This window comes from Colwellia sp. BRX8-7 (assembly GCF_014077275.1).
Lineage (GTDB): Bacteria > Pseudomonadota > Gammaproteobacteria > Enterobacterales > Alteromonadaceae > Colwellia_A.
Genome location: NZ_JACGVP010000014.1, coordinates 1 through 57671, shown reverse-complemented (window position 1 = coordinate 57671; position 57671 = coordinate 1). Strand labels below are relative to the sequence as shown.

The window sequence follows — 57671 nt, the reverse complement described above, 5'->3', positions numbered from 1 at the left end:
GTATGCTACAACTTAAAAATTTCTGTGATATTAATCATTAAGTTATATTACAGGCTATTTTAACGACACAGCTGTTTGCGAAAACTTTTGACGGTTTGTCACAAAGAAGCAAAAGGCTGTCACTTGATAAGCGTTTTGCTTCGATATTGATCTATTAATTTACTTAGTATCTGCTAAGTCACAGAAAATAATCAACGAGGGTACTTATGTATCATAAAAACCGACCAGTTAAAACCGTATTGACCATGGCAATCGCTCTTGCATTGAGTAGTAGTGCCGTTCAAGCTCAGGAAAAGAGTAAAGCAGAAGACAAAAAAGTTGAGACTGAGCGCCAGATCGAAACTATAACGGTTACTTCAACTCGCCGTTCAGAAAACCAACAAGCAGTACCGCTTGCTGTTCAAGCCATTAGTGGAGCACAACTTCAGCAACTGGGTATTGACAGCTTTGAAGATTATATTGCATTACTACCGGGTGTTAGCTCTGAAGGTCAAGGTCCTGGTAAGCAAGAAACCTATATCCGTGGTGTATCCGCCGGTCGTGCTGATGTTAGACTTGCAGGTATAGGGGGCGAGCCAAGCGTTGCTTTTTACCTTGATGAAACTCCAATCACTACTCCAGGTCGTAATATAGATTTATATGCGGTTGATCTGCAACGTATCGAAGTGTTAAAAGGTCCTCAAGGCACATTGTTTGGCGCTAGTTCACAGGCAGGTACCGTTCGCCTTATTACCAACAAACCGGAATTGAACGAATTTAGAGCCGGTGGCGAGGTAGGTATGTCATCTACCAAGAGTGGTGGCATCAGTAATAAAACTGAAGGTTATGTCAATCTTCCTATTATAGAAGATGAGTTTGCTATACGAATTGCAGCTTATAATTCTACTGATGGTGGATTTATTGATAATGCGCTGTCTACAACGCAATTACCATTAACTAATCCAGCACTGGGTGGCAGCGTTCCTTCATCTCGACAAGTAGTCAGTAACTCTACACTTGCAAAAGATGATTACAATGAAGCGACACACCGTGGCGTTAGAATTAGTGGCTTATGGCAAATCAACGACGAATGGGATTTGTTAGTACAGCACACAAACCAACAGCTAGATACTGAAGGTTCTTTTGAATATGATCCGTCTATTAGTACTGAAGACGACTTAAATACAGCCACTTTTTCGCCGACGGCTGGTGATGATAAAGTTGACCTAACACAGTGGACGTTGAATGGAATGCTTGGCGGCCTTGAAGTTATTTATAACGGCTCGTTCACCAACCGCACGTTCCAAGGTAATACTGACTATACTGCTTATATAGAAATAGGACCATATGTTCCTTACTACATTTGTAGTTACCCAGGTTATGATGAATGCTTTAGTCCTGTGATGACTACTTCAGAGCAGTTTGAAACAGAACGCGTTGTGCACGAAATTCGTGTTGCAACCAATGCGGAAGACCGTTTTAGAGCGATTGGTGGTGTTTTCTATGATGATCAGCAACTTAATACGTTAACTGACTTTACTTATGCGGGTTCTATTGCCGCTGGATTTTCACCAAACTTTCCGATACCGGGTGCTTTCACTAACACCGATGGCAGTGCTCGACCGCCGGGCGTAACTTATTTCAATGATTATCAATCAGACCGTGAAGAAATGTCTGTATTTGGTGAGCTTGCTTACGACGTTACTGAAGAGGTAACCGTAACAGTTGGTGCACGTCACTATAATATTGAAATGGGCTTGATGGGACAATCTCCTTTCGGTCAAAGAGCATCTGGACCAGAGGCAGATGCCGGAACCAATGTCGATTCAAGACTGGCTGGTTTATCGCCTGCAACGATATCGGGAACCATTTACAAAGCTAATATACGCTGGGAAATGAATGCTGACGCGATGTTTTATGCTACGTATTCTGAAGGCTTTAGAGGCGGCGGATTCAATCGTGCAGTTGGCACTGGTGGCATTCCTGCTACTTTTGATACCGATGATGTTGTTAGTGTTGAATTAGGCTGGAAAACAACTTGGCTTAATAATACTTTGCGTTTTAATGGCGCGATATACAATGTTGATTTCAGTGACATGCAGCAAGGCGTTCTTGATCTTAGTATCGCTAATAGCTCATTCTTTGATAATGTTGGCTCTGCTGATATCAATGGTGTTGAATTTGAACTTAACTGGGCTGCGACCGATAATGTCGACCTTTTTGGCTCATTTAGTTACATTGATTCAGAGTTGACTGATATTCCAAACACCTTAGTTAATATCACACCAGTAGGGTCTAATCTCCCTTACGCACCAGAAAATGAAGGTGTGGTTGGCGCGCGTTACTATCAAAATATCGGCGACTTTGCTGCTGTTTTTCAAGGCGTATTTAAATGGACAGACTCACGTTTTAATAGCTTAGTTGCTGCTGATCGTGTCGAGTTACCGTCTTATAATCAAGTTAACCTATCTGCCTCTATTGGAAAAGATGACTGGAAAGCAACACTCTTCATTGACAATGCTACCGATTCTCTTGGACAAGTTGCAGCGGGTTCAGCTGATAATGTCTTTAGGGTTTCACCAACGAGACCTCGCACAGTTGGCTTTAGAATAAGCTATGATTATTAGCATTTTACATTATTTTAAAGTATTTTAAGATAAGATAGGGTCGGCGTTTAATAACGTCGACCCATTTTTTTTGTATATTTATAGACAATATCAACCATCTCTTGATATTTACCGAGACATTATTTTGCCAAATCAATTGAAAAACCTTCAACCAGACCAAGTTATTAAACAGTGTCAACTTTTGATTCAAAAAGGCCACTTAAGCCAAGCAGCTAAGAACCTAGAAGATATGCTTGTGGAAAATCCAGGACATATTGAAGGTGTTTATTGTCTTGCAGTCTGTCAGCGTAAACAACAAAAATATAATCTGGCTATGGCAAGTCTTGATCAAATTCTTATAAAGCAACCGGATCATGGCCGGGCGCATCAAGAGCAAGGTTATACTCACAAAGCAATGGCGAACACTAGCCAAGCGATAGCATCCTTTGAAAAAGCAGTCGCCTTAAATCCAGCTTTGTTTGGAAGTTGGCGCGCTTTAGCAGACCAACCTGGTTATCCGATGCGTCAGGAAGCAAAAAAACGTGCTGATTGGCTCTCCAGTTTACCGCCAGCATTAGTTTCTGTTTCTAGCTTAATATATCAAAAGCAATTACATCGCGCTGAATGGCTCTGTCGTCATTTTCTCAAAGACAATCCCCATCAACCAGAAGCTATGCGCTTATTGGCTGAGTTAGGAACAAAGTTTCAAATTCTTGATGACGCGGAGTTCTTATTAGCCAGCTGCCTTGAATTTGAACCAAATTACAAAAGAGCACGCCTTGACTATGTTCATGTTCTGCATAAACGACAAAAATTTAATAAGGCACTTGAGCAAGCAAAAATTCTATTGGATTCAGACCCGGAAAATGCAACGTTTAAAATTGGTCTTGGCAATGCGCAACAAGCCACTGGAGATTTTGAAGCAGCTATAAGCACCTTTGAAAGTGTATTGGATAGCAACGCAGCTAATTATTCTATCTATTTAACTCTTGGCCATGCATTAAAAACGATGGGGCGTGTTGAAGACGCGATCCAAGCTTACCGTAAAAGCTACGATCTCAAACCTGACTTTGGTGATGCTTTCTGGAGTTTGGCCAATTTAAAAACTTACCGATTTACCTCTGATGAACGTCAGCAAATGAGGGTTCAAGAAGCAAGCGCCACTACATCGATAAATGATAAAATTCATTTTTGCTTTGCTCTTGGCAAAGATTTAGAAGACAGTGAGCTCTTTGACGAAGCCTTCTCTTTTTACCATCGCGGCAACAAACTCAAGAGCGAGCAAGACAAATTTGACAGCAAATCTCTCGAGTTATCGTTTGAATTTCAGAAAAATAATTTTGACGCTGCGTTTTTCAATCGCCATAAACAAACCGGTTGCTCTGCTGCTGATCCTATATTTATTGTTGGACTACCCAGAGCGGGCTCGACACTTTTAGAACAAATACTCTCTTCACACTCACAGGTCGATGGGACAATGGAATTGGCCAACATTATCGGTCTAGCACATCGCTTAAATGGTCGACAAGCCACGCGTGACACCCCCAAATACCCGAGTATTCTAAGCAATATTACTGCTGCTGACCTCACTAAAATGGGCGAGCTGTATATTGAAGAGACTCGGCATCATCGCCAAGGAGCAATGTTCTTTATCGATAAAATGCCAAACAATTTCCGGCATATTGCGCTTATCAATCTGATCTTGCCTAACGCGAAAATTATCGATGCGAGACGCGATGCTTTGTCCTGTTGTTTTAGTGGTTTCAAACAATTGTTTGGTGAGGGGCAGCAGTTTTCGTATGATCTTGAAGACATTGGACATTATTATCGTAGTTATGTTGAGTTGATGGACCATTGGGACAAAGAATTACCCGGTAAGATTTTACGTGTGCAGTATGAAGATGTGGTTGCTGATCTGGAAAGCCAAGTTAGGCGGATATTAGACTATTGTGGACTTCCTTTTGAGCAAGCTTGTATTGATTTTCATACAAATAAACGCGCTGTTCGCACGCCTAGCTCTGAGCAAGTTCGACAACCTATTTATCAAAGTGGTCTTGAACAATGGCGCAATTATGAGTCTCATTTAACACCATTAAAAAAAGCACTAAAAAGCTAGGTCGGCTTTCTAAAGTGCTAGAACTGTTTTTATAGCAGTTGGCTGCTAATGAGCGCTATGCGTATTGATATTGTCGTGTTAATTATTTTACTATAGAAAATAAAGAGAAATAAATTTTGGATAAAAAGATACTAAAAATAGGACATCGTGGCGCAATGGGTCATGAACCTGAAAACACGCTAAGGTCTTTTAAAAAAGCATTAGCGTTAAATGTTGATGCGATCGAATTAGATGTATATGTATGTAAAACAGGTGAACTTGTTGTTATACATGACGATAAAGTAGACAGAACAACTAATGGTATAGGCTATACTGAAGATAAAACCTTTGTTGAGCTAAGACAACTAGACGCGGGAAAAGGTGAACTTATACCAACACTTGAAGAAGTCTTGGATCTTGTTGATAAAAGCGTGATAGTAAACATAGAATTAAAAGGAAGAAGTACCGCAATTGCAACGTATCATGTAATAGATAAATACATAAAAGAAAAGGGCTGGTCTGAGCTTGATTTTATGGTTTCTTCATTTGATCATCATGAATTAAATAAATTTAAACATTTGTATCCTCAAATACCCATCGGTGTTTTGCTTGAAGGCGTTCCTCTTTCTTATGCTGATTGTGCCGTTGAACTTAATGCTCAATCCATCAACTTAAGTCTAGATTTTATCAATCAGGACTTTGTTGATGACGCACATCAAAAAGGGTTACAAGTTTATGTTTATACGGTTAATGACTATGATGACATTGCCAAAGTAAAAGAATTAAATATCGATGGTATTTTTTGTAATTTTCCAGAAAGATTATAATTAAGACACGATTGCCTGCGATACTAAACGATAAATATCGTGGGATTTTGTATGGGTAGTTTTGATTTGAAAATCCCTGTTATTTAAAGATGAACTAGATTTTAATGTTAACGCACATGAGTATTATTTATTTTGCGATAAAATATATATTTAGTTTATAAGCGAACTTATCAAGGATCTAATGTATGCGTCGTGGGGAAAAGCAGTCAGAAAATAGTGAAAACTATGTTCCAAATGATATCCCTTTACCACAGCGGGTAGCTAAAAAAATACTTATTATTTTTTTACTTTGCTATGGCAGTTATGGTGTCTATAGCGGTACTCTTTATCTCCTCCTGGGAAGAGGTGAAGTTACCTTTCAAGGTAATGCAGTATATTTTTCTTTTGCTGCTCTTTTGTTAGGTGCTTTATATCTTTTGATTGAAATTATCGATCATTACGATAAAAGGAATAATGAATTCTCATATAAACGTATAAAAGGTGTAATTAAAGGACTTGCTGCTTTAATATTGTTATTTACTATCGCTATAAGTGCCGCACTTACACAAAAACTATAAGTCACTCAAATCGGCGCTTAACGTGGCATTTGTGATTAAAGGATTATCGTGATATCAAAATTACCTCGGTGGGTAGAGTATGGCTCGTTTGTTTTAGCACTGGTTGCGGGCTTTATTAACGCTGTTGGACTTTTAGGATTTAATCACCAATCTATTTCACACTTATCTGGAACAGCAACACTGCTTGGCGTAGGTGTTTTAAACTCAAGTTTTTCTGATACGCTTCATTTGGTTTTAATTCTGCTTAGCTTCTTAGTAGGCTCTGCCATATCAGGCTATTTCCTAAATAGTGGTTCGTTAAAGTTGGGTCGTAATTACAGTAGACTGCTTATCTTGGAGGCAATCATTATTTTCGCATCAATGTATTTCTTATCCAAGGGATCACTATTTGGCCATTATTTAGCTTCAGCTGCATGTGGGCTTCAAAATGCACTAGTGACAACCTATAGTGGCGCTGTTGTTCGAACAACACATGTAACTGGGTTATTTACCGATCTTGGTCTTATGTTAGGTTCAAGACTTCGAGGCGAACTCTTTGATAAAAGAAAGGCGGTATTGTTTCTACTGATAATAACGGGATTTATTGTAGGTGGGGGATTTGGTGCTTATTTTTTCAGTATGTTTAAGTTTAATGCTTTATTAATTCCTGCTGTTATTTGCTTGCTATTAGCATTGTTCTATTCAGTTTACAGTGCAAAGGTGAGTAGTTAACAGCCGTATGTTCGCTGTTATCAATACAAAATATAGTGGCTATTATATGCTGGCAAGACCTAATCATCTGACTAAATAAAACAGCAATGATATTTCTATTATTGCTGTTTTAGATATTTTATTTACTGAATGTCGAGTAGTGTCACTTCAAAAACAAGTAACGAACCGGGGGTTATTTTTCCTGCAGATTTATTGCCATAGCCTAAGCTAGATGGAATAAAAAACTTAAATTTATCACCAACAACCATTAATTGAAGACCTTCAGTCCAGCCAGGTATCACTTGGTTTAAGCCAAAACTAATGGGTTCACCGCGATCAACTGAGCTGTCAAATACACTGCCATCGAGTAAAGAGCCATGATAATGCACTTTCACTTTTGAACTGGCACTTGGGTGCTTTAATCCATCACCTTTTTCCAATACTAGATATTGCAAACCTGAAGCTGTTTCAACAACATTTTCAAGGGTTTTATTTGTAGCTAAGAACTGGTTAGCTATAGCTATATTTTCAACCGCGGCTTTTTTATCATTTGAACTTTTTGAAATAAAGAAAATTACCAAGGCAATAATTATAACCAATACAACATATTTCATAACTGATCCGATTAATTTGAATTATTGTGTATTCTAGCATTCGATTCTTTTGCAGGTCACATTAATTTAAAATTAATATGAGTGCTATGTTTTTCATTGTTAGGTAAGCGGATGATTTGCAAGGGTATTAATTCATTCAAAGAGGTGTCTTATGCTATTTACAGTGATGGGGCCTTGAATATTTACCCTTTAGTTATAGAAAAACCCGGTAACATGCATGTTACCGGGTTTAATAAGTAGATTAACAGCTACCTCAAGTTATGTGATTATTGCTAGCGTTTACATTAGCTATTATCACATGTTTTTTCTAATGCTTATCCAGTTTTTGTGACAAGTTTTCAATCACATCAACGGCGCTATAAGTCGATTCATTAGGCATAATGCCTTTGCCCATTCGAATCTCTAAAATACTATGCACTTCTTTACGGTTATTGCCGCTATTAAAGGCAATTCCTATTTCACTATGTGGGCGTTGGTAAGTTTCACAGTTGAATAGGCCACAACGGCGTTCAATGCGCTGTTGATGCGATAAACCAAATGCAGAGGCAACCTCTACTTTTTGAGACTCAACAAAAGTTTCTTTATTGGTCACGACAAACCAATCAAAACCTTGCTTTTGAGTGAGCTCCGCGGATCTTAATAGCGCATAATCAGCTGCATCAGCGACACTGTTAGAGATGATTTTAAATTGTACACGATACCTATCACTGGTAATTTTTTGCTCACTATAACCTGATGACCCTTTAGTTGCAGGGCGGTAGTCAGGTTGAGAAGCACAAGCTGATATTAATAAAGTTACGAATAAAAAGGGAATAAATGATTTCATAATGTACCTCGGTTATTGTTTATTTGTTTGCCAGTTATTGTTTATTGCTCGTTGTTCTTGAGCGCTATCCATTGCTTGTCCTTTGATCATCTCATCTATAGCGCTGTCTAGTTGTGCCTTGTTACTGGCAACACGGTAATTTTCAATATCTTGGGAAAACGCTACGTTTTTGGTGATTTTAAGCTGCCACTGCTGATTTTCTTTACAGGCAATGTTGATACTGGCCGCTTGTAAATTAATGTGCTGAAACTGTCGACAAAAATTACCCGCATGATTAGTGAAACTTAAATTAGCCATGACCTTATCACCTTGGTCTGTTGACGACATTTCACCACTTTTTGCCTTATCTAACACCTGTGATATCTCTGCAGTAATCGCAGTTGTTTGCTCTGACTGCATTAGGGTTATTGTTCCTACGCCAAATATCATCGAAATACCTGCCGCTAAGGCGTAATGTTTTTTAATGCGTTGGTTAACACTTTTCCAGCGTGACAAGCTAACAACATTTTCAGGCGTCTGGTCTTCTTTATTTTCTGCTATTTTTTTATCTAAGGTTTGTGCTAAGAGTAAGATACCATCAGGCATTGTAGTCCTATCAATAATGGCAGCATTTTCGTCAACCCAGTGATCAACTTGTGATAAGTCAGCCAAACGCATCACTAAATCGTCGTCAGTCTCTAGCGCACAACGGACCTCTTCCATTGCTTCTTCGCTCAGTTCGGCGTCTAAAAATGCACTCAATATTTCATTGTCTATTTTCATAAGCCTGCTCCTATTTGATAGGGTTTCATCATATCCATTAGTGCAACACGTGCTCGAGATAGCCGACTCATCACCGTACCAACAGGGATCTCCATAGAAGAAGCCACTTCTTTATATGACATGCCTTGAACGGCCACTAAAGATAAAATTGCCCGTTGATCGTCAGGCAAGGTACTCATCGCTTTATTAACGTGTGCCAGCGTTTCTTTGTTGTCAAATTGTTGGTGTTCATTAGCAGTTTGTGGCTCTTGAAGCTCTGGTTTGAGTACCGCATTCTGCCTAACTTTTCGTGACCGATATTCGTCAATCCAAACATTGCGACAAACCTTAAATGCCCACCTAGTTTCGTCTACTCCACTAGGCACACCTTTATTGAGTATTTTCTCTAGCGTGGTTTGTACTAAATCATCTGCATCAGCAGGATTACCCGTTAAAGAGTAGGCAAAGCGTCTTAGCATTGGTAGTATATTTTCTATAGGTTTATTCATTTTTTACTCCTCTCTACTAAGTAGACGTATCTAAAAAATATTTATTCCATAAAAGGAAATTTATTTTTAGTTGAAACGTTTTATTAACGACACACTTATTTTTTAGGCTGAAGACTAACATGAAAACCTTACCACTTACCGCCATATTTATTTCAATTCTTAGTACATCGCTACCGGCAAAACAACTCACTAGCGGTGATGTTTTAGGAAATATAACCCTAATAGATCGCAATTTAGGCGATATTAGCCAGAAAATAAAAGTACCGCGTAAACTAGCGCCATTTGCGTTAAGTCGCTTACCCAATGTTGATAAATTGACGACTGAGCCACTTACGGCTTTACCTGATTCATTATCAATAGAAACAGTAACAGGAAAACACCTTTGGTTTGATGTTGAGGTAGAACAGGGATGGCGAGCCGTGAAGGGACAATGGATACTCTTAGCCGACGACCTTAATAAGGCACGCTTAATTGGCCAGGGTGCGGTGATAATCAATGAATCTCGTTATTCTGGTTTGGGCATGACATTGTTACGTTTTAATGTGCCACAAGCTCTCGACTCAAAGAAAGCGTTAATAAATATACTTTCTGCCAAAGCGTCACTGAGTTTAGCTAGAAATCATATTTATCAAACACAAAGTCAAGCCCGTCAGCTTACGGATAAAAAAGTAGTCGGTGAAAAGCTAAAAACTAAAAGCCCATTTAATGCTTGTCAGCTAAAGGTAAAAGTTGGTCTAGTTGATAGTGCAATAGACACAAACCATGATGCTTTTAAGCAGGCAAGTATTACCGCAAAGTCTTTTTTGCCTGCTGAATTAGCTGCCTCAGTTCAACACGGTACCGTGATCGCAAGTTTATTGGTTGGTAAGACCGAGCAGTTGGTACCGCTTTTACCACAGGGTCAAATTTACTCGGCAGAAGTATTTTACCAGCAGTCAGATTATGTTCAGGGTGCAACTTTGTCAGCGATGATAGCGGGAATAAATTGGCTAATAGAACAAGACGTAAAAGTGATCAATATGAGTTTAGCGGGCCCAGATAATAAAATTTTGCAGGCTGTGCTTACTTCGGCCATGGCAAAGGGCGCTTTAATTATTGCTGCAGCCGGTAATGAAGGTCCGGCGGCTCCTCCGATGTTTCCAGCGGCTTATAAAGATGTTATTGCGGTGAGTGCTATTGACCAATTTCAACAACCTTACCGTTGGTCAAATCGCGGTGATTATGTCGATTACTCTGCCTTAGGGGTTAATGTCTTAACGGCACAAAGTGGTCAGCGGGTGGGGCGGGAGTCAGGCACATCGATTGCCGCACCTTACGTAACCGCAGCTTTAGCCTGTTTAATTGCAAAAATTGGCGTCAACAGAAATCAATTATTAGAAAAGCTCAATGAATCAACAATAGATTTGGGTCCTCGCGGTAAGGACCCTATTTATGGTGTCGGCGCGATAGTAAGCCGTTAAAATTGCGCTTTAATCGCTAAATTCGAAAGGGTTTGAGTGTATGTTTGGCTATCAAGCTCTGAACGGTAGTCGCCATATTCAACGTTGCCAATAACCACTAAATGTTCGTTAACGTTTAACTGCCACTGTCCGTGAAATATATGCCTATGTTCATCTGCTTTTGATTCACGCTGACTAGGGATATCATTATTGCTGACTGCTTGAAAATCTTTCGATTGAAAACGCCAACCGATAGTTGCTTTGTGAGCTAAGCCAAATAATTCAAATTTTTGAGATAACTTAGTGTTAACCCCATAGCCACCATAATTAAACTGTGAGTCTGTTGCCGTTTCTTTATCTGCGCTAAGCCCTAGCATCAGCATAGTGCGACCGTCGTTGATAAAGTGAAATAATTCAGTACTTACACCAAAAGTGTTGGCATTTCGGCGAGTTATTACGGCAAAGTCTTTACGCTTTATTTTAAGGCTAGTGCGTAAAAATGTTTGGGGTTGAAGAAAAGTTCCCAAGTAAATACTGGCTTGTTGAAAGGTTAAATATGTCTCGCCAGCTAACTTAGCTTTAGCACCATCATAACGTAGCCCTAAATCTTTTTCCTGCCATTTATAGGTCCCATCAATACTGACTTGATGTAAGGCAAGATCAAAAGAATCTAACTGATGATAATCTTGGTCATTATATCGATACGATGATGTTAACTTTGCTTTATTATTGAACGTCCACAAGCCAGTAACCGCAGCCGTTTTTTGAATGCCACTGTCACCCTGTGAGGAAACTTCATCAAGCTCATCGACACTAAGCGCTGAGTTGTTTATTAAAGCCAGCGAAGCCTCACCACTAAAAGTAAATGTCTCTGGCGTTGCTGCCATCACTTGCATACTAAGGATGCATCCTAAACTGCTCAACATATATTTCATCTTAATTTCCTTAAATAGGATGCGCCAGGGTAACTGGCGCATTTAACAAGTTAGTCAGTAAGATTACAAGCCAATAGCTAAGTCGCTTGCCAAAGTGCTTACCACTTCAGCGGCAGTTGCTGCAGCAATTTCAGCGTTAACCTGCTCAGTAACTACACGACTAATTTGGCTATTCACGTTTTGAGTAATAACACTTTGCGTATCGCTGGTAATTGAATTAACAATATTGGCATTAATACTTTGCTCCAAGACCTGTGTGGTTTGTGCTGCTGCATCTGCAGCGGCAATGTTTTGCAAATCTCCTGACAAACTCTGCGACAGTTGCGAGGAACCAGTTAAAGAGGTGGCGGTATCTAACGCACTGGCATTTTGTAAGCCTACTGACATATTTTCAAACATGCCTTGCGATAAATTCTGCGACAGCTGCGACGTATTAGCAAAAGACGTTTGGCTATCAAGGTTGGACGCCCTAGCAACCTCTTCAGGTTCAGCTAAGTCTTCACCAGGTGTCGCTTCACTCTCTTGGGGAATATCATCTTCTGGTAGCTCTGTTGTGCTTACTTGGGTAAGTGATTGGCTCAACGTGGCCGCAACACCAGCGGTTATATTGACAGTGCTTCCCGTATTATTTGTTAGGATCGCAACCATCTGATTATTGCTATCAAAAGCTTTAACGCTTGTTGCATTAACGCTATTACTGATTTGCTGCTCTGTTGGTTCGCTTTGCGCTGGTTCACTTGGAGAAGAGGCTTGCGGATTGTTGTCTGCGTTATTAGCCGTAACTTGTGTATTACTCGTTGCGGAACTGTCTGAATGTACCGACATTTGTGCTGAATTATCAGTGCTATCAACTCCTTGAGATAATTGAGTATTCTGATTAACTTGGGCGTCTTGATTAATTTGAATAGTGTTTGCTTGTGCAACACTTACCCAACAACTTAATCCGCTTACTACCAATACTTTTGCAATTTTATTTAATGAAGTCATGTTTGCTTCCTCTAAGGTTTGTTTATGTTAATGACACTTAGATAACGGATGATGTGGGATATTTATTCCAAGTTTATTTAAATAAAAATACAAATTTAAAGGTTTTGTTTTTTTTAAGTCTGTATATCAATATTTTAGGCTGGCTTTTTGTTTTACTTTTTTCCTCTACATAGATAAGCAGTAATAACACTGGGGGTTAATACCTAGTGTAAAAGAGGGAAATACCTGATTATTTTTTGTCTGAGAAATGGGCACCCTAACTAAGTAAATAATTTTCTTACCCATAAAGTGTCCATGAAAGCGAATGATGTTGACTTATATGTTTAATTATCATGCTCAAGGTCACAAATAATAAAAGGTGATTACAATGAAGAATACATTAATATCAAGTGCCATTGCTTTTGCACTGACTGTTCCGCTAAGCGTTATATCTAGTCAAGTTCATGCATCAACAAGCGATATCATTACTGGAAGTAATGCTGCTAATAAAATCTTAAATTTTGACGTTGCTGGTGTACCAAACGTTAATCAAATTCAAGATACGGGCCTAAATACTTTAATGAGTTTAAGCGCTGAGCAGGCTCAAGCCATCAGTCACTTTCAAGCAGCTAATCCAAACGCACAGGTAAATATCAATCAAGCAACAGGGACTGTTGATGCTATTACCGGCATGACCGTTAAAACGGCGGGTAACTCTGTTGAGAATATGGCGCGTAATTTCATTACCGACAATCAGCAAATTTTTGAAGGTTTAAGCAATGACCAACTGAAATATAATCGTAATCGCTCTAAAGCGGCATTAGGTGGACAAGTTGTTCGTTTCGATCAAGTTGTCGATGGTATTCTTGTTGATGGCAATGGTTTAGGTGTTGTTATTGATGGTAACAACAACGTTCGCGCCATTATGGGTCCTTATCAAAAAGATCTTACAGTAGCGGGTCAACCAGGATTGTCTGCTGATGATGCGGTGTTAATGGCAACGCGTAATCTTGTACAATTTCAAAAGAATATCCCCGCAGAGGCTATGTCAATACTAACCCCGGCCTATGAATTAATAGCAGCAGAACTAGGTGTGTTTAAAACACCAATACCAGAGCTACGCATAGTGCAAACGGCTGATAGCCATAGTTTAGTTTGGCAGTTTTATTACTACTCAACGAATCCTTTTGGCGTATTTAAATACATGGTTGATGCACAAACGGGTGATATAGTTTACCGTGAAGATCAAGTGCGCACGGCCGAAGAGCCACAACCAACCGATCAATTTGCTGATTATTTTCCGACTTTCCCACCAATCACCAAAGAATTACAAGACTCTTGTGAAATTGTTGATGCAGATGGCGGTTTAACGGGCACACCTGAAGGGTTATTGCGCATTAAATTAAGAAAATTTGATGAAACTAACCGAGTAACAGGTGTTGGTAGTGTATTAACGGGGACTAATGCACTTATTCTTAATGCTTCATCGAGCAAATTGCCATTCGCGCAAGCGGCTTTAGGCACTTATTATTTTGACCAAGACGCTGCACCTCTTTATGGCCGCGTTAATGAAAAAGATCATACTGCTGAGCCTGCACAGCAATTCGATGGTATCAGTCAATTTATATATATCACTAACTTAATGGAATATTTAGACTATTTGCACAAAGATGGTGACGATGTTCATGCTAGAGGGTTTGGCAGTGGTAGTTTTCCTGATCAATACCCTAATGAGTCAACGCCTTTAGTAGGTGTCGTTCATATACCTAACGTGTTTATGGCACTAGAAGCTCAAGATATAGACTTTAGTGATCCTGAGCTTTTAAATAAAATAGTAAACTTAGATAATGCTTTTGCTATACCACTTACACAAGAAATTGGTGGTCAGGAAGTGGTTGTTAACCCAACATTTTATGGTCATGGTTATTACTTTAACAACTTAGCAATAGATTTTAGTGTACCAATGCACGAAGGTACGCATGCGACTATCACACCTATTGCTGGCTTTGAAGGTAGCCCTGAAGGTGGCGCCTTGAACGAAGGGCAAGCCGATTTATGGGCTTATACTATAGGTGAAACACCTGATTTAGGTAGTTACCCGGTTGCAGGTTGTGGGTTAAGAGACTTATTACGCGAAAATGGTACAGATCCTGATTCTTTTGAATATATTCGTAGTGGCCAAAGCCAATTACGTTATTCACAATTAGGTACACGCGAAGACGACTTTGAAGTACACAGAGATGGCGAAATATATGCCGGCGCGATGTGGGACTTACGAGAAATTATGTTAGAGATGTATCCAGCTAACGACTTTGCTCGCCCAGATCCAACAACGGGTGATGCAACACAGTTAACCAGTTTAGGTAAAGAAACGTGGGAACGTATTTTCCTTGGCTCTATGTATATTTTAGGTGTTACTGCGCCAGATACCTTTGTTAAAGCGCGAGATGCGGCATTAACAGCTGACGCTATGCTATATCCAACTGACTCTGTTAATGTTGATCGTGAATCTCTAGGTCAACATCATGCTATTATTGAACGTGTATTTGCCGCTCGTGAATTAGGATTAAACGCTTCAGCTCCATTAGGTGGTGTGCAGATGATTTCAACAGCGGTAAGTGAATTTACTGCGGGTCAAGTAGCGCCAGCTGCGCCACAAAATATTGTAGCGAGTATTACCAACCCAGACACAATAGATGTCACTTGGAATGAAGTAGATAATGCCATTGGCTATCAAATATTAAAGCGTAAAGGTGGCAGCCCAGCTCGTTTATTCGCTGGTGTACCGGGTCGTGAATATGTCGACGGCGATATAGAAAATATTGGCTATACCCATGTTGAATTTGTAACGGGTGCCAGTTACAGCGATAAAGGACAAGGTTTTGGTCGTGGCGCAGGTCAAGGTATTGATGCTTATGATTATCAATATGTTGTTCGTGCTATTAAAGTTAACGCTTCGGGTCAAGTTGGTTTTTCTGATTTGTCAGGTACGGCGAAAACTAACTTGAAACAAAGAAATGTCACTAAGAAAGTTACCACGCGGATCGATAATGTTTCTTTTAGTGAAGGTTTATTTTCTTTTGATAATATCTTAACAAATAATGCTTCGCATGATTTGTTTGGGCCGTTAAAGTTTAATATTGTCTCAATTAGTAGCCCTGATGTAACTGTAGCTAACGCTAAAAGTGGCACAGGTCAAAATGGCGATACTGCGACGTTTATTTATGACGAATCTTTATCATCACAAATGGACTCTTCAGCGATTAACTTTATCTTTAACAACCCGATGGCTGAGATGTTTACCTTTAAAGCTAAAGTGTTTGCTCAGATAGAGAAACCTTCAGTTGCGGCTAATGGTAGCCAAAAACCGATGGATTCATCTGCGGGTGCAGATCGTACTGTGGTTTATCATAATATCTCTGAGCATAAAGGCTTAGTTGCTATTGGCACTACAGACGTAGAAGTTGCTGACGGTGTTGATTATGTTGATGTGGTATTTACTGCAGAGACAAGTGCACAAAGTATTGTTGCAACCTTAACAGCAGATACTGAAGTGGGGGGAGCCATTCCAGATTTGGATTTCTCAATGCTCGACAGTGACGGCAATGTCATGGTTACATCTGGTAACTTAGGTCCTTCAGAGCAGGTAGGTAGTACGGTTGTTGGTGGTGAAAGCTACACTCTACGTGTTAAAGGTTATGCCAATGGTCCAACTCAATTTACTATTGTGTTAGACCAAATGGTACTAAATGAATCAGATGCGAGTACCGAAGCAAGTACTGCTGAGTCTGCTGTAGGTTCTGTGGAGCTAGTTGAGTTTGTAGTAAACCCAGCTAATGGCACGATTATGGTCGTCGAACCTGAAGATGCGAAGTCAGTAACTGCTGCGCCAATGATGGGTACAACAGCGACACTTTAATCATTTACTAAAAAAGTAATAGCCCACTTAGTGATATAAGTGGGCTTTTTTTTGCCTTTTTTTTGCTGAAAGTGTTTTGCCACCCACCAAAAAAATATCTTATTAATTAGCAATCAACGAGAAGAGAAGATACAAATATACTATTTGAAATAAATAGTGCATCCATTATTTAATTATCCATCCTGATGGTCAAGTGGCTACTACTTTTAAGCAGAATTGTTAAGTTAAACAGGCTTCTATTTCATTGTTTGTTATTTGACCACTTAGTCAGTTTATGGCATATTTTACTTTAATGTGATTTTTAATATAAATATTTTATTAGGTTATTCATTAAAATGTCATATTTTAGGGAAATAATAGCCATACATAAAACAACAATATAAGAATGTAAAATGGAGTTTAGATACACAGATTTATCTTTTTTTATATTTTCTCTTTTCTCTAAGACTGGAAAGTTTTATTCATTCATTTTATCCACCCTATATTGCTCTCTATCATTGAAAATAATCGTTTCAATTTATTATTTGCACTACCCATTTTTACTAAAATCGCTAAGCGATTATTTCTTAAAATCTTTATTCAAAGAAAAGATGTTAATTACGGGCAGTAATTATAAAACCTTTATCATTCTAAATTATAGACAATACGCCCAAAAAAAAATTAATTACGATGTGAATGAGTGGTTTACAAAAATATTGAATCAAATGGCTAAGTGCAAATACATAGCACTTTAATAAAAATAATAAACGTAATATGGATAAATAAAATGAAAAAAAATCGATTAGCCTTACGACCCAAAATCATGGCTGTTCCCCCTAACAATCACAACCCCAAACGTTGCTTAAAAAAAGTGATGCTTATGTCTGCATTATGTTTTTCTATGACACAAACAGCGTTTGCAGCAGATGTTTTTATTAACGAAATACACTACGACAATGCAGGATCAGACGTAGGTGAAGCAGTTGAAATCGCTGGTGTTGCAGGAACAGATTTAACCGGTTGGTCAATTATTTTATATAATGGTAGTAATGGAACTAGCTATAGCTCTGTAAGCCTGTCTGGCATTATTCCTGATCAACAAGGAGGCTTTGGTACGCAATTTTTTACAAAGTCGGGTATACAAAACGGCGCACCTGATGCATTTGCATTGGTAGATAATCTTGGTGTTGTCGTTGAATTCTTAAGTTATGAAGGAACGTTAACAGCCACAAATGGTGCAGCAAATGGCTTAACAAGTATTGATATTGGTGTTGCTGAAACCAGTAGTACACCTACGGGTTATTCACTACAGTTTGATGGTTCAACTTGGCAAGGAGCTAATGCAAATACATTCGGCGCAGTAAATACAGGCCAAACATTTGATGACAGTGGTGATAGTAACAACGGTGATAATAGTGGTGGCGGCAATGTGGACGATGGTGCCAGTGGCAGCGTCTGTGTTAACTGCCCAGATCTAGAAAAAGTTGCTAACTCGACCAATTTTGACGATGCCACTTATTATGAAGATGTAATTTTGGCGATTAATGGCGGACATGGTACTACCGCAATTAAAGGGGAAATAACCACCGCAATAAGTCAAAATCACAAAGACCTAAGTTATGCAGAGGTTTGGACCGCATTGACTGAAACTGATGAAGACCCGTCAAATTCAGATAACGTAATCTTATTCTATCGTGGTATTTCCAAAGCTAAACTTTCAAACGGCAGTGGCCCAGCTTCTAGTGATCCAGAAAACTGGAACAGGGAACATGTATGGGCGAAAAGTCATGGTGGTTTTAGTAGTGAAAGTCAGTCTGGCTATACAGATATCCATCACCTAAGACCTACTGATATTTCAGTTAACAGCACAAGAGGCAATTTAGATTTTGATAGTGGTGGGTCTGAAATTGGAGAGGCGCCTGGTAATAAGGTTGACAGCAATTCATTCGAACCTAGAGATATAGTAAAAGGTGATGTCGCACGAATGGTCTTTTATATGGATGCGCGATATGAAGTAGCCGACGCTAACATGCCAGATTTGCGCGTTGTGGAAAGTACAAATACCAGTGGGCCTGAACTTGGCAGGTTATGTCGTTTAATTGAGTGGCATAATGCAGATCCAATTGATGCCTTTGAGCAAAAACGAAACAATACCATTTACGAATATCAAGGAAATCGTAATCCTTTTATTGATCACCCTGAATGGGTAACAACTCTATATGGTAGCGAAGCCTGTAACTCTGACGGCGGCGGTGATACTGGCGGCGGTGATATTGGCGGTGGCGATACTGGCGGTAGCGATATTGGCGGTAGCGATACTGGCGGTGGAAATAATGGCGGCAGTACATCAAATATATTTATTAATGAAATTCACTATGACAACGCTGGCGGTGATATTGGTGAATCGATTGAAATAGCGGGTCCTGCTGGAACTGATTTAACCGGTATGAGTTTGGTTCTGTACAATGGTTCAAACGGAACCACATACAAAACAGAAGTATTGGCTGGCATATTGGCAAACCAACAGAATGGCTTTGGCACCTTGTCATTTGACATTGCAGGTATGCAAAATGGCGCACCAGATGGTATAGCGCTTATTGATAGTAATGGCAGTGTTCTAGAATTCATAAGTTATGAAGGTTCGTTAACTGCTACCAATGGTCCTGCAACTGGCATTACTAGCACAGATATTGGTGTTTCAGAAGTAAGTAGCACAGTGGTTGGTTTTTCTCTTCAGTTAGCGGGTATAGGTTTTACTTCCGCAGACTTTACTTGGCAAGGCGCAGCTGAAAATACATTTAACAATGTAAATACCAATCAAACGTTTTTGGCGGGTAGTGTCTTTATTAATGAAATTCACTATGACAACGTCGGCGGTGATACTGGAGAAGCGATTGAAGTTGCCGGTCCAGCAGGAACCGACTTATCAGGTTTGAGTTTAGTGCTTTACAACGGTTCAAACGGAACTACATACAAAACAGTTGATTTGTCTGGTGTGTTGACTAATCAACAAGCTGGATTTGGAACCCTGTCATTTGACATCAGCGGCATCCAGAATGGTTCTCCTGACGGCATTGCTCTGATTGATAACGACGGAACTGTCATTGAATTTTTAAGTTATGAAGGCTCACTTACCGCTACTAATGGTCCCGCAAGCGGAATGATTAGCACGGACATAGGCGTTTCAGAAACAAGTAATACTCTTGCTGGTCTTTCTTTACAGCTTGGCGGAACGGGTTACAGTTCAGCTGATTTTACTTGGGAAGATGTCAATGCTAATACATTCAATAATGTAAATACAAATCAAACCTTTGGTTCTGGTGGTGATACTGGCGGCGGCGGCGATAGTGATAGTGATGGTACACCAATGCTAATAGGTCAGTGTTCAGATCCATCGACGTTTATCCATGATATCCAAGGCAATGCTGATGTTTCACCTTTAGTAGGCCGAAACCTTGTCGTTGAAGCTATCGTAACATCAGTGTTACCAGCACTTGACGGGTTCTTTATACAAGAAAGCGATACAGATGTTGATGCGGATCCGTTAACTTCAGAAGCACTGTTTGTCTTTAATACGGCCAATACAATTACACCATCAAATGGTGATCTAGTCCGTGTTGCTGGTAATGTTTCAGAATTCTTCGGGCGAACGCAATTATCGCCAGCACAAGATCTTATTATTTGTGGAACGGGTAGTGTATCTACTACGACCTTATCCTTGCCCTTTACCTCTGTTGAACAACCTGAAGCATTAGAAGGAATGTTGGTTAGTAACGCCGATTCACTTACCGTTAGCGATAATTATAACCTAGCCAAATTTGGCGAAGTTACGCTATCTAGCAGTAGATTGTTTGTGCCAACTAACATACATTTGCCTGGTTCGGCTGAAGCTGTAGCACTGGCGAATGAAAACTCCTTGAACCGAATTATTTTAGACGATGGTGTTAATGGCTCATATCCTGAGCAAATAATCTTCCCTACTGGAGGCTTATCGGCTGACAACAGCTTACGCATTGGCGACTTAGTTACTGAGTTAACTGGAATAATTGATTATAGTTTCAGTAATTACAGAATAATTCCAGTAGTAGCTCCTACGTTTGTAAATGACAACATCAGACTCGCCCAACCGGAACTGTCGCCATCTAACCTTAAAATAGCTAGCTTGAACGTTTTAAATCTATTTAATGGTGATGGTCAAGGTGGAGGTTTCCCAACAGCAAGGGGCGCAGATACCGCTGAAGAGTTAGAGCGTCAATTTGCTAAAACCGTGGCTGCAATTGTCGCTATTGATGCCGACGTTATTGGTTTAATGGAAATCGAAAATGATGGAGTAGACGCCAACAGTACATTAGCTCAATTAGTTGCGCGTATTAATGCCGTTGTGGGTGCAGATACCTATGCATTTGTTAACACGGGAGGAACCATTGGCACCGATGCGATTGCAGTTGCGCTTCTTTATAAACCTAGCAGTGTTTCAGCGTCGGGTAATGCCATGTTAAATAACAACGGCATATTTAATCGACCTCCGTTAGCTCAAATATTTACGCTAAACAATAACGGTTCAGCTATAACCGTTGTTGTTAACCACTTTAAATCTAAAGGGGGTTGTAGCAGAGCTTCAGGTGCAGACCAAGATCAGAACGATGGACAAGCCTGTTTCAATGCAAAAAGGGTAGCGCAGGCCAACGAACTGATGAATTGGTTAGCGACTGATGCGACATTGAGTCTGCAAGAAGATGTGCTAGTGATGGGTGATTTGAACGCTTATGCAATGGAAGATCCAATCAGAGCATTTACAAGTAACGGTTTCACTAACCTCATTCATCAATTTGCAGGCGAACAAGCCTATTCTTACCTCTTTGGTGGTGAAGTGGGTTACCTAGATCATGCCCTAGCGAGCAGTAGTTTATTAACCAAAGTGGTTGATACAACAGAATGGCATATTAATGCAGATGAACCTTGTGTTCTTGATTACAACACTGAACTTTGTGGCTCTGGTTTTAGCCATCCGGATAAAACGGCTGATCAGTTAGTTAGCTTATATGACAATAATGCTTACAGAATGTCTGACCATGATCCTGTTATCGTTGCATTCGATTTTACACCTGCAGCAATCCAAGGCGATTTTGATGGAGATGGCGATATTGATATCAATGATTTACGCGGTTTGATGCGTGCAATACAGTTTGGACAAACGATCGATTTAGCGTTTGACCTCAATAATGATGGGGCCGTATCTATGATGGATGTTCGCGTTATGATGAGTTTATGTACTCGCACTCGCTGTGCGGCTAATTAGGCTAAATTGCTTAAAACAGACAAACAATAAAACAAACAAAATTAAATTAAATTAAAAGGTAGTAAAATGAAGAAGTTATTAATAGTAGCAACGTTAATATTGTGTGCAACGTTTGGTGGAAACGCTAACGCCGGACTAATTACTCTTTCAGCAGACCAAAGTGATGTTTTGGTTAGCGAAATGATGGAAATTACCTTAAATGCCACGGGTTTTGACGAATTTGATGTATTTTCTTTAAATGTTAATTTTGATACAAGTGTCTTTAGTTTTTTACCCCTTACGTTTACAACCGAACTTTCAACTACTTTTATGTTGTGGAATCAAGTTGGAAATGGCGTAGCTATTGGATTTGTTGATTTTATTCCATCGAGTGGTGATTTTTTATTAGGAAAGTTCACATTGCAGGCAATAGAAGCAGGGACGACCGATTTTTCTCTAGTGGTAAATGAATTTACCTTGAGTGACCCATTTGATATGTTCGCTGTTGCAACGCCTGTTAACGCTGATGCATTGGGTCAAGTATCTTCATCAGTAACCGATGTTCCTGAGCCGTCTACATTAGCAATATTTGCGTTAGGGCTGATGGGATTAATGACGAGGTCTTTAAAGAAAAAATCTTAATTTAGGTTTTAATCTTTGATTATAAAAGCGCTAATCGTCATGATTAGCGCTTTTTTTATCCGTTATTTAATTGGTGTTAGTGATAAAAACCCGTAAACTTTTGTCAGCTGAAGTTATAATCAAACTAAAGGTCTTAACGCTCGTTTTATTGGATATCGACGGTATTACGCTATTAATTGTTAACATTCATCTTTACGTTCGTGTTAATAAACCTTTTTGATACTCATCTAGTACATTACAACGTATCGCTTTTTTGGCTTTAGTGAGCGTTAAAGGTAGTGACTCTACTGTCTTATTTGCGCAAGAAACGCTAAACGAGAAAATAGCATTGATGATTAATGACTAGGTTGAACAAAATAGAGAAAATAAATAAAAATTAGCCATAAAAAAAGCCGCTAGGTTTATCTAGTGGCTTAATACTTAAACTAAATTATTAATCATTAGTTTCAAGTTTTGATGTTGTTACTTCAATCGTATAGTCAGTAGCTACTGAAATATAACCATTAACGCGTAGCGTATAAAGTCCGCCGCTAGTTGGGCGAAAGTTAATTTCTTCTGGGTTATCTAAAGAGGCGCTGTTAGCGACAACTTCACCCGCTTCGTTAAGCAAGTCAAAATCTAAATCTGCAACACCTGACCAGGTTAACACAGCATTAAGCATAGAAACGTTGTCTGTCAGCTGTATATCATGGTCTGACACTTCCATATTTTCATATGACGGGCCAACTGAACCGGCGAAGTTACTGTCAGTTTTGATAATAACTGCAGCTGAGTCGACTAATTGACCGTCGAGTAAAATACCGTCAAATGAAACTGTACCGTTAATGCGTTTAAGACTTATGCTATGAACACTATCGGTAGATAAATCTCTAAATGCAACGGTTTTAACTTGACGTTGAGGTGAATAATAATCTAATAAACCTTGGCTTTTACCATCAAGAAATAATTCGGCATGACCTTTTCTATTATTAGTTATATATTTTAATTGAACGCTATCACCAATGAAATCAAAGCTAATTTGCGCGTTTCTACGTCGTGTTTGCTTAAAGGTGCCATCTGACGATAAGGTACTATTTTTTACAGCCCAACGTTTTTTGTAATTAATATTGTTATCAGTTTCAGAAACTTCAGACCAAACTCCCTGGCTAGACCAACCAGTTTGTCCGTTAAGAAATTCTGCTCTTTCGCCGGTAGTAACTATGGCCAAATCTACAGCCGCTTTTACGTTAATATGACCTGCACCCACTTGATGAACTTTATAACCCGGCATTTCATCTGCGCTGTCTTTTAAAATTTGTTCAACTTGATCGGGTGATAACAGGGGATTCACTTCCAACAATAAACCGACCACACCAGCAACAAAGGGGGTCGCCATTGACGTACCACTCATACTTGCGTAGTACAGGTGATATTCTGGATGTGCAGGGTCGATAATAGGACCTGCAGCGCCCAATGGCGTGTTAAGTGCTCGTGTTGATACAATCGCGCTACCTGGGGCAGTAATATCAGGTGTTTTAATCCAGTCACCTTCAACGCCTCGACTTGAAAAATCAGCTAATTGACGGTCTGTTGTGCCAGCTGCGACGTTAATAACCCATGGTGCAATGGCATATTGATTAAGGGTGTTGTCATCTGGACCACTATTAGAAGCGGCAAAAGTCACTACGATGCCTTTTTTGTAAGCTTGATAAGAAGCTTGATTGGTTGGATTATTCGGATCAAAGCTTGCGCCGTCACCTCCACCCCAACTGTTAGTTATTACATCTATGCTATAACGTTCACTATTAGCGATTGCATAATCAAAGCCAGCAATAGCATAAAGAATTGAAATCGCTTCACCAGCTCCTAGACCCACCAAGGTTGCTTTTGGGGCGATGCCTGCCTGGTAAAAACTTCTACGTTCATCATCTCTTGATGCTTCACCGCTACCAGCAACAGTGCCGCCAACATGTGTACCGTGTCCTGAACTCGTATCAGTATTTGGCACACCTTCTAAAAATAAGTTCTTACCACCAGCAAAATCAAGGTCACCAGCAATTTTAACATTTTGGATAGTTTTCTCACCGAGTAATAAATCAGGGTGTGTTGCATCAACACCTGAATCTAGTACTGCAATCGTTGAACCTTCACCATAAACACCATAATCGTCATGTACTAGATGACCACTGGTAATTTCGCCAGAGTTATAGTTGTAATATTCTAAAGGCGCATCAAAATAAATACTCTTAACCCGTGAATCTTTAGCTAAAGTATTGATTTGGCTTCGAGTTAAAGAAGTTCCCGCCATAGGTAATACTTTTAACGCTAAATAAGGAACGTTTAAAGCTGTCATAACATTATCGAGTTCATTGTAATGGTGAGTTGAAACAATTACTTTAGTACTTTGAACTAAAGTGGGTAACAACGTTTGTAATTTCGAGCCAATAAGCGCATCAGCATTAACATTAAATGTGGTCGCAGCAAGTACACTAACCGATAGTGCCAAAAGTGTCTTTTTCATTTTCTTATACCTTTTGAATGATTATAATTTTGAATGATTTTAATTTCATTAACTTAGCTACTGTGCATAATTTTTTTGAGCGTTATAATCGGGAAGAACCCCTAGGTCACTGTGATAAAACTACTTAGCAATTATTTTAACCGGCTTAAAAGGGAGTGATGAAATAATAATGGTGACTTATATATCGGTCAGGCTTGATAAAATTAATACCTGTAACTTAATGAAAATCATAATAATTCATTGAGTTAATAGCGGGGCTTGTCGAATGAATAAATACAGGAGACTACTTATGGAAATGTTCAAAAACTATGAGTTTAATCGTTAAGCCGTTTTATTACCTTGCTGTCGATTTGATTTCTTGGTTGATAAATGAACACAGCTACTTTTTTTATTTGGACACCGCTTGGTATATTTATTTTTCCTATTCTTATAGGGGTTTTTACGTTTCGCTATAAAATCAATAGTTGACCCGTCATCTATTTGATAAATTTCAGAGTTAAATGCTTTAGCCTGTTGAATTAAAGGGAGTAACGAAAATTGTGATATTGAACTAATAAATACACCTGTATTGGTATTAATTATTTTTATAATCAATACACTAATAATCATAACAGCAATTTTATTTCTCATGACTTTATTTCTTTTAACGTTTTATACCACCAATCTACTGTGTACTATTTAGTTTGACGCTATAATCCGGAAAAACCCCTAGCTGAGGTTGATAAAATCACTTAGCCGTATTTTTATTAGCCTGGTGCTAATATCCAGCACGAGGCATACCATAAAACAGCGTGTGATTTTGAATTAAATCATTGGTTTCACTTTATGCTTTTCGCTAGGGTGACCCGCTTTATTTGGGTGATATACACATTAATCAGCTTGGTGTTTTTAGGGAAAACCTCTAAACTTTAAAGTAAACGTAGAGACACTTTAGATGGTAATACGGTCAAGCGGTCCAGCTTTAGTCATTAATTTTGTCAACGACTTGGTTTGATATCATTATTTTTATTTACTGGCATAAGCTCTGCTGAAACGAGTTTTGAACAACAACAATCTATTTTTGAACTATCACTAGCAGAGCTGTTAAACGTGAGGGTTGATATTGCTTCTTATACTTCTGAACGGATTCTTCAAACTCCTGCAATAGTATCCCGCTATGATCAAAATGATTTAACCTTGATGGGTATTAACAGCCTGAAAGATATGTTGTCGTTTATCCCTAGCTTTGTTCCCCAATAAAACCTAGCGGGGGACACGCCCGTAATGATCAGAGGAATAGTGGAAGCCTTTAACCAAAAAATCCTCTTCATAGTCGATGATGTTCCTTATTGGATGCCATTACATTCTGAAATACCGCTCTTAGGTATTCCTATCGAGGCTATTAGCCATGTCGAAGTTATAAGGGGACCTGGTGCTATTTATTATGGTACCAATGCTTCTGCAGGTGTTATTAAAATCGTCACTAAACAAAAAGCGGGCAACAGCCTAGCCGTAAATTATGACTCTAATCAAAAACTCAATGTTGGCGGTTATTACTTTCACGCTTTTAATGATGACTCTCATTTTTCATTAGGTGTTGAGTCTCAAAAAGATAACGGTTTTACCAGTTACTTCGAGGGCACACCGCAACCCCCTTCATTTCCAAAGGGTAAATCAGATTTTGATAATATTGTTATAACAGAAGAAATGACCTCTGTGCTAGCACGCTTTCGCTATTATAGTTTTAATATCAACTTTCAAACGTTTGAATCAATGACCAATGATACTGACGAACCAACCCCTTTAAGCATCGCGACACAAAGAGAGCATAAGGGGTATTTATTGCATATGGATAAAAGTTGGCAGTTTGAACACGCCAATATGCAAGTTTACAGTGAATATAATCAATTTTATTTACAATTCGTCTCACGAAATGTACTTAGTTTGGGCAATGACGGAGGATTTCGCTTTGATAATAATGGTGACAACAATACCCGTTGGCGAACTGGAGTCACTTTTGATTATCATTGGAATAATCATTTAACGCTAAATAGCGGTATGGAGTTTGAAAAGCGTCGCATTGAAAATTACAATTTATTCAAAGAGGTTTCAGTAACAATCTAGTCAGTTTTTTAATTCAGGCAGTTTTGATCGAAGTGGTATTGAATTGGATTATCAACGTGTTTTAAAAAACTACACGGTATTTGCTAATTTTGCTTATAGCCACTAAGGAAACAGGGAAATATCTGATGATAAATTAGCTGCAATTGTCCCCAGGTTTATCACAGCTTTTGGTCTATCATATCCTTGGGATACGCGACAAACTTTGGGATTTTCATTACGCACGATCAGCAAGCGAAATAAAGCGCAAGCCTCATATTTACTTAATGCGAATTATAATTATAAAACCGAGCGATATTCGTTGTTCTTTACAGTAAAAAACTTACTGGGGGAAAAGATTGTTTATCCAGATACTCAAGATTTTGTAGCAGAACACTTAATTGAAGGTGATAATAATATAAATCTGTCGTTATCACTAAAATATTTATTTTAGTGTACGACAACTCAGTTACAACTTATCTTGAATTTCAAATAAAAACTAAACAAACACTTTGTATTAAATCTGTTTGTTTAACCAAACTAATGCATCGTCTTCATTATCAAAATACTCTATATTTTGAACCGCTTTGGAGGGCACCCATTGTTGGTCAATACTTTTTATTACCTGCGAAGTAATAACGATAGCTTTTGCTACCATATTTTGACCATTGAGCCACTCATTAAACTTATTAGAGATATTAAATGCGTCTGGCGTAGCACCATCCAAGTTTGAAAGATCAACAAGTATCAGAAACTTATTTTGATTGAGCGACTTAATTATTGCTGATGTCTTTTGCGAGACTTCTTCAGCACCATACTCATTAAAAGATCCTTTCAACGTTATATGTATAATATTTTCTTTTAAAATTATTGTGTTATCACCATGCTCTATCGTCAATTTGGTACTCCAATAACATAACCATTTATTAGTCGTGTTTAGTTAATAGACTAAAGTCCTGCATTGTAACTGAATTATTGTAAATATCGCTGTTTATCTTTCATTAGACGATGGCACATTACATTTAAACGCTAAACGCTACTAATAATAAAATACAAACACCGATTAAAACGACTGACACATAGGTTGACTGCATATTCAGTGGCATGACTTCCTGAGGTGAGAGCTTTTTATTAATAAAAGATTTCAGTTGAGCCATTAAGCCTAGATCAATAGCTTTCTCTTGCTCAATATTTGCTATTAGCTTTTCGTTTGTTGAGAAAGGCTTATTTATCGCTATTAGCTTGAATGCATCGAGGCTGAAAATTACGCGTCCGTCTAGTTTAAAGGTCACCAGTAATTTATAGACAACAACGGCAAGAAATATCGGGATTAACGATGATATAAAGCTGTTTATGGTCACCAGTGATAATAAACTGGTTAAGGTGTACTTTTCATTAAGTAAATACCAAGGCGCTAACAGCACTAGTAGGGTGTTAACTAGGCAAACAACCAGTAATGGGTATTGAGGTTTACTGTCATGAGCGCTATTTTTCTGACCTTTATAGTAAGCCATATGGATAAAACGGCACATTAATAGTCCGGTAAATAATGCACTGACAATAATTGCATATTTTAAATAAGGTAAGTCACTCAACAAATTTTTGACTTCATTTTTAGCGAAAAAACCACTGGTAAAGGCTGCCCCAACCAAGGATAACGCAGGTAATATCATGGTGATATAAGTCATACCACGTAAATAGACTGGCGTATTACTTTGTTTATTTAATAGTGGCGTAATTCCCACAGATAAAAATAAAGCCGACTTAGCTAACCCGTGATGAATAGCATAAAAAATAATAGCCGTGGTCATTGCATCTCTAAGTGCTGGAAAGACTAATATCACACCAAAACAAGCAGATAATATGCCCATTTGGCTTACCGTAGAATAGGCAAGTACCGCTTTAGGATCCTTTTGACTCATGCCCTTTATTGCCGCATAAAAGGCGCCAAGGGCACCAATGGCAATAGTCAGTAAACCTAACTGAGAGAATGTGGCCAAATCATCTGCTTGAAAAGGGAAAAACTTAAGCCAACCAATCATACCGGCTTTTACCATAAAACCACTTAATAAGGCACTAGCGGGCACCGCAGCAACAGGGTGTGCAAGAGGTAACCAAGAATGGAAACCAAACAAGCCAATTTTTATACCAAAACCAACAATCAGCATCAGTCCCATAAATTGTAATAACGTTGGGCTAACAGTGTGTTGGGTTAAGTCCATATAATTGAGAATACAAAAAGCACTAAAAATAGCAACTTCACCGATAATGACCCACTTTATATAGACATTAGCGGCTGATATTGCGGCGGCTGTTTTATCTCTAATAATGAGCACATAAGACGACAAACTCATAAAAGTAAAAAAGGTCAAAAATCCAAACATGTCTGTGCTCAGTACTAAACCAAAACTACTGGCCATGGCGACACAAAATAACGCCATAAAGTTAGATTTATTATTACCCAAATGAGGATAAAATAAAGCATACGTTGAGCTTAGTAACCATAATAGCCCCGCCAGCAATAGAAAACCTTGGCTGAGCTTATCAAGTGAAAGTTCACTACCAAAAAATAAGAACGGTATGCTTTGAAAATAATATTCAGGTTGTAAGCCTAAATAAATAGCAGGAATGGCGCAAAGTGGCATTAAATAGGTAAGTTTGATAGCTTTGGGGCGTATGATAATTAATGCTGCTAATATCAAGGGTAATATAATAGACCAAACTAACCAGCTTGACATTTGCTGAGGTAAAATCGACGATTGCAAAAGAGTTGTTGTTTGATTAAACCCAATAGATTCAGAGGTTGCGATCAGCTTTGACCAGCTTAATGCACTGTATTGACTATTAGCGAATAATCCCGCCAAAATAGCAAAAGTTATGGTAACAACCGGTGGTAAAAGCATCATCCAATGTGCTTCTAGCGTTGGTTTGTTCTCTACATGGTTTTGATGCTCAGTATGTGGCTCTGCAGGTAATTCTGCGTGTTGGGTAGCATGTACCGGTGTGGATAATTGTCTTGGTAAACTGGCGTGCTCGGTATCTTGATTCTCTTGTGATGGAGCAAGGAACCATGCGCGATAAACCAAAGGTAAGAAATAAATTGCGTTTAATAAACTACTACCCGCTAGCACTGCTATTACCCAAGAATTACCTGTTTCAATAGCGCCAACACCAAGGTACCACTTAGAAACAAAGCCCGCGATTGGCGGTATACCAATCATGCCTAAAATTGCGATGGTAAAAGCAGTCATGGTGATCGGCATTTTTTTAGCAATGCCATTTAACTGGCTAACTTTATAAATGTGATGTGTTTCAGCCAGCAGACCAGCACAAAAGAACATAGTGATTTTCATTAGCCCTTGATGCACTAAATGCATAATAGCGCCAACGGCCGCAATAGGGCCGGCGAGTGCTATGCCTAGCGTTATATATGACACCTGACTAACCGTTGAATAAGCAAGACGCTTTTTTATATCATCTTGATAAATAGCCCTAACCGAACCATAAATAATGGTAAAACATGCAAAGACCAACAGGACTTGTAAAACACCTAAAGAACTTGCTAGGTCGACGCCATACACATCATAAACCACACGTATAATGCCAAAAGCTCCAGCTTTTACTACCGCTACAGCATGCAGTAATGAGCTAACCGGTGCGGGTGCTGCCATTGCACGAGGTAACCAACCATGCAGTGGAAATAAAGCCGCTTTAACGCCTAAACCTATCATCAGCATAACAAAAATAATAGTGATGGTGGACGGGTCAATATTGGGGGTATTAAGTAAGATATCTGGCGTTGAAAAATCTAAAGCACCCGCGATAGACTTTAACCAGACAACCGCAACCATTAAGATAGCGCCACCGATCATCGTATAACGTAAATAGGTTTTACCAGATTTCAACGAATCGTCATTACCTTTATGAACAATTAATGGGTATGTCGCTAAGGTAAGGAGCTCATAAAAAATTAAAAAAGTAATTAAATTACCCGCTAAAGCGACTCCTAAGGTTGAAAAAACACAGAGACTGAAAAAGCCAAAGAATCGACTTTTGTGTTTCCCTTTCTTAAAGTAACCCACAGCATAAATAGTGGTAAAAAACCATAACACGCCCGATAGTGTCACAAAGGCTAAAGACAGAGCATCAGCTTTGAGTACTAAGTTAATATCAGGTAATAGCGGTAATCTTGTTTCAAATACAGCGCCTTGAGAAACGCCCAAGAGCATTATGCCAATTAAGATAATATTAATTGCCGCACTCGTTAAATTAACAGATGTTCTGAATTTTTCATTTTTCTCATCGATGACCATCATCAAAATGCCGGTACTAAAGGCAACGATTAAAATAATAAGCGGTAGCCAGTCGTTTAACATGCTAATTGTCCTTGAAGCTCATTTACAACATTAATCATTAGTAACTACCCGTAATTAGGTTAGTTAACCACATCGCATTTAAACCAATAATGATGGTAATAACAGAGAGTCCAACTGCACCTAAAAGCTTACTTTCACTGATAGCTAAAGCGGTAAGTGAGTTTTCCTGAGTCGGTGTGGTAAACGCCAAATTGAGTACTCTAAATAGATAAGCACTCGCTAATAGGCCGCCAATAAAGAGGGTTAATACCCACCACCATTGTTGAGCTTCTACGGCATTATTCAATAATAACCATTTAGCAATAAAACCTCCGCTTGGCGGCAGCCCAATTAAACTAGCACTGGTTACCGCAAAAACAAAAATACTAATGGGGAGCTGTGATGCTATGCCTTGCAGTTGTGATAATTGATCATGCCCCATCGCTTTTTGAATAACGCCGGCGGCTAAAAACATCGCGGCTTTTGCACAGCCATGGGCAACAATAAAGTAAATGACTGCAGTTCGTGCTAAATCAGGCGTGGTAAACATTAACGGAAATGCGAGAAATAAATAACCAATTTGTGCAACAGTAGAGTAGGCAATTAATTGCTTTAATCTGGGTGAAGTAAAAGCCCGATATGAGCCATAAATGACCGCCATGGCGCCAAATATACCCATTATAGTCACCGCCGTAAATGTAACCACTGGCGCGAGAATTTTAAACCAAAAGGTAAAAAGGATAAAAAATGCGGCTTTAACCACTAAAGCAGACAACATTGCACTTACTGGCGCAGAAGCATTGGAATGGGCTGAAGGTAGCCAAAAGTGTAATGGAAATAAAGCGCATTTCATCATCATACCCAAGGTAATAAGGGCTAACGCTAACTGCATACTGCTATTACTTTCAACTAAATTAGCAACCAGTTGATTGTCGAGAACGCCATAAGTACGATAAATAATAGCCACACCCAATAAATACATTAACGAACCAAACAGGCCAACTAATAGGTATTGAAATGATGCTTGTAGTGCTTGTTGCGTGCCTTGAATAGCAATTAAACTTACTGCAGAAAGCCCCAAGAGCTCGAGCATAATATAAGTATTAAAAATATCAGACGAGATAAAAATACCATTTAAGGCGGTGATTAAAAACCACCATAAAGGCCAGAAGCGGACTTCTTTTTCGTTATCATCAAAATATTGTGTGCTGTAAAATGTGATAGCTAAACCTATTGTCGAGGTCATTAACAGCATAATGGCGCTAAATTCGTTAATCGATAATCTTATGCCTAGTGGCGGCTGCCAGCCACCAATAATTAACTCAATGGCTACGGCTTGTTGTAAAACATAACCCGCTTGTAGAGCACAGATAACCACTAACGTTATCGAGCTAATAACACTGATTAGCCGGCTTAATTTCGTATTACCTGCCACAAAGCAAATAATAGCAATAACCATAGGGAGTATCATTAATGCCGGTAATGAAAAAGTTGTAATGAAATTATTAATCAAATTAACCTCGACCTTGAGTATCATTGCTACTATTTTCATAGACCGACTCTGATTGTGTAGCCGCTTCTTCTTTTTGTACTAATCGCGCAAACTTGGCTATTTTAGAGGCTAAGTTAAGACCTAAAGCGGTACCAGCTGCAGCAACTATTATTCCTGTTAACACCATGGCATGAGGAACAGGGTCAATAGCATTAGGGTAGGTATGCGCAATAGCAAGTAGCAACATAAAAATAGCAATTCCAATGACATTTAGGCCCAATAATTTACGAATAAAGTCGCTATTCAATAAAAATCCTAGCAAGCCAATAGCGAACAATAAAATTGAGCAAAGGGTGTATAAATTAGTTTGGGATAATTCCATTACGCATGCCCTTTGTTAATCGATTCAAAACAAAGAAATAATATTAAGGCAATCGCGAAAGTTGCAAAAAATTCGATCACTAAAATACTGGCACCGGCTAACTCAACAGGAAACGTGAGAAAAGCATGGGACTGCAAATAAAGAAGTAGTATTACAGCAATAAAAGCGATTAGCCCTAACGACATTAACAAGCGATAGCGTAGTTTAGTAAAATCGATAACTTGTACGTTTGCTAATGATAATAAAACTATACAGCCAGCTAGCAAAGCCGAAGCTTGAAAAGCGCCACCGGGCTTTGTTGAACCAATCCACAGTAAATAACCGGCCATAATAATGGTTAAGGGGATAAATACCTTGGCGATCAGTAAGACTTGCGATTCTTCCTGAAGGGTAAAGGTCAAAACAGGGGTATCTAATATGTAGGGTAACACGGCTATCGCCACCACTAAAAAAACAGCAAATTCAATAAAAGTATCGTAAGCACGATAATTTAACAGCACAGCGGTAACGATATTCGTTACACCCGTTTTATCAAGCGAATTTAACGCTAACGCTTGTAGTTCATTGCCATGTGGTGCCTGGTTAAATAAAGCAAAAATGAAAAATGCAGTAAACAGGGTGACTAAAATAATAATGAGCGTTTTTTCAATAACATCACTATTTTTTGCTAAAAATTTTATCAAAAATCACCTCGACCCTTCTTATCTGTGGGCTTATCTATTGATAGTTTGCGCCATGACGCTAGCAACATTGCTCCCGTTAAACCTGTGCCAATGGCTGCTTCAGCGATCGCAACATCAATGGCATTCAACTGGATCCAGCAAAGGGTGATCACCAGTCCAAGACTAATAAATAATACAATGGCGGTGAACGACTGTTTGACTAAGAACATTGAACCGGCAATAACTAAAACGCAAAGACACAATAAGATATCAATCCATAATTCACTATTCATTTGTTATTGTTCCCGTTGTTGTGCTGATTACCATCATGTTCCACCATTTGTCTTCTGCGTTCATGGCGGGCCACTAAATGACAGCTCGTCGCACTTGTCAGTAATAATAATGCCCATACCAAGATGACTTTTATTGCCATAGAAACACTATTAACTTGTGGTAGTAACCCTAAGGTGATTAAACCTACGCCTAAATTATCAGATTTAGTCAGAGCATGTAGGCGACAAAATACGTCAGGAAAGCGTAATAGTCCTATCGTCCCAGCGATAAAAAATAGGCATCCTAATGACAACATTATGATGGTAAATATATTAGCTATCATGTTTATGATTCTCTGATGGGCTAACGTTGTCGATCGGCTGCTCTGCTAACTTTAAAAAGGCAATGACGGTAATCGATGCTAATAAGGTAAAAACTAAAGCAACGTTAGTGATAACTTCGTTATTTTGTAATACCGAAAAAACAAGAACGATTGTTGTGCCTATAGTGCCAAATAATTGTGCCGCTAACATACGGTTGGCGTTATCAGGGCCAATTAATACTCTGAGCAGCCCAACGATTAAGCAGATTAACAAAATGATAACCACGAAAGTGTAAAAAAAAGTCATTACTTACTCGCTATTTTCGTCGATGAATAATTTTCTTGTGGAGAAATATCTAAATGATAAAGCTCACAAATAGCGAGTTCACATTGATATATATCTTCTAATGAACTGCTGGTAACTGTTAGCACATGAACCAGTACACGGGTAGGCTCTCTAATAACACTTACCGAACCTGGCAATAAGCTAACCACGTTCATAAATAAGTTCATTGGTGAACCAGCCGGTAAATGCTTAATTGAATAGTGAATAAATTCAGGCTGTAATTTCATGTCAACAGAGAATACTCGCACTGCTGTGTCGGTTCCGCCCTTTATCGATTGATAAATGAAAAACCAAATGAATTTAGGTACTTTAGCAATGTTGATGTAAAAAGTGCGGTTAGCACTGTCGGTTTTTTCTGACAATTTGGCAGATACAAAAATGCTCATGGGGATAAAAACAACACCAACAAGCAATGAAGCAAGATCACCATCAGTAAGTAAAAACCAAAAGCCGGATAATAACAGGCTGGATATGAAGTAAAACAAGATTTAAGGCTTAATATTTTTATTGATCATAATATTCACAATTATAGAAGTTAACGTCAACAAAGCCTACAAAAAACTGTCATCTTTTTGGTATTTTAAAGATATAATATAGAAAATATTTTTGTTGGATATTTTCAGGTAAATTAATGAATTATATAATGATGATTGCAGGACTGTTGATGTTAATCATTGGCGGTGAACTTTTGATACGTGGTGCCATGTCTGCGGCGAACAAACTTAACGTTTCTCCCTTTTTAAGTGGTTTAGTCATTGTTGGTTTTGGCACCTCCATGCCAGAATTAATCGTTTCAGTAAATGCCATAATGAATAACAATTCAGCTGTGGCATTAGGGAACATCATGGGGAGTAATATAGGTAATATTGGTCTTATTATTGGTACTTGTGGATTAATAGCACCTTTGGCGTTTAAACAGTCTGCCCTTAAACGTGATGCGATAGTGATGCTAGGTGCTGTTTCTTTACTGATTTTAATAGGGCTAACCGGTTCTTTCTCTATTATTTCTGGTGTGGCGATGATTAGTGCGCTTTTGGCTTATTTAGGTTTCACCATTTACAAAGAGAAAAATCATAATACGGCTTCGCATAAACTCCACCAAGCTGAAGGAAAAGAGCTACACACTAAACCTCACAAAACTTGGCTGGTGATATTATCGATTGCATTCGGTTTAGGTTTTCTTATGCTAGGAGCACAATGGTTTGTTACGGGAGCAACGATTATTGCCAAAGCCTTAGGAGTATCAGACGCGCTTATAGGGCTCACTTTAGTTGCTATAGGGACATCACTGCCCGAATTTACTATTTCGGTAATGGCGGTATTAAGAAAACACATGGATGTAGCTGTTGCAAATGTTGTTGGCAGTAACATTTTTAATATTCTGGGTATTCTTGGTGTTTCTTCTTTAATTTCACCCATTTCGTTCCAAGGAAGATTTGCCGAGTTTGATCAGTGGGCTTTATTATTTATTACGTTGGTATTGACCGTGTTCTTATTGTTTGGTCATTCAATAGGCAAACTAAAATCAATCTTTTTACTCTTGTTTTATGTTGCTTATGTTTCGCTTGGGTATCTCTATTTCAATTAGTTACAAGCACTGATAAAAAAATACCTGGTTGCTAGATGAGCAAACAGGTATTTTATTGTATTATTGCAGCGCAATAGAAAATTATTCTTCACCCATAGCTTCAATTTCATCAGGTGTAATACTAGCAGCATGATGGCCTTTGGGGCCTGCATTTAGTTCATAATCAACGTCTTGACCAGCTTTTAATGTACGGTATCCTTCCATTTGGATTGTTGAATAATGCGCGAAAATATCTTCACCACCATCCTCTGGACGAATAAAACCAAACCCTTTTGCATTATTAAACCACTTCACTGTCCCGTGAGCCATACTTCAACTTCCTTCTACATCGGTAATTAGGTATGCTTGCATAAAAGCATTAACATAAATGTATTAATGATTAAAAAATAATCACTAAAGTAAACAGTAGACAAGTTATATAAATAATCAAGTTAATTTTATCAGTTAATTGAATATTTATTTTTTTAAATGTTAAAGCAAAATCACTAGGTACAGACTAATATAAAATTATGAGCAAGTGGAAAGAGTTACTAGATAATCAAGAAGTCCTTGAAGACGAACTTGTAGAGCAATTTGAAAAGCCCCCTATGTATACTGTTGTGTTACTTAACGATGATTATACGCCGATGGATTTTGTCATAGATGTGCTGTGTCGATTTTTTAATATGAACTCAGATAAGGCGACCGACGTAATGTTAGAGATTCATTATAAAGGAAAGGGGCGATGCGGTACTTTTACTGCTGAAATAGCAGAAACAAAAGTTGAACAAGTTAATCAATACGCATTAGAAAATGAGCACCCATTGCAATGTACAATGGAAAAAGCGTGAATTCGCATGGTTTAAAGTGGAGTAGTCTATGCTGAACAAAGATTTAGAAATATCATTAAATATGGCTTTCCGTCAAGCCAAGGACTCCCGTCATGAATTTATGACGGTTGAGCATTTATTATTAGCCTTATTAGACAACCCTTCATCAATCGAAGCGCTTAAAGCTTGTGCTGCCGATATGGGAAAAATACGTAAAGAGTTACTAGATTTTATAGCAGAAACAACGCCAGTGATCCCAGAAGGGGAAATTGAACGTGAAACTCAACCAACTTTAGGTTTTCAGCGCGTATTACAACGAGCCGTTTTTCATGTGCAATCTTCTGGAAAAAGTGAAGTTAACGGTTCCAACGTACTGGTCGCTATTTTCAGTGAACAAGAATCTCAAGCGGCTTATTTTCTGAAAAAATCAGACATTAGCCGTTTAGACATTGTAAATTTTATTTCTCATGGAATTTCTAAAATAGAACATACGGATTCTCCGCAATCTACCGAAGAAGCTCACGTTGAAGAACCCCGTACTATTGAAAACTTTGCTACCAATCTTAACGAAGAAGCGAGAAAAGGGAATATTGACCCGCTAATTGGTCGCGATAGCGAATTAGAACGAACTTTACAGGTACTAAGTCGTCGCCGTAAGAATAACCCTTTATTTGTTGGTGAAGCAGGGGTGGGTAAAACAGCTATTGCCGAAGGACTTGCCAATTTAGTTATTTCTGACGATGTACCTGAATTCTTAGCTGAAACCACTATTTACTCGCTTGATATGGGTGCTTTATTAGCGGGCACCAAATACCGTGGTGATTTTGAAAAACGTTTTAAAGGCTTATTAAAAGAGTTGGAAGAAGAGGGCAATGCCATTCTATTTATCGATGAAATTCATACGATAATTGGTGCTGGTGCTGCTTCAGGTGGCATGATGGACGCTTCTAATTTAATAAAGCCATTATTATCATCAGGAAAACTTCGTTGCATGGGTTCAACGACCTACCAAGAATACCAAAGTGTTTTTGAAAAAGATCGTGCATTAGCTCGCCGTTTTCAAAAAATAGATGTTGTCGAGCCAAGTGTTGATGACACCACTAAAATATTGCATGGTTTAAAAGAAAAATACGAATCACATCACGGTATTCGTTATACCAATAAAGCCTTGCGTGCAGCTGCACAATTGTCGGCTAAATATATCAATGAGCGTTTTCTTCCCGATAAAGCCATTGATGTTATTGATGAAGCGGGTGCAAAACAACAATTAGTTGCTGCTTCGAAGCGTAAAAAAGTAATTAACGACAGTGATATAGAATCTATTGTTGCCAAAATGGCGAGGATCCCTGAAAAGTCAGTTTCATCATCAGAAAAAGACAGTCTTAAGACATTAGACCGTAACTTGAAAATGGTTGTTTTTGGACAAGACCACGCTATTGATGAACTGACTTCAGTAATTCGCTTATCTCGTGCTGGTTTAGGTAATGAACACAAACCTGTTGGTTCGTTCTTATTTGCTGGGCCAACTGGGGTGGGTAAAACAGAAGTAACACAACAATTAGCTAAATCTTTAGGTGTCGAACTATTACGCTACGACATGTCAGAGTACATGGAGAAACATGCGGTAAGCCGTTTAATAGGTGCTCCTCCAGGTTATGTTGGTTATGAGCAAGGCGGTTTATTAACGGATGCAGTCATTAAGCATCCTCATTCTGTGGTCTTGTTAGATGAAATTGAAAAAGCTCATGAAGATGTTTATAACATTTTATTGCAGGTCATGGACCACGGAACATTAACCGATAATAACGGTCGTAAAGCTGATTTTAGAAATATTGTTTTAGTGTTAACAACCAATGCGGGAGCTCATGAAATAACTCGCCAATCTATTGGTTTTAAACAACAAGATCAGTCAATTGATGCAATGGGTGAAATTAATAAAACCTTCTCACCTGAATTTAGAAATCGTTTAGACAATATTGTCTGGTTCAACCATTTAGATGAAGTTGTTATTCAACAAGTGGTTGATAAATTTATTGTTGAACTACAGGCACTACTTGATCAAAAAGGCGTTTCATTAGAATTAACGAAAGACGCTAGAAAATGGTTGGCTGTTAACGGTTATGATAAATCGATGGGCGCTCGACCTATGTCACGTCTAATACAAGAGCACTTAAAGAAACCATTAGCTAATGAATTATTGTTTGGTGATCTAACACACGGTGGCGTGGCGAAAGTTGGTGTCAAAAAAGATAAATTAGTACTCAGTTATATTCAAAAGAAAGAATTGGTTGAGCATTAGCAGCAAACGGAGCTAACCAAACACTTTACGTTACGGTGTTTGGTTTAGTTTCACTTAGATAAATTTTGCTGAATATAAAAAAGCCGCAAGGGAGTTATCCTCAGCGGCTTTTTTTATTTAAGCGTTGAAATATGCTTTATAGATAAATTTAACGTTGAGTTGAACGTTTAGCTTGAACAGCCGCCGATAACTCATCTAACAAACTGACACTGGTGTCTAAGTTAATACAGGCATCAGTGATACTTTGTCCGTAGGTGAGTTTGTTAACATCAACCACTTTTTGATTACCCTCAACTAAGAAGCTTTCAACCATTACACCAAATATAGCGTTGTCGCCTTGCTCCATTTGAGCTCTTAAAGAGCGAGCAACGTCAATTTGTTTGTTATGGTCTTTAAAACTATTGCCATGGCTACAATCGATCATAATACGATTATCTAAGCCAGCTTTAGCCAATACTTCACCGGTCTTACTAATGTTTTCTGCGTGATAGTTCGGCTCTTTACCGCCACGTAAAATAACATGAGCAAATGGGTTACCATGCGTTTGATAAATACACATTTGACCACTTTTATTGGGTGAGTATAAAACATGAGGCACACTTGAGGCGTTGATGGCGTCAACAGCAATCTGTACATTACCGTCAGTGCCATTTTTAAAACCTACTGGACATGAAAGTGCTGAAGCTAATTCTCGGTGAACTTGGCTTTCAGTTGTTCTAGCACCAATAGCTCCCCAGCTTATTAAATCTGAAATATATTGGCCGGTCACCATATCTAAAAATTCAGTACCTGCAGGTAAACCGAGTTTATTAATATCCATTAATAACGATCGAGCCAGGTTTAAGCCTTTGGCTACATGAAAAGATTTATCTAAATCAGGGTCACTAATCAAACCTTTCCAGCCAACCGTTGTACGAGGCTTTTCAAAATAAACACGCATGACAATCAATAAATCATCTCGGTACTTATCATGTAATACTTTAAGTTTCTCTGCGTAATCAACAGCAGCAGTGGTGTCGTGAATTGAACACGGGCCAATAATGACCAGTAAACGGTCGTCGTCACCGGTAATAATCGCTTCAATGTCTTTTCTGCTTTGGATGATAAAACTCGCTGTTTCATCATCTAGTGGGATTTGCTGTGCTAATTCTTCAGGAGAAACAAGGTTTTCAATTAGCGTGGTTCTAAATTCATCCGTTTTAATAGTCATGGTAATCTAATTTTTTTATTTGAAGGCGTTAATGCGCAATAAAAAAGCCAGCGCAATATAATTTATCGCGCTAACATAACCAAATTAGCGGCTTATGTGAAATGCTTTCTGTATTTTCAAAGATTAATTTGAACTAAGTTAATATTTATAGCGTTGTAAGCCTGTTTCATTGAGGATTTTTGCTGATATTTCTTCTACTGAAAACTTTGTGCTGTTAAGGAAGGGAATTTTTTCTTTTTTATACAGTTTCTCCACTTCTCTAACTTCCATTCGACACTGTCGTGCTGATGAATATTTACTGTTCGCTAATCTTTCACCGCGAATATCAATTAAGCGTTGTGCGTCGATAGTTAAGCCAAACAGTTTCTTTTTATGAGGTTTTAAAAAGTCAGGTAAAGTCAGGTCGTCCATATCATCATCAGTAAAAGGGTAATTCGCTGCTTTGATACCATATTGTAGTGCGAGGTATAGCGAGGTTGGTGTTTTACCCGAGCGCGATACACCCACGAGAATAACGTCGGCATGCTCATAATTGGTAACATTTGAACCATCATCATTGGCCAGTGAATAATTAACCGCATCAATACGATAATCATAACTATTTTCGTGAATACTGTGCGTGCGATGAGCGGTAGGCTTAGCGTCTAGTTGCAGTTCTTTCTCAAGTGGCGCGACAAAATGCTCTAGGAAGTTATAAATAACGCCATCACAACTATCAATAATTTTTCTAATGTCGTTATTAACAAAGGTATGAAAAACTAACGGCGGCATACCGGTACGTTTAGCGGCCTTATTAATTTTTATTTTTGCCGCTTCTGCTTTTTCAACAGTTTCAACAAATGAAATAGTGTCGTGATCAAATTCCATTGGGAAAAGTGATAGCAAAGCATGACCAAAAACCTCTGATGTAATGGCTGTGCCATCAGAAATATAAAAAGCAGCGCGCATTTAAAAACCTCTTTATTATTTTTAATACCCAACCAATAAAATTAGCTGAGTTTTTTTATAGTTAAAATAAATGACTACTGCCAGATAAAATTAATAAGTAGGTTAATGACTTAATAAATTTTATGCAGGATATTTACCCATTTTTCTGATGAAAACTAGGCCATTCAATTAATTAAATGGGTATAACTGTAACTTATACTGAAATGTTTCAAATAACATTTCAGTTTATAAAGTTCGCAGTGTAAAATGTCTTAAGCTATAAATATACTGATATAACTCATAAATCTATTTATTTTTGTTTCTTTTTTTTTGGAGAAGATGTCGTGCAAGAAAATGTACTTTGGTATGAAGTTTTAGGAATGAATGATGTTGACCGCGTTGGCGGAAAAAATGCATCACTTGGTGAAATGATCTCAAACCTTTCAAACGTAGGCGTGCAAGTCCCAGGTGGTTTTGCTACGACTTCCTACGCATTTAATGAATTCTTAGAACAAAGTGGCATCAACGACAAAATATATCAGTTACTTGATAATTTAGATGTTGATGACCTAGCCGCATTATCAAAATCAGGTGAAACAATCCGTAATTGGATCATAGAAACACCATTTCTACCTGAAATGCAGCAAGATATAGCAAAAGCCTACACCACCTTAGCCGATGGTTTTGCTGACGATGCTTCATTTGCTGTTCGTTCTTCAGCAACGGCAGAAGATATGCCCGATGCTTCTTTTGCGGGACAACAAGAAACTTTCTTAAACGTACGTGGTTTTGACGCTGTGATGATAGCGATCAAACATGTTTACGCTTCTTTATTTAACGACCGTGCTATCTCTTACCGTGTTCATCAAGGTTATGACCATCGTGGTGTTGCTTTGTCTGCTGGCATTCAGCGTATGGTACGTAGTGATATTGCTTCAAGCGGTGTGATGTTCTCTATTGATACTGAGTCTGGCTTTGAAGACGTAGTCTTTATTACCTCAAGTTACGGTTTAGGTGAAATGGTGGTGCAGGGCGCAGTTAACCCTGATGAATTTTATGTTCATAAACCTACACTTGCTAAAGGTAGACCGTCGGTTGTTCGTCGTAATATCGGTAGTAAAGCCATAAAAATGATTTACACCACAGATCAAAGTCATGGCAAACAAGTTGAAATTGTTGATATTGAAGAAAAGTTGTCTAATCAATTTTCATTAACCGATGATGAAGTTCAAGAACTTGCCAAACAAGCCGTTATTATTGAAAAGCATTATCAACGTCCAATGGATATTGAATGGGCTAAAGATGGCTTAGACGGTAAGCTTTACATCGTTCAGGCGCGCCCTGAAACAGTTCGTAGCCGCGAAAGCGCAAATGTCATGGAACAGTTTCAATTACAAACAACCGCTGATGTTATTTGTGAAGGTCGCTCAATAGGTCACAAAATTGGTAGTGGTGAAGCAAAGGTTTTAGCTTCACTGGCTGAAATGGATAAAATTAAGCCCGGTGATGTTTTAGTCACCGATATGACCGACCCTGATTGGGAGCCTATTATGAAGCGTGCTTCTGCGATTGTTACTAATCGTGGTGGTAGAACTTGTCATGCTGCAATTATTGCTCGTGAAATGGGTATTCCTGCGGTTGTTGGTTGTGGTGATGCGACAAAACGTATTGCTAATGGTGATGATATTACCGTTTCTTGTGCTGAAGGTGATACCGGTTTTATCTACAAAGGTAAACTTGATTTTACTGTAACAACTTCACAAGTTGATTCGATGCCAGAAGTTCCATTAAAAATAATGATGAATGTTGGTAACCCAGACAGAGCCTTTGGTTTTGCTCGTTTACCTCATGCGGGTATTGGTTTAGCGCGTTTAGAATTCATTATTAATAAGATGATTGGCATTCATCCAAAAGCGTTGTTAAATTTTGACGAGCAATCTGACGATTTAAAAGATGAAATTAACGACATTATCGTTGGTTATGCTAGCCCAGTTGAATTTTATATTGCTAAGCTAACTGAAGGTATTGCAACCTTAGCGTCAGCTTATTCGCCTGAGAAAGTAATCGTTAGAATGTCTGATTTCAAATCAAACGAATATGCTAACTTAGTTGGCGGCGACGTGTTTGAACCGGAAGAAGAAAATCCAATGATTGGCTATCGCGGCGCAGCACGTTATATCTCTAAAGATTTCCGTGAATGTTTTGCACTTGAGTGTGAAGCGATTAAACGCGTGCGAAACGACATGGATTTTACCAACGTTGAAGTCATGATCCCATTTGTTCGTACGGTAGAAGAAGCCGAGCAAGTCATTGAAATACTAGCTGAAAATGGTCTGAAACGTGGTGAAAATGGTTTGCGCGTTATTATGATGTGTGAATTACCGTCGAACTGTTTGTTAGCCGATCAATTTCTAGATCATTTTGACGGATTTTCTATCGGTTCAAATGATTTAACGCAATTAACACTAGGTTTAGACCGTGACTCTGGTTTAATCGCTCATTTATTTGATGAACGTAATCCTGCTATTAAAGCCTTATTGTCGATGGCGATTAAAGCTTGTAAAGCGCGTGGTAAATATGTGGGTATTTGTGGCCAAGGCCCGTCAGATCACCCTGATTTTGCCGCATGGTTGGTTGAAGAAGGTATCGACAGTGTTTCGCTTAATCCAGATACGGTATTAGCGACTTGGTTGTATATTGCTGAAAACCACAAGAATAAATAATCGTATAGCGTGGTTTATCGGTGAATAATGTGAGGTCATAGCCTCACTGGCAATATAATAAACAAAGGCTAGGTTCTTTTTACTATAAGTTTAGTTAAAAAGTTCTTAGCCTTTTTGCACTCTTCAACAAAACTTGAGTCATAATTCAAAACTGACGTGATATACTTACCTTAACCTTAAATCGTTAATATGTTTTTCGTCTATGTCTCAGAGCTTACCTTCATTAGAACACCAAGAACTTATCGCTCCACTGTATCAAAAGTTTTCTCAGGAGCTTGGTAACAGTCAATATAGCGGTGAAATTAATTGCCAATATAGTGCTCGGCTAGCGGTTGCTACCGACAACAGCATTTATCAACAATTACCACAATTGGTTTTACATCCTCGAAGTAAGCAAGACGTACAATTGATCAGTCAATTGTCTTCAACGCCAAAGTATCAAAGTATTAAGTTTAGTGCGCGTGGCGGTGGAACTGGCACCAATGGACAAAGCTTAACGCCAGGCATTGTCGTTGACTTGTCAAAATATATGAACCGTATTTTAGAAATTAATATTGAAGAAAACTGGATACGTGTTGAAGCGGGCGTCATCAAAGATCAATTAAATGATTATTTACGTCCACACGGTTTTTTCTTTTCTCCAGATTTATCAACCAGTAGTCGTGCAACCATTGGTGGCATGATTAATACTGATGCTTCCGGGCAAGGCTCTCTGGTCTATGGCAAAACCTCTAATCATGTTTTAGCCCTAGAATCGGTTTTAGCCAATGGTGACTTTCTGTCAACATCTCCGATGTCCATTGAGGAAGCGGAAGAACTCGCGCAACAAAATAGCAGTTACGGCCATATTGTTAAACAAGTACTGGCCTCATGTCGTGACAACCGAGCCTTGATTTTAGAAAAATTTCCCCGTTTAAATCGTTTTTTAACGGGTTATGATCTAGAAAATGTTTTTAATGATGATTTAAGCCAAGTTGATATTTCTCGTCTGATCACCGGTTCAGAAGGTTCGTTAGCCTTTGTTTGTGAGGCAAAACTCAACTTAACGCCAATTTTAAAAGCTAAAACACTGATTGTAATTAAATATGACAGTTTTGATTCTGCGCTGCGCCATTCACCGGCGCTCGTTGAAGCTAAAGCGACTTCAGTTGAAACCATCGATTCAAAAGTCTTAAATTTAGCCAAACAAGATATTGTCTGGCATTCGGTGCGTGATTTAATCACCGATGTTGACAGTAAAGTCATGGACGGTATTAATATTGTTGAGTACAACGGCACCAGTATTGAAGCTTTAGCCGATCAGGTCGCACAATTAACAGCACGTTTAGATAGCGACATTAGCAATAATACCGGTGTTATTGGTTATCAAGTGACCACTGATTTAAGCAGTATCAATAAACTTTATGGTATGCGAAAAAAAGCCGTTGGCTTGTTAGGCAACACAGCAGGTAGTCAAAAACCATTAGCTTTTGCCGAAGATACTGCCGTGCCACCCGAAAACTTAGCGGATTACATTGTTGAGTTTCGCGCATTACTCGATAGTTATGGTTTGCACTACGGCATGTTTGGTCATGTTGATGCGGGTGTTTTACATGTCCGCCCAGCACTCGATATGTGCGATCCTGAACAAGAAAAGTTGCTCCGCGAAATCTCTGATAAAGTGGTAACGTTAACCGCTAAATATGGTGGTTTAATGTGGGGTGAACATGGCAAAGGTTATCGAAGCGAATACAGTCCAAAATTTTTCGGTGAACATTTATTTACTGAACTAAGAAAAATTAAAAGTGCTTTCGACCCGCATAATAAAATGAATCCAGGTAAAATTTGTACGCCACTTGAATCGAGTGAAAAACTAGTCTCGGTTGACGACACTAAACGGGGTTTCTATGACCGGCAAATACCTATAACGGTAAAAGATTCATTTAGTTCAGCGCTCGACTGTAATGGCAATGGCTTGTGTTTCAATTATGATGTAGACAGCCCAATGTGTCCTTCAAGCAAGGTAACGCGTGACCGAAGACATTCGCCAAAAGGTAGAGCAGGCTTGATGCGTGAGTGGTTACGTCTTTTAGAAGCTAAGGGAGTCGATATCCTTAGTTTAGAAGAAAACATTCAGCATTGGTCTGTAAAACGTTTATTAGATAAGATAAAAAATCGTTTTTCAGCACATCAAAAAGAAGATTTTTCTCACGAAGTGATGGAAGCGATGCAAGGCTGTTTAGCCTGTAAAGCTTGTGCGAGTCAATGCCCTGTAAAAGTAGATGTTCCAGATTTTAGAGCGCGCTTTGTTAACTTATATCATTCAAGATACTTCCGTCCGTTAAAAGATCACTTAGTCGCTAATGTAGAAACATTAACACCATTAATGGCCAAATCTCCGAAATTAATTAATTCGGTATTATCCCATAAATGGTACGACAAATTTTCACGAGCAACGATTGGTTATATTGATACTCCGATACTTTCTGTACCGACCTTAGCAAAGCAAGTCAGAGAAAAAAATTATCAATCCTTTGACCTTGCTTATTTACAAGGGCTCAATAAAGAGCAACAAGCGAGTTATGTGCTGATCGTTCAAGACCCGTTTACTTCTTTTTATGATGCTAACGTCGTTGAAGCTATGATGGCATTAATTGAAAAGTTAGGTTTTACCCCAATATTATTACCGTTTAAACCTAATGGTAAACCGCAGCACGTAAAAGGATTTTTAGCTAAATTTGCAAAGACAGCTAAAAATACCGCTGAATTTTTAAATGAACTTCATCAGTTAAATATACCTATGGTCGGTTTAGATGCTTCATTGACGCTTTGCTATCGCGACGAATATAAACAAACGCTTGGTGATAAGCGTGGCGATTTTCACGTGCTGTTAGCCCATGAATGGTTATTAACGGTTATAGAACATCAGAATACTAAAATAGCACTTTCATCACTAACGGGTGATAAACCAGTGGCGCCTTATAAATTATTTGCACATTGTACTGAGAAAACGGCATTAGCCGGTAGTGAAGGGCAATGGCGTGAGATATTCAAGTTATTTGGTTTGACACTTGAAAACGTCTCTGTGGGCTGTTGTGGTATGGCTGGTACTTACGGACATGAGCAAGTAAATTTTGAAAACTCGAAAATGTTATTTGAAATGAGTTGGCAAGATAAGTTAGCTAAATTAGAGGCTAAACAAGTCTTAGTGACTGGCTACTCCTGTAGAAGCCAAACAAAGCGTTTAGGAAACATGCAGACTCGTCATCCTGTGGAAGCGTTATTATCAGCTTTTGAGTAAATGTTATCATTGACTAAAGTTATGATAAAGAGAGTCGATATAGTTTGTGACAAATGTTGTACTTGTTCTAACTTGCTATGTGCATAGCTAAAACGTGAGAGGCTTTATGTCGTTATCATTGAATAATATTGAAAGTGTGCAAACAGATATAACTACAGGTTATGCATTAAAAACCGCAGCCTTATCTAAAGGTCAGCAAGAGCTTGAAGGTGAAATGGCGCTAAAGCTTATCGCCTCGGCTGGCAGTATTGACTCCGTGGCATTACCAACATCAGGTAGCAGTGGTTTCACTATCAATATTAAAGTTTAATATTGATAGTCGGAGAGTAAAACGTTTAAATACAGCGTGCTGGTTTGGGTAAACCAGCATACTTTGTTGCTTGTTTTGCTGGCCCTTCTTTGAATAATCGATATAAGTACCGACTACTTGATTTTTCTTCGCCAAATTCTGCTTTCATCGCTTTTGTTAACGCTCTTATTGCCGGGGACGTATTGTAAGTCAGGTAGAACTCTCTAACAAAGCGTATAACTTCAAAGTGTTGCTCCGTTAATACCAATTGGTCTTTATCAGCAATTATCTGCGCTAAATCTGTATGCCAGTCTTTAAAGTTAATTAAATAACCTTGCTTGTCGGTGGCGATTTCTTGCTCATTAAAAAATAAACTCACTGCCAAGTTACCGATTTTTCTGTTGCACAAATCAATGTCATTAATGCATCGAGTGATAAAGTGTTTATTTTTTCTTTATCAATCGTTATAGCTCTTGCTTGTGCGTGCGCTTCAACAATATAAAGCGCGGGCAGCGCTATTTTACTTAAGGCTTGTTGCCATAAATCATGACTAAGGTTGTAGCAACCATCATCAAGTAGCACGATAGTGTCATTTGCTTGTATTACGTCAAGACATTGTTCAAAGTCGCTTGTTTGAAAAGCGGATGTGCGCACTAAGTGAAGCATACTCATGTGGGTTAAAACCTTAATATTGATTGATGTTGGTGTAATGATATCGAGAACTCTGCACGGTCAAGTACTGCTACGTTTTCAATAGAAAAATCGTTAGCCAAGCCACGTTGAGTCAGTGAATGTTGGCAAACATAAATATTTTCAATATCATAAAACTCTAATGCCGCTAACGTTTTTAAAAAGTCTTTTTGTTGGATAAATTCAGGTTGTTGTTTGGCTATTAATTGATAAACGCCATCGCCTTGAAAATACAAACTAATGGCTTGTTCATAAGAGCCAAAAATAAGGGCAACATCAAGAGAATCTTTAGCATTTGCTGCTGAAAAGGGTGCGCTGGCATTAACGATAGCAAGTGATTTTTTGGCTTCAGACATGATAAATACCTTACAGTTGAATTAGACGATCAGCGTTGACATTCAATTCTACTAACTCACCTAGGCCCGATAAGGTAAATGCCTGATGAATAGTAGCGGCTTGACCATCATTAATATCATCACTTAGTCCACGTTTTTCTGCTGCAGTAGCACATAAGTGTAAAGGAATATCATAGTCGTGATGTAATTGTTGCCATTGTCGATGGGCTTGGTATTCGTCATTAGGGAGTGCAAGGTGCTGGCTACCATTTAAAACACCGTCTTGATAAAAAAATACGCCAACAACGTTAATATCACTCTTTAACGCAGCGGTAACCATATTAATAGCAGTAGCCGTTAAGTTACTGTTGGGCGGGGTGGTAATAACAAAGGCGAGTTTTTTCACAAAATGTCCTACATACACAAGTAAATAGTGATTATAAATGAATATAAAAAAACCTCGGTGACCGTAAGATCAACGAGGTTTCATATTATAAGCAATAACTCACTTACATTCTATTATCTTACGATATTAATCATCGCCGCCCATTACGCCTAAAAGGTGTAATAAATGCACGAAGATGTTGTAAATATTCAAGTATAAAGAAATAGTTGCTCGAATGTAGTTGGTTTCACCACCATTAATTATACGACTAGTATCAAACAAGATTAAACCAGACATAATCATGATAATAGCTGCGCTAACTGCTAATGAAAGAGCCGGTATTTGAAAGAAAATATTTGCAATACTTGCAACTATTACCACAATTAAACCGACCATCAAAAAACCACCCATAAACGAGAAGTCTTTTTTGCTAGTTAATGCATAACCCGATAAGGCGAAAAATATTAATGCAGTGCCACCTAAGGCTTGCATTATCATTCCAGGACCTGCAGGCATTGCAGCGTAATGGTTAAGCATAGGGCCTAGAGAGGCTCCCATTAAACCAGTGAATGCAAAAATCCAAAAAATACCACTCGCTGAATCAGCTTTTTTGTTTACAACAAACATTAAGCCAAAAGCGACTAATGTCATTATAAGAGCTGCGCCGTGTGGCAAGTTCAACGACATAGAAATAGCGGCAGTAACGGCACTAAAAGCTAATGTCATTGATAACAACATATAGGTATTTTTAAGTACCTTGTTAATTTCTATAGCTGAGCTTTTACTCGCTTGTAAACCAATATTTGATTGCATAAAACTTCCTCTGATAACTTTAGTTATACTTTTTAGATAAGGCCATTTAAGTAAAATTCAAGAGTACTCTTAAATTTTCTTTATGACATCTTGACATATTATGACATGGCGTTTTTTAAAATACTATTATTTAGTTGCTTAAATTTGTTGATATTTACTAATAATTTGTGAATATTTGTAACTAAAAAATTTAGCCGCATTAACTAGCATTGGTGGCTTGTTGGTGATTGTTATTTTTCCAAGGTATTACTCACTTATTTTCTAAAACAGCTATTTGAGTGGTCATTTATCAATCCGGTTGCTTGTAAATGTGAATATAAGGTTGTTGAGCCTAGAAATTTAAAGCCAATCTTCTTCATGTCTTTGGCTAATCTATCACTAATAGGCGACGTAGCAACTGATTTCTCTGTATCATTTATACTGTTAACTTGGGTTTTATTATCAACATAAGACCAGATGAACTGACAAAAACTTCCGTACTCTTGCTGTATTTCAATAAATCGTTGTGCATTATTAATAGCCGCTACTATTTTTAGCCTGTTGCGTACTATTGAGGCATCTTGCATTAAACGTTCTACATCGTCGTTAGTAAACCTTGCAACTTTATTTACATCAAAGTCTAAAAATAACGTACGGTAACCTTCACGTTTCTTAAGAATAGTGTACCAACTTAAGCCAGCTTGTGCAGATTCTAAAACAAGGGATTCAAACATCACTTTATCGTCATGAACCGGCACTCCCCATTCTTCATCGTGGTATTTTACATAATCAGGTTTTGAGGTATCAAGCCAAGAACAGCGGCACTTGTTTACAGAAAAATTGTTATTACCCATACACACCCTTGAAGATTGTTTAAATAGCTAGCGATTTGTTGTTTTTTTTAGCAAACAAACATTTTTGTTAAATAAATGCTTTACAAGTCTTTTTCTACACTTTAATATTCGCCTCGTCTTCAAGCAAGCAATTGTTTTGAGACATTCAGGTGAGATGGCTGAGTGGTCGAAAGCACTGGTCTTGAAAACCAGCAAGGGTTTATAGCCCTTCTAGAGTTCAAATCTCTATCTCACCGCCAAATAAGAAAAGCCGCTAATCGAAAGATTAGCGGTTTTTTGCTTTTTGAAGTTAGAAATTATAAATAAGGTTTATAGCACTAAACCTTTGAGTAGAGTTCAAATCTCTTTCTCACCGCCAAATAAAGAAAAACCGCTAATCGAAAGATTAGCGGTTTTTTGCTTTTTGAAGTTAGAAATTTTAAACCTGTGTTTATAGCACTGCTATATCTTTTACCTTACACTAAGATAACCAATTGATTTTAAATTAAAAATTTCTCTGGTTAAGTTTGTGCGTTCATTTTTATATTAGGCTTATCATTTTTTATTATGTAGTATGTTATGAGCCTATTTGAGCCTATTTGAGCTGATTGGCTTTTCGGTATTTACCTTGATAGTCAAAAAGTCTGTTTTTGACACGCCAGTAGAATTTTTGTTTTCTACCAATGACAAAGTCAGGACACGGCAATATGTTAGCTAACTTTAATGCTTGTTCAAGTGTAGTCACTTCAAACGATCCAGTAGAGCCCAGCTGAACACTAATTTTAGCGCTAAGGCGTTTAGAAAAGATATCATTGAACGCTTTAACTTGATTTGGCTTAGTGAAGTCAAAAGATTCATTGAGTTCAACGCCTTCCTCGTCATGGTAAGTGATTTTTAACTTATCAGCTCCCTTATCACTAACTTTCGTTAAATTAAGACCTGCGCAACGAATAATTTTTGAATCTTTAAGTTGCAGTGCTTTTTTTAACATATCATCGGGATCAACCAAGACTTCATGACACTGTAAACAGTTACGAGCAGCTATGTCATTTTCACCACCGCAGTGTGGGCATTCTTTAAATACAAAACGATAGTCACATTGGCTCTGTGTACCTTGTTCTTCAATTAGGCCTTGGCATCGTCGGCCGTAGTGTTCCACTAAATAACCATCATCATCACAAATGCCCCAAAATAAATTGGGAAATTCACAACTTGGGCAAATAACTTGCACCGGCTGACTTTTACTATTCGGCTTTTTCTCACCAACTTCGGGATGATAGAGGTCAAAATCATTGCCCGTATAGTCAATGACCAAGCAATCTTTTTTGTTATCACTCAAACGCAGACCACGGCCAATGATTTGCTGATAGAGACTAACTGATTGTGTTGGACGTAATATCGCAATCATATCGACATGTGGTGCGTCAAAGCCAGTGGTTAATACTGAAACATTAACTAGGTATTTAATTTCTTTTCGTTTGAATGCCTTAATTAACTTATCGCGTTCAGTATTGTCGGTAGCACCGGTAATTAATGCACTCAATTTGGCGGGTAAATAACTAAAGACTTCCTTTGCATGCTCAACTGTAGCGGCAAATATCATAATACCTTGACGTTTATAGCCTAACTCAATGACCTGCTCAATAATGCCTTGAGTCACCCGGGGATTTTTATTTAATAGATGATTGATATCTGTAGGACTATATTCACCCGAGGCGTTTGCTCGCAGGCTACTAAAATCATAATGCTCTATGGTGGCATCGACTAAATTAGGTTCGGTTAAATACTGGCGTTTAATTAAGTAACGAAGGGGTAGTTCATAAATACAGTGCTCAAAAGGTCGCTTTTCTTCACTTCGCATGAAACCACGGTAATGTTTTTTATATATCCAGCCCATACCTAAACGATAAGGGGTTGCGGTTAAACCCAATAATTTAACATCAGGATTAACTTGCATCAATTTTTCAATAATTTGTTGATACTGGTTACTATTGGACAGCTTGCTTGCTTTTTCTTGTGTTTGCTCTTTAGACTTGTCTTTAACCAGCTCAGTGCTGGCTAAGTTAACTCTATGACATTCGTCAATAATAATTAAGGAGTAGGGCTCACTAAAGTCATCTAGATTGCGAGCTGCCGATTGTATACTGGCGAACGTGACTTGGTGCTGAGTTTCTTTCAGTTTTAATCCGGCCGAATAAATACCGGCGGTAACACCATAGCTTTCATATTTTTGATGATTTTGCTCGACCAATTCTTTGACATGGGTGAGTACCAATATTTTTCGCTTTGCCAACCGAGCAAGCTCGGCAATTACCAGACTTTTACCTGAGCCTGTAGGTAAAACAATCACCGCAGATTCGTTGGTTTTTCGAAAGTGTTTAAGCACCGCCGAAACAGCTTCTTGTTGATAATCTCTAAGTTGAAAAACTTCCACGCAGTGCTGTTGCCTTAATAGGGAAATGAAAACAGTCATAATAGCAAAGTAGTGGATAAGTCCAAAATTAAAAACCAACTTTAAACCTTGATTAGTTTGTAGCAGTTAATCTAATAGTAGGGTTTAATAAAAGACTAATATGCTGGGCATTACTGGGAACACCACTGAGGTAATTGAGCCTTAATATGATTTTTTTGCAAAAAGTTATACAAAGTAGTACTGATAGGTAGCTTTACAGTCTCTTATTAGTAACTAGGGAGTACTTCATAAAAATCAAACAGACAATTTATCTGTTTAATTTCTTATCTATAATGATCATGAGTTTACTCTAGTGGAAATTTATTGAGTAAAATCAGTGCCCATAGACGTCCCATTCTTCACACAAAATATAGAAAAACCTATAATCAAAAGATTATGGTTTTTTGTTTTATAGCGCTCAAAATATTAACTTCAAATATAGACAAGGGTTTATTGCACTAAGCCTTCGAGTAGCGCTCACACCTTTATAGCAAGGGGTATATAAAAAAGCAGTATGAAAGTTCTAAGCTTTTGCATTATAGTAATATATGAAAGTTTGAACAAATGAGTGTTAGGAAAGGTTTCACAAGTGATCTCAAACCACTAGGTTACGGTAATGTTTAATGGTGTATTTATATATTTATCTTTTAAAATGCTTAAAATCAGACTAAAAAATTGTACCTGGGAGAGTTAGAAGTATTATCTGCACAATATATTATTATTGCTAACACAAGAGAAAGGTATAAAAATTGAAAATTAGCATAAATTATTAATTCAGGTATCATGTACCTAAAGTGTTATTAAATTATAATTTTTTTAGTTATGCTTTAGTGTCGTGTTTTTTAACAGTTATCAAAAATGAAGTTTACATTTGAATGTTACCCATTGAATTAAATGGGGTTTTATTTTTGGTGTATATCTTGCATACCACAAGTATCTTGAAGTAAATGTCGTTATGCGACATCAAATTATTAACCCATTAAGGGCTTAAGGAAGTTGTATGAGTTCTAAAATCATAAATATTGTTGTAGTTTGTGTGTTATCTCTTTTTGTTGTAGAAAGGGCCAATGCGGGACTAATTAGGGGTCAGCTATATTCTGATAATGCTGGTATCCAATGGGAGTATGTTAATAGTTTTGATTTATCGCTTGGTGAAAGATATAAACAGAATAACATTATCCAAAATGTTGAAACATTTAATGGCTTAGAAGCAGCAGTCATATTGTATGGTCGACTTGCTGGTGGCGCAATTTATGCTTTGAGTTCAAATAACTTTGATGAATACTCATTCTTTAATAATACCATCGATGGTTTTGTTAATCATAATGCTTGGTATGACAGCTTTGGTCAGAATGGCGCAATTAGATCTCGTGCTGAAAATATAACGACTGATAATGCCGGTGCTGCTGGTTATAATACAGTTGGTGACTATTCAGCATATATTAAAGACCGAGCGCAGGCGGGACACTTTATGAATCATGTATTCAAATCTGTGACAATTTCAGTGCCTGAACCATCAACAATTGCTATTTTCTCACTTGCTTTAATTGGATTAGTCTTTCGTAGATTCAATAACTAATAATTTTATTATCATCATCAAGGCGGTGTCACTCGATACCGCCGTTGTTACTGAACATTAATATCTATTTTGCATGTCTTATCTCTATAAATAACATCTATTTAATTGAGATACAGACCCTAGACATTGAATCATTATTGTAAGATTAAGTTTTATAATATTTCTGTATTAAAACTTAATCTTTTTATTTAATTTATCTGTTAATCAATTCATTAGAAGACCACCTAAAATACATTGTCTTTAGTCTAAATACTTGTAATATGTAACCTCATAAGTATGTTTACAGTTATCAATCAGCTGCAGTATTTTTAGATTGTCTAGAGTATGTGGTAAGCCAAATCATTAGGAAGTTGTTTATGGAAAACTATACCAACCCAAAAAGTGCACAAGTCATTAATGTTAAAGGTGAAATTCACACCGATGTGGCTGTAAATACTCTATTACAAGTTGGTGATGTCGTTAAAGCAGGCGCCGTTCTTAATTTAATCAAAGGCAGTGAAATTGTATTAGCTTATGCTGATGGAAGTCAGCATAAAGTCTACAGCTCCGAGGCTGAGTCGGTAAATGAAATTCGTGTAGATATAATTTCTCCTGATAACAATACAGAAAGTGTTGATAGTGAAGATATCAATAATATTCAAAATGAAATTTCAGCAATTCAAGATTTAATTGATGCTGATATTGATGCAGAGCTTCCTGAAACAACTGCAGGTCTTACTAGTAATGAAGGTACAAGTTTTGCCACGGTAAACAGAACAGGCGATGAAACGTTAGCGCAGGCTGGATACGATACAACAGAACAAAATAATATTTTTGTCTTACCTGGTGATTTAGATAACGAAAATAATAATGATAACTTTGCCTTATTTGATGCTGATGAAAATGTCACTGTAGCAGAAGATACATCAGCCACAGGTAATGTGCTAGATAATGGTGCCAGCGCAGGCGGCCCATTAAGTGTGATTAACTTTAGTGTTGATGGTAATACTTTCGATGCGGGCGAGACAATTAATCTAGTAGAGGGTGAATTTACCTTAAATGCAGACGGTAGCTATACCTTCATACCTGCTGATAATTTTAATGGCACTGTGCCCGTGGTCAATTACACCGTTACTGATGGTGCAGGTAATACGGATAGTTCTACTTTAACGATTTTAGTAACACCCGTATCAGATCTTACTGATGCGGATGAATCTGTTACAACAGCTGAAGATACCCCTGTTTCTGGCAATGTACTTAATAATGCTGAAACTGCAGATGGCCCTCTGACTATAACGAGCTTTACTGTTGATGGTAATACTTTTAATCCAGGTGATACGGTTACTCTCGCTGAAGGTGAACTCACTTTAAATCCAGATGGTAGTTACACCTTTATACCAAATGACAATTTCAACGGCAGTGTACCGGTGGTCAGCTACACCGTTACTGACGGTGCGGGTGATACCGATAGTTCTACGCTAACAATTTCAGTAACACCGTTACCAGATCTTACTGATGACAATGAATCTGTTACAACAGCTGAAGATACCCCAGTCTCTGGTAACGTTTTGGATAATGCAGCAACTGCAGATGGACCATTAACCGTAACCAATTTTACTGTTGATGGAAATACTTTCAATGCAGGTGATACGATAAGTCTCACTGAAGGCGAACTCACTTTAAATGCAGATGGTAGTTATACCTTCACACCCAATGATAACTTCAATGGTGCTGTTCCTGTAATTACTTATACCGTCACAGATGGTGCCGGTGATACGGATAGTTCTACCTTAACGATTTCAGTAACACCCGTATCAGATCTTATTGATGATAGTGAGTCTGTTATAACAGCTGAAGATACCCCAGTCTCTGGTAACGTTTTAGATAATGCAGCAACTGCAGATGGACCATTAACCGTAACGAGTTTTACTGTTGATGGTAATACGTATAATGCAGGTGACACGGTTACTCTTGCTGAGGGTGAACTCACTTTAAATGCCGATGGTAGTTACACTTTTACACCAAATGACAATTTCAATGGTGCTGTGCCCGTAGTCAGCTACATCGTAACTGATGGTGCAGGTGATACGGATAGTTCTACTCTAACAATTTCAGTAACACCTTTATCAGATCTTATTGATGATAATGAATCTGTTACAACAGCTGAAGATACCCCAGTCTCTGGAAACGTTCTAGATAATGCAGCAACTGCAGATGGACCATTAACCGTAACCAGCTTTACTGTTAATGGAAATACTTTCAATGCAGGTGATACGGTAACTCTCACTGAAGGCGAACTCACCTTAAATGCAGATGGTAGTTACACTTTTACACCCAATGATAACTTCAATGGTGCCGTGCCAGTGGTCAGCTACATCGTAACTGATGGTGCAGGTGATACGGATAGTTCTACTCTAACAATTTCAGTAACACCTTTATCAGATCTTACTGATGATAATGAATCTGTTACAACAGTTGAAGATACAGC

The 57671-nt window shown here is 38.2% G+C and carries 46 protein-coding genes and 1 tRNA gene; 20 read left to right on the top strand and 27 right to left on the bottom strand.

Translation table 11 applies throughout. The annotated features are described in order from the left end of the window. The first annotated feature begins 206 nt into the window (after positions 1-206). The 5 genes from H4J57_RS14230 to H4J57_RS14210 all read left to right on the top strand — a co-directional run bounded on the left by H4J57_RS14230 (position 207) and on the right by H4J57_RS14210 (position 6775). The gene (locus H4J57_RS14230; RefSeq protein WP_070373683.1) at positions 207-2606 is read left to right on the top strand and encodes a TonB-dependent receptor; all 2400 of its coding nucleotides are present in this window, start codon (positions 207-209) and stop codon (positions 2604-2606) included. A 136-nt stretch (positions 2607-2742) separates the two neighbouring features. Then, on the top strand, positions 2743-4701 hold the full coding sequence (locus tag H4J57_RS14225) for a tetratricopeptide repeat-containing sulfotransferase family protein (RefSeq protein WP_259366865.1): 1959 nt from the start codon (positions 2743-2745) through the stop codon (positions 4699-4701). A gap of 116 nt (positions 4702-4817) precedes the next feature. Beyond that, the gene (locus H4J57_RS14220; protein ID WP_220470314.1) at positions 4818-5507 is read left to right on the top strand and encodes a glycerophosphodiester phosphodiesterase family protein; all 690 of its coding nucleotides are present in this window, start codon (positions 4818-4820) and stop codon (positions 5505-5507) included. 185 nt (positions 5508-5692) lie between these two features. Next, positions 5693-6064, top strand: a complete 372-nt coding sequence (locus tag H4J57_RS14215; RefSeq protein ID WP_182243409.1) for a hypothetical protein — start codon at positions 5693-5695, stop codon at positions 6062-6064. A 48-nt stretch (positions 6065-6112) separates the two neighbouring features. Further along, positions 6113-6775: a YoaK family protein gene (locus H4J57_RS14210; RefSeq protein WP_182243407.1), complete on the top strand. Its 663-nt coding sequence runs from the start codon at positions 6113-6115 to the stop codon at positions 6773-6775. 122 nt (positions 6776-6897) lie between these two features. Here H4J57_RS14210 and H4J57_RS14205 read toward each other — a convergent pair whose 3' ends face one another. The 4 genes from H4J57_RS14205 to H4J57_RS14190 all read right to left on the bottom strand — a co-directional run bounded on the left by H4J57_RS14205 (position 6898) and on the right by H4J57_RS14190 (position 9444). Beyond that, positions 6898-7368 (bottom strand): FKBP-type peptidyl-prolyl cis-trans isomerase, encoded by a 471-nt coding sequence (locus tag H4J57_RS14205; RefSeq protein WP_182217204.1) that lies wholly within the window; start codon positions 7366-7368, stop codon positions 6898-6900. Positions 7369-7675: 307 nt separating this feature from the next. Beyond that, positions 7676-8194, bottom strand: coding sequence for a CC0125/CC1285 family lipoprotein (locus H4J57_RS14200; RefSeq protein WP_070373679.1), 519 nt, complete (start codon positions 8192-8194; stop codon positions 7676-7678). Positions 8195-8206: 12 nt separating this feature from the next. Continuing rightward, positions 8207-8956 (bottom strand): hypothetical protein, encoded by a 750-nt coding sequence (locus H4J57_RS14195; protein WP_182243405.1) that lies wholly within the window; start codon positions 8954-8956, stop codon positions 8207-8209. After that, entirely contained in the window at positions 8953-9444 is a 492-nt protein-coding gene (locus H4J57_RS14190) for an RNA polymerase sigma factor (protein ID WP_182217207.1), read from the bottom strand. Before H4J57_RS14190 ends, H4J57_RS14195 begins: the two co-directional genes overlap by 4 nt. 119 nt (positions 9445-9563) lie before the next feature. Between H4J57_RS14190 and H4J57_RS14185 the strand changes: the two genes are divergently transcribed. Further along, positions 9564-10904 carry a S8 family serine peptidase gene (locus H4J57_RS14185; protein ID WP_182243403.1) on the top strand — a complete coding sequence of 447 codons (1341 nt, stop codon included), beginning with the start codon at positions 9564-9566 and terminating at the stop codon, positions 10902-10904. On the opposite strand, the gene H4J57_RS14180 is transcribed toward H4J57_RS14185, so the two are convergent. Further along, the gene (locus H4J57_RS14180) at positions 10901-11818 is read right to left on the bottom strand and encodes a surface lipoprotein assembly modifier (protein ID WP_182243401.1); all 918 of its coding nucleotides are present in this window, start codon (positions 11816-11818) and stop codon (positions 10901-10903) included. The genes H4J57_RS14185 and H4J57_RS14180 overlap by 4 nt on opposite strands. Before the next feature lie 63 nt (positions 11819-11881). After that, the gene (locus H4J57_RS14175) at positions 11882-12805 is read right to left on the bottom strand and encodes a hypothetical protein (protein ID WP_182243399.1); all 924 of its coding nucleotides are present in this window, start codon (positions 12803-12805) and stop codon (positions 11882-11884) included. A gap of 367 nt (positions 12806-13172) precedes the next feature. On the opposite strand from H4J57_RS14175, the gene H4J57_RS14170 reads away from it, so the two are divergent. From H4J57_RS14170 to H4J57_RS14160, 3 genes are all read left to right on the top strand, one after another. Next, complete coding sequence (locus H4J57_RS14170) at positions 13173-16703, top strand: M36 family metallopeptidase (RefSeq protein ID WP_182243397.1); 3531 nt, start codon at positions 13173-13175, stop codon at positions 16701-16703. Between the two features lie 766 nt (positions 16704-17469). Next, positions 17470-21981 carry an ExeM/NucH family extracellular endonuclease gene (locus tag H4J57_RS14165; protein WP_182243395.1) on the top strand — a complete coding sequence of 1504 codons (4512 nt, stop codon included), beginning with the start codon at positions 17470-17472 and terminating at the stop codon, positions 21979-21981. A 66-nt stretch (positions 21982-22047) separates the two neighbouring features. Next, positions 22048-22602 carry a PEP-CTERM sorting domain-containing protein gene (locus H4J57_RS14160; protein WP_182171847.1) on the top strand — a complete coding sequence of 185 codons (555 nt, stop codon included), beginning with the start codon at positions 22048-22050 and terminating at the stop codon, positions 22600-22602. 433 nt (positions 22603-23035) lie between these two features. Here H4J57_RS14160 and H4J57_RS14155 read toward each other — a convergent pair whose 3' ends face one another. Together H4J57_RS14155 and H4J57_RS14150 are read right to left on the bottom strand one after the other, a co-directional pair. Further along, on the bottom strand, positions 23036-25102 hold the full coding sequence (locus H4J57_RS14155; RefSeq protein WP_182243394.1) for a S8 family serine peptidase: 2067 nt from the start codon (positions 25100-25102) through the stop codon (positions 23036-23038). Between the two features lie 321 nt (positions 25103-25423). After that, a complete protein-coding gene (locus tag H4J57_RS14150) occupies positions 25424-25732 on the bottom strand; it encodes a hypothetical protein (protein ID WP_182243392.1) in 309 nt (102 codons plus the stop codon). 360 nt (positions 25733-26092) lie between these two features. On the opposite strand from H4J57_RS14150, the gene H4J57_RS14145 reads away from it, so the two are divergent. Beyond that, positions 26093-26341: a hypothetical protein gene (locus H4J57_RS14145; RefSeq protein ID WP_182243390.1), complete on the top strand. Its 249-nt coding sequence runs from the start codon at positions 26093-26095 to the stop codon at positions 26339-26341. A gap of 24 nt (positions 26342-26365) precedes the next feature. After that, complete coding sequence (locus tag H4J57_RS14140; RefSeq protein ID WP_182243388.1) at positions 26366-27205, top strand: TonB-dependent receptor; 840 nt, start codon at positions 26366-26368, stop codon at positions 27203-27205. Between the two features lie 493 nt (positions 27206-27698). Here the strand turns inward: H4J57_RS14140 and H4J57_RS14135 are convergent, their stop codons facing one another. The 9 genes from H4J57_RS14135 to H4J57_RS14095 form a co-directional block, all read right to left on the bottom strand. After that, positions 27699-28079: an STAS/SEC14 domain-containing protein gene (locus tag H4J57_RS14135; protein WP_182216019.1), complete on the bottom strand. Its 381-nt coding sequence runs from the start codon at positions 28077-28079 to the stop codon at positions 27699-27701. A 124-nt stretch (positions 28080-28203) separates the two neighbouring features. Continuing rightward, positions 28204-31557, bottom strand: coding sequence for a complex I subunit 5 family protein (locus H4J57_RS20130; RefSeq protein WP_182243386.1), 3354 nt, complete (start codon positions 31555-31557; stop codon positions 28204-28206). A 37-nt stretch (positions 31558-31594) separates the two neighbouring features. After that, on the bottom strand, positions 31595-33088 hold the full coding sequence (locus H4J57_RS14125; RefSeq protein WP_182243384.1) for a complex I subunit 5 family protein: 1494 nt from the start codon (positions 33086-33088) through the stop codon (positions 31595-31597). Further along, positions 33051-33410: an NADH-quinone oxidoreductase subunit K gene (locus H4J57_RS14120; RefSeq protein ID WP_182216014.1), complete on the bottom strand. Its 360-nt coding sequence runs from the start codon at positions 33408-33410 to the stop codon at positions 33051-33053. Before H4J57_RS14120 ends, H4J57_RS14125 begins: the two co-directional genes overlap by 38 nt. Beyond that, complete coding sequence (locus H4J57_RS14115) at positions 33410-34093, bottom strand: Na(+)/H(+) antiporter subunit B (RefSeq protein ID WP_182243382.1); 684 nt, start codon at positions 34091-34093, stop codon at positions 33410-33412. Before H4J57_RS14115 ends, H4J57_RS14120 begins: the two co-directional genes overlap by 1 nt. Then, a complete protein-coding gene (locus H4J57_RS14110) occupies positions 34090-34365 on the bottom strand; it encodes a hydrogenase subunit MbhD domain-containing protein (protein WP_182243380.1) in 276 nt (91 codons plus the stop codon). Before H4J57_RS14110 ends, H4J57_RS14115 begins: the two co-directional genes overlap by 4 nt. Continuing rightward, on the bottom strand, positions 34362-34688 hold the full coding sequence (mnhG, locus tag H4J57_RS14105) for a monovalent cation/H(+) antiporter subunit G (RefSeq protein ID WP_182216009.1): 327 nt from the start codon (positions 34686-34688) through the stop codon (positions 34362-34364). Before mnhG ends, H4J57_RS14110 begins: the two co-directional genes overlap by 4 nt. Beyond that, entirely contained in the window at positions 34678-34974 is a 297-nt protein-coding gene (locus tag H4J57_RS14100; protein ID WP_182243378.1) for a monovalent cation/H+ antiporter complex subunit F, read from the bottom strand. The genes mnhG and H4J57_RS14100 overlap by 11 nt, the downstream gene beginning before the upstream one ends. Continuing rightward, positions 34974-35498 (bottom strand): Na+/H+ antiporter subunit E, encoded by a 525-nt coding sequence (locus tag H4J57_RS14095; protein WP_182216006.1) that lies wholly within the window; start codon positions 35496-35498, stop codon positions 34974-34976. The genes H4J57_RS14100 and H4J57_RS14095 overlap by 1 nt, the downstream gene beginning before the upstream one ends. 146 nt (positions 35499-35644) lie before the next feature. Here H4J57_RS14095 and H4J57_RS14090 point away from each other — a divergent pair, with 146 nt between their 5' ends. After that, positions 35645-36601 carry a calcium/sodium antiporter gene (locus H4J57_RS14090; protein ID WP_182222040.1) on the top strand — a complete coding sequence of 319 codons (957 nt, stop codon included), beginning with the start codon at positions 35645-35647 and terminating at the stop codon, positions 36599-36601. 81 nt (positions 36602-36682) lie between these two features. Here H4J57_RS14090 and cspD read toward each other — a convergent pair whose 3' ends face one another. Then, entirely contained in the window at positions 36683-36910 is a 228-nt protein-coding gene (gene cspD, locus H4J57_RS14085; protein ID WP_070373660.1) for a cold shock domain-containing protein CspD, read from the bottom strand. Positions 36911-37110: 200 nt separating this feature from the next. On the opposite strand from cspD, the gene clpS reads away from it, so the two are divergent. Together clpS and clpA are read left to right on the top strand one after the other, a co-directional pair. Beyond that, positions 37111-37431, top strand: coding sequence for an ATP-dependent Clp protease adapter ClpS (gene clpS / locus H4J57_RS14080; protein WP_070373659.1), 321 nt, complete (start codon positions 37111-37113; stop codon positions 37429-37431). 28 nt (positions 37432-37459) lie between these two features. After that, positions 37460-39709, top strand: coding sequence for an ATP-dependent Clp protease ATP-binding subunit ClpA (gene clpA / locus H4J57_RS14075; protein WP_182216003.1), 2250 nt, complete (start codon positions 37460-37462; stop codon positions 39707-39709). Positions 39710-39857: 148 nt separating this feature from the next. On the opposite strand, the gene H4J57_RS14070 is transcribed toward clpA, so the two are convergent. Then, on the bottom strand, positions 39858-40919 hold the full coding sequence (locus tag H4J57_RS14070) for a 3-deoxy-7-phosphoheptulonate synthase (RefSeq protein ID WP_182243376.1): 1062 nt from the start codon (positions 40917-40919) through the stop codon (positions 39858-39860). 138 nt (positions 40920-41057) lie between these two features. Next, positions 41058-41867 carry a pyruvate, water dikinase regulatory protein gene (locus tag H4J57_RS14065; RefSeq protein WP_070373656.1) on the bottom strand — a complete coding sequence of 270 codons (810 nt, stop codon included), beginning with the start codon at positions 41865-41867 and terminating at the stop codon, positions 41058-41060. A 323-nt stretch (positions 41868-42190) separates the two neighbouring features. On the opposite strand from H4J57_RS14065, the gene ppsA reads away from it, so the two are divergent. From ppsA to H4J57_RS14050, 3 genes are all read left to right on the top strand, one after another. Beyond that, positions 42191-44569 (top strand): phosphoenolpyruvate synthase, encoded by a 2379-nt coding sequence (gene ppsA, locus H4J57_RS14060; RefSeq protein WP_182216000.1) that lies wholly within the window; start codon positions 42191-42193, stop codon positions 44567-44569. A 202-nt stretch (positions 44570-44771) separates the two neighbouring features. Continuing rightward, positions 44772-47849 carry an FAD-binding and (Fe-S)-binding domain-containing protein gene (locus tag H4J57_RS14055; RefSeq protein ID WP_182243374.1) on the top strand — a complete coding sequence of 1026 codons (3078 nt, stop codon included), beginning with the start codon at positions 44772-44774 and terminating at the stop codon, positions 47847-47849. A 106-nt stretch (positions 47850-47955) separates the two neighbouring features. Then, positions 47956-48159 carry a cytoplasmic protein gene (locus tag H4J57_RS14050; RefSeq protein ID WP_182243372.1) on the top strand — a complete coding sequence of 68 codons (204 nt, stop codon included), beginning with the start codon at positions 47956-47958 and terminating at the stop codon, positions 48157-48159. Positions 48160-48184: 25 nt separating this feature from the next. Here H4J57_RS14050 and H4J57_RS14045 read toward each other — a convergent pair whose 3' ends face one another. The 6 genes from H4J57_RS14045 to H4J57_RS14020 all read right to left on the bottom strand — a co-directional run bounded on the left by H4J57_RS14045 (position 48185) and on the right by H4J57_RS14020 (position 51194). Continuing rightward, complete coding sequence (locus H4J57_RS14045; protein WP_182216104.1) at positions 48185-48523, bottom strand: TusE/DsrC/DsvC family sulfur relay protein; 339 nt, start codon at positions 48521-48523, stop codon at positions 48185-48187. Continuing rightward, positions 48514-48810, bottom strand: coding sequence for a sulfurtransferase complex subunit TusB (gene tusB, locus H4J57_RS14040; protein WP_182171813.1), 297 nt, complete (start codon positions 48808-48810; stop codon positions 48514-48516). The genes H4J57_RS14045 and tusB overlap by 10 nt, the downstream gene beginning before the upstream one ends. 5 nt (positions 48811-48815) lie before the next feature. Further along, a complete protein-coding gene (tusC, locus tag H4J57_RS14035; protein WP_182243370.1) occupies positions 48816-49184 on the bottom strand; it encodes a sulfurtransferase complex subunit TusC in 369 nt (122 codons plus the stop codon). 10 nt (positions 49185-49194) lie between these two features. After that, the gene (tusD, locus tag H4J57_RS14030; protein WP_182243368.1) at positions 49195-49569 is read right to left on the bottom strand and encodes a sulfurtransferase complex subunit TusD; all 375 of its coding nucleotides are present in this window, start codon (positions 49567-49569) and stop codon (positions 49195-49197) included. 126 nt (positions 49570-49695) lie between these two features. Continuing rightward, positions 49696-50361: a Bax inhibitor-1/YccA family protein gene (locus H4J57_RS14025; RefSeq protein WP_070373648.1), complete on the bottom strand. Its 666-nt coding sequence runs from the start codon at positions 50359-50361 to the stop codon at positions 49696-49698. A 254-nt stretch (positions 50362-50615) separates the two neighbouring features. After that, entirely contained in the window at positions 50616-51194 is a 579-nt protein-coding gene (locus tag H4J57_RS14020; RefSeq protein ID WP_070373647.1) for a DNA-3-methyladenine glycosylase I, read from the bottom strand. Positions 51195-51342: 148 nt separating this feature from the next. Here H4J57_RS14020 and H4J57_RS14015 point away from each other — a divergent pair. Further along, positions 51343-51433 (top strand) — tRNA-Ser (locus H4J57_RS14015). Positions 51434-51768: 335 nt separating this feature from the next. On the opposite strand, the gene H4J57_RS14010 is transcribed toward H4J57_RS14015, so the two are convergent. Beyond that, positions 51769-53646, bottom strand: coding sequence for a DEAD/DEAH box helicase (locus tag H4J57_RS14010; RefSeq protein ID WP_182243445.1), 1878 nt, complete (start codon positions 53644-53646; stop codon positions 51769-51771). A 979-nt stretch (positions 53647-54625) separates the two neighbouring features. Between H4J57_RS14010 and H4J57_RS14005 the strand changes: the two genes are divergently transcribed. Beyond that, positions 54626-55204, top strand: coding sequence for a PEP-CTERM sorting domain-containing protein (locus H4J57_RS14005; protein WP_182243366.1), 579 nt, complete (start codon positions 54626-54628; stop codon positions 55202-55204). Between the two features lie 356 nt (positions 55205-55560). After that, positions 55561-57671, top strand: a 2111-nt coding sequence (locus tag H4J57_RS14000; RefSeq protein ID WP_182243364.1) for an Ig-like domain-containing protein, incomplete at its 3' end; no start/stop codon positions are given.

What these genes read in the sequence shown, in the direction of transcription:
- mnhG (WP_182216009.1), bottom strand. Translation starts at nt 34,688, where the DNA reads ATGATAGCTAATATATTTACCATCATAATGTTGTCATTAGGATGCCTA.
- tusB (WP_182171813.1), bottom strand. Translation starts at nt 48,810, where the DNA reads ATGAGTATGCTTCACTTAGTGCGCACATCCGCTTTTCAAACAAGCGAC.
- H4J57_RS14065 (WP_070373656.1), bottom strand. Translation starts at nt 41,867, where the DNA reads ATGCGCGCTGCTTTTTATATTTCTGATGGCACAGCCATTACATCAGAG.
- cspD (WP_070373660.1), bottom strand. Translation starts at nt 36,910, where the DNA reads ATGGCTCACGGGACAGTGAAGTGGTTTAATAATGCAAAAGGGTTTGGT.
- H4J57_RS14170 (WP_182243397.1), top strand. Translation starts at nt 13,173, where the DNA reads ATGAAGAATACATTAATATCAAGTGCCATTGCTTTTGCACTGACTGTT.
- H4J57_RS14005 (WP_182243366.1), top strand. Translation starts at nt 54,626, where the DNA reads ATGAGTTCTAAAATCATAAATATTGTTGTAGTTTGTGTGTTATCTCTT.
- H4J57_RS14165 (WP_182243395.1), top strand. Translation starts at nt 17,470, where the DNA reads ATGAAAAAAAATCGATTAGCCTTACGACCCAAAATCATGGCTGTTCCC.
- H4J57_RS14090 (WP_182222040.1), top strand. Translation starts at nt 35,645, where the DNA reads ATGAATTATATAATGATGATTGCAGGACTGTTGATGTTAATCATTGGC.
- clpS (WP_070373659.1), top strand. Translation starts at nt 37,111, where the DNA reads ATGAGCAAGTGGAAAGAGTTACTAGATAATCAAGAAGTCCTTGAAGAC.
- H4J57_RS20130 (WP_182243386.1), bottom strand. Translation starts at nt 31,557, where the DNA reads ATGTTAAACGACTGGCTACCGCTTATTATTTTAATCGTTGCCTTTAGT.
- H4J57_RS14070 (WP_182243376.1), bottom strand. Translation starts at nt 40,919, where the DNA reads ATGACTATTAAAACGGATGAATTTAGAACCACGCTAATTGAAAACCTT.
- tusC (WP_182243370.1), bottom strand. Translation starts at nt 49,184, where the DNA reads ATGTCTGAAGCCAAAAAATCACTTGCTATCGTTAATGCCAGCGCACCC.
- H4J57_RS14180 (WP_182243401.1), bottom strand. Translation starts at nt 11,818, where the DNA reads ATGAAATATATGTTGAGCAGTTTAGGATGCATCCTTAGTATGCAAGTG.
- H4J57_RS14140 (WP_182243388.1), top strand. Translation starts at nt 26,366, where the DNA reads ATGATCAGAGGAATAGTGGAAGCCTTTAACCAAAAAATCCTCTTCATA.
- H4J57_RS14020 (WP_070373647.1), bottom strand. Translation starts at nt 51,194, where the DNA reads ATGGGTAATAACAATTTTTCTGTAAACAAGTGCCGCTGTTCTTGGCTT.
- H4J57_RS14200 (WP_070373679.1), bottom strand. Translation starts at nt 8,194, where the DNA reads ATGAAATCATTTATTCCCTTTTTATTCGTAACTTTATTAATATCAGCT.
- H4J57_RS14195 (WP_182243405.1), bottom strand. Translation starts at nt 8,956, where the DNA reads ATGAAAATAGACAATGAAATATTGAGTGCATTTTTAGACGCCGAACTG.
- H4J57_RS14150 (WP_182243392.1), bottom strand. Translation starts at nt 25,732, where the DNA reads ATGAGAAATAAAATTGCTGTTATGATTATTAGTGTATTGATTATAAAA.
- H4J57_RS14185 (WP_182243403.1), top strand. Translation starts at nt 9,564, where the DNA reads ATGAAAACCTTACCACTTACCGCCATATTTATTTCAATTCTTAGTACA.
- H4J57_RS14055 (WP_182243374.1), top strand. Translation starts at nt 44,772, where the DNA reads ATGTCTCAGAGCTTACCTTCATTAGAACACCAAGAACTTATCGCTCCA.
- H4J57_RS14175 (WP_182243399.1), bottom strand. Translation starts at nt 12,805, where the DNA reads ATGACTTCATTAAATAAAATTGCAAAAGTATTGGTAGTAAGCGGATTA.
- H4J57_RS14100 (WP_182243378.1), bottom strand. Translation starts at nt 34,974, where the DNA reads ATGACTTTTTTTTACACTTTCGTGGTTATCATTTTGTTAATCTGCTTA.
- H4J57_RS14125 (WP_182243384.1), bottom strand. Translation starts at nt 33,088, where the DNA reads ATGAAAATAGTAGCAATGATACTCAAGGTCGAGGTTAATTTGATTAAT.
- H4J57_RS14215 (WP_182243409.1), top strand. Translation starts at nt 5,693, where the DNA reads ATGCGTCGTGGGGAAAAGCAGTCAGAAAATAGTGAAAACTATGTTCCA.
- clpA (WP_182216003.1), top strand. Translation starts at nt 37,460, where the DNA reads ATGCTGAACAAAGATTTAGAAATATCATTAAATATGGCTTTCCGTCAA.
- H4J57_RS14110 (WP_182243380.1), bottom strand. Translation starts at nt 34,365, where the DNA reads ATGAATAGTGAATTATGGATTGATATCTTATTGTGTCTTTGCGTTTTA.
- H4J57_RS14190 (WP_182217207.1), bottom strand. Translation starts at nt 9,444, where the DNA reads ATGAATAAACCTATAGAAAATATACTACCAATGCTAAGACGCTTTGCC.
- H4J57_RS14160 (WP_182171847.1), top strand. Translation starts at nt 22,048, where the DNA reads ATGAAGAAGTTATTAATAGTAGCAACGTTAATATTGTGTGCAACGTTT.
- H4J57_RS14010 (WP_182243445.1), bottom strand. Translation starts at nt 53,646, where the DNA reads ATGACTGTTTTCATTTCCCTATTAAGGCAACAGCACTGCGTGGAAGTT.
- H4J57_RS14120 (WP_182216014.1), bottom strand. Translation starts at nt 33,410, where the DNA reads ATGGAATTATCCCAAACTAATTTATACACCCTTTGCTCAATTTTATTG.
- H4J57_RS14205 (WP_182217204.1), bottom strand. Translation starts at nt 7,368, where the DNA reads ATGAAATATGTTGTATTGGTTATAATTATTGCCTTGGTAATTTTCTTT.
- H4J57_RS14025 (WP_070373648.1), bottom strand. Translation starts at nt 50,361, where the DNA reads ATGCAATCAAATATTGGTTTACAAGCGAGTAAAAGCTCAGCTATAGAA.
- H4J57_RS14050 (WP_182243372.1), top strand. Translation starts at nt 47,956, where the DNA reads ATGTCGTTATCATTGAATAATATTGAAAGTGTGCAAACAGATATAACT.
- H4J57_RS14230 (WP_070373683.1), top strand. Translation starts at nt 207, where the DNA reads ATGTATCATAAAAACCGACCAGTTAAAACCGTATTGACCATGGCAATC.
- H4J57_RS14155 (WP_182243394.1), bottom strand. Translation starts at nt 25,102, where the DNA reads ATGAAAAAGACACTTTTGGCACTATCGGTTAGTGTACTTGCTGCGACC.